The 57,671-nt window shown below is 30.3% G+C and carries 43 protein-coding genes and 1 tRNA gene (2 of these 44 cut by a window edge); 30 read left to right on the plus strand and 14 right to left on the minus strand.

The genetic code is table 11. From position 1 onward, the window contains the following. Together H9I45_RS00215 and H9I45_RS00220 are read right to left on the minus strand one after the other, a co-directional pair. A protein-coding gene (locus H9I45_RS00215) for a 7-carboxy-7-deazaguanine synthase QueE (RefSeq protein WP_088355300.1) crosses the window boundary here: on the minus strand, positions 1–574 show its 5' portion. It extends 56 nt beyond the left edge of the window; only the first 574 of its 630 coding nucleotides appear in the window; its start codon is at positions 572–574; its stop codon lies off the left edge, out of view. A 1-nt stretch (position 575) separates the two neighbouring features. Continuing rightward, the gene (locus H9I45_RS00220; protein WP_088355299.1) at positions 576–1,028 is read right to left on the minus strand and encodes a RidA family protein; all 453 of its coding nucleotides are present in this window, start codon (positions 1,026–1,028) and stop codon (positions 576–578) included. Positions 1,029–1,243: 215 nt separating this feature from the next. Here H9I45_RS00220 and rpsA point away from each other — a divergent pair, with 215 nt between their 5' ends. The 4 genes from rpsA to H9I45_RS00240 all read left to right on the plus strand — a co-directional run bounded on the left by rpsA (position 1,244) and on the right by H9I45_RS00240 (position 7,126). Next, positions 1,244–3,088, plus strand: a complete 1,845-nt coding sequence (gene rpsA / locus H9I45_RS00225) for a 30S ribosomal protein S1 (protein WP_088355298.1) — start codon at positions 1,244–1,246, stop codon at positions 3,086–3,088. Positions 3,089–3,424: 336 nt separating this feature from the next. Next, a complete protein-coding gene (glmM, locus tag H9I45_RS00230; RefSeq protein ID WP_088355297.1) occupies positions 3,425–4,816 on the plus strand; it encodes a phosphoglucosamine mutase in 1,392 nt (463 codons plus the stop codon). 5 nt (positions 4,817–4,821) lie between these two features. After that, positions 4,822–5,646: a hypothetical protein gene (locus H9I45_RS00235; RefSeq protein WP_317043396.1), complete on the plus strand. Its 825-nt coding sequence runs from the start codon at positions 4,822–4,824 to the stop codon at positions 5,644–5,646. 10 nt (positions 5,647–5,656) lie between these two features. Then, positions 5,657–7,126 carry an aminotransferase class V-fold PLP-dependent enzyme gene (locus H9I45_RS00240; RefSeq protein WP_088355310.1) on the plus strand — a complete coding sequence of 490 codons (1,470 nt, stop codon included), beginning with the start codon at positions 5,657–5,659 and terminating at the stop codon, positions 7,124–7,126. 9 nt (positions 7,127–7,135) lie between these two features. On the opposite strand, the gene H9I45_RS00245 is transcribed toward H9I45_RS00240, so the two are convergent. Then, positions 7,136–8,026 (minus strand): lysophospholipid acyltransferase family protein, encoded by an 891-nt coding sequence (locus H9I45_RS00245; protein ID WP_088355296.1) that lies wholly within the window; start codon positions 8,024–8,026, stop codon positions 7,136–7,138. Positions 8,027–8,109: 83 nt separating this feature from the next. On the opposite strand from H9I45_RS00245, the gene H9I45_RS00250 reads away from it, so the two are divergent. Beyond that, positions 8,110–8,766 carry a rhomboid family intramembrane serine protease gene (locus tag H9I45_RS00250; RefSeq protein WP_088355295.1) on the plus strand — a complete coding sequence of 219 codons (657 nt, stop codon included), beginning with the start codon at positions 8,110–8,112 and terminating at the stop codon, positions 8,764–8,766. Positions 8,767–8,803: 37 nt separating this feature from the next. Here H9I45_RS00250 and H9I45_RS00255 read toward each other — a convergent pair. After that, a tRNA-Gly gene (locus H9I45_RS00255) sits at positions 8,804–8,876 on the minus strand. A 218-nt stretch (positions 8,877–9,094) separates the two neighbouring features. Between H9I45_RS00255 and H9I45_RS00260 the strand changes: the two genes are divergently transcribed. From H9I45_RS00260 to H9I45_RS00295, 8 genes are all read left to right on the plus strand, one after another. After that, positions 9,095–9,973, plus strand: coding sequence for an MBL fold metallo-hydrolase (locus H9I45_RS00260; RefSeq protein WP_088355294.1), 879 nt, complete (start codon positions 9,095–9,097; stop codon positions 9,971–9,973). A gap of 85 nt (positions 9,974–10,058) precedes the next feature. Beyond that, the gene (locus H9I45_RS00265; RefSeq protein ID WP_228454984.1) at positions 10,059–10,472 is read left to right on the plus strand and encodes an HYC_CC_PP family protein; all 414 of its coding nucleotides are present in this window, start codon (positions 10,059–10,061) and stop codon (positions 10,470–10,472) included. Between the two features lie 109 nt (positions 10,473–10,581). After that, positions 10,582–14,346: an efflux RND transporter permease subunit gene (locus H9I45_RS00270; protein WP_088355293.1), complete on the plus strand. Its 3,765-nt coding sequence runs from the start codon at positions 10,582–10,584 to the stop codon at positions 14,344–14,346. A gap of 1 nt (position 14,347) precedes the next feature. Next, the gene (locus tag H9I45_RS00275; RefSeq protein WP_088355292.1) at positions 14,348–15,583 is read left to right on the plus strand and encodes a TolC family protein; all 1,236 of its coding nucleotides are present in this window, start codon (positions 14,348–14,350) and stop codon (positions 15,581–15,583) included. A gap of 2 nt (positions 15,584–15,585) precedes the next feature. Beyond that, on the plus strand, positions 15,586–16,308 hold the full coding sequence (locus H9I45_RS00280) for a heavy metal translocating P-type ATPase (RefSeq protein WP_088355291.1): 723 nt from the start codon (positions 15,586–15,588) through the stop codon (positions 16,306–16,308). A gap of 12 nt (positions 16,309–16,320) precedes the next feature. Beyond that, positions 16,321–16,815 (plus strand): DUF305 domain-containing protein, encoded by a 495-nt coding sequence (locus H9I45_RS00285; RefSeq protein ID WP_088355290.1) that lies wholly within the window; start codon positions 16,321–16,323, stop codon positions 16,813–16,815. After that, positions 16,805–18,571, plus strand: a complete 1,767-nt coding sequence (locus H9I45_RS00290) for an efflux RND transporter periplasmic adaptor subunit (protein ID WP_088355289.1) — start codon at positions 16,805–16,807, stop codon at positions 18,569–18,571. Before H9I45_RS00285 ends, H9I45_RS00290 begins: the two co-directional genes overlap by 11 nt. A gap of 32 nt (positions 18,572–18,603) precedes the next feature. Then, entirely contained in the window at positions 18,604–19,002 is a 399-nt protein-coding gene (locus H9I45_RS00295) for a heavy-metal-associated domain-containing protein (RefSeq protein ID WP_088355288.1), read from the plus strand. Between the two features lie 72 nt (positions 19,003–19,074). Here H9I45_RS00295 and H9I45_RS00300 read toward each other — a convergent pair whose 3' ends face one another. From H9I45_RS00300 to H9I45_RS00335, 8 genes are all read right to left on the minus strand, one after another. Next, entirely contained in the window at positions 19,075–21,690 is a 2,616-nt protein-coding gene (locus H9I45_RS00300; RefSeq protein WP_088355287.1) for an alkaline phosphatase D family protein, read from the minus strand. An 11-nt stretch (positions 21,691–21,701) separates the two neighbouring features. Continuing rightward, positions 21,702–23,006, minus strand: coding sequence for a sulfatase (locus H9I45_RS00305; protein ID WP_217896869.1), 1,305 nt, complete (start codon positions 23,004–23,006; stop codon positions 21,702–21,704). A 125-nt stretch (positions 23,007–23,131) separates the two neighbouring features. Beyond that, the gene (locus H9I45_RS00310) at positions 23,132–24,697 is read right to left on the minus strand and encodes an arylsulfatase (protein WP_088355285.1); all 1,566 of its coding nucleotides are present in this window, start codon (positions 24,695–24,697) and stop codon (positions 23,132–23,134) included. Between the two features lie 102 nt (positions 24,698–24,799). Then, positions 24,800–26,158: a Gfo/Idh/MocA family protein gene (locus H9I45_RS00315; RefSeq protein ID WP_088355284.1), complete on the minus strand. Its 1,359-nt coding sequence runs from the start codon at positions 26,156–26,158 to the stop codon at positions 24,800–24,802. Positions 26,159–26,514: 356 nt separating this feature from the next. Then, on the minus strand, positions 26,515–27,594 hold the full coding sequence (locus tag H9I45_RS00320; protein ID WP_088355283.1) for a DUF5007 domain-containing protein: 1,080 nt from the start codon (positions 27,592–27,594) through the stop codon (positions 26,515–26,517). A gap of 11 nt (positions 27,595–27,605) precedes the next feature. Next, positions 27,606–28,247: a hypothetical protein gene (locus H9I45_RS00325; protein ID WP_140422782.1), complete on the minus strand. Its 642-nt coding sequence runs from the start codon at positions 28,245–28,247 to the stop codon at positions 27,606–27,608. A 40-nt stretch (positions 28,248–28,287) separates the two neighbouring features. Next, positions 28,288–29,829, minus strand: coding sequence for a RagB/SusD family nutrient uptake outer membrane protein (locus tag H9I45_RS00330; RefSeq protein ID WP_176397604.1), 1,542 nt, complete (start codon positions 29,827–29,829; stop codon positions 28,288–28,290). 16 nt (positions 29,830–29,845) lie between these two features. Then, on the minus strand, positions 29,846–33,034 hold the full coding sequence (locus tag H9I45_RS00335) for a SusC/RagA family TonB-linked outer membrane protein (RefSeq protein WP_088355280.1): 3,189 nt from the start codon (positions 33,032–33,034) through the stop codon (positions 29,846–29,848). Between the two features lie 307 nt (positions 33,035–33,341). On the opposite strand from H9I45_RS00335, the gene H9I45_RS00340 reads away from it, so the two are divergent. Next, positions 33,342–37,445: an ATP-binding protein gene (locus H9I45_RS00340; RefSeq protein WP_088355279.1), complete on the plus strand. Its 4,104-nt coding sequence runs from the start codon at positions 33,342–33,344 to the stop codon at positions 37,443–37,445. A 1-nt stretch (position 37,446) separates the two neighbouring features. Here the strand turns inward: H9I45_RS00340 and H9I45_RS00345 are convergent, their stop codons facing one another. Continuing rightward, positions 37,447–38,292 (minus strand): AraC family transcriptional regulator, encoded by an 846-nt coding sequence (locus tag H9I45_RS00345; protein WP_088355278.1) that lies wholly within the window; start codon positions 38,290–38,292, stop codon positions 37,447–37,449. A gap of 298 nt (positions 38,293–38,590) precedes the next feature. Here H9I45_RS00345 and H9I45_RS00350 point away from each other — a divergent pair, with 298 nt between their 5' ends. The 16 genes from H9I45_RS00350 to H9I45_RS00425 all read left to right on the plus strand — a co-directional run bounded on the left by H9I45_RS00350 (position 38,591) and on the right by H9I45_RS00425 (position 57,465). Beyond that, positions 38,591–39,403: a dihydrodipicolinate synthase family protein gene (locus H9I45_RS00350; RefSeq protein ID WP_254712586.1), complete on the plus strand. Its 813-nt coding sequence runs from the start codon at positions 38,591–38,593 to the stop codon at positions 39,401–39,403. 204 nt (positions 39,404–39,607) lie between these two features. Next, entirely contained in the window at positions 39,608–41,191 is a 1,584-nt protein-coding gene (locus H9I45_RS00355) for an aldehyde dehydrogenase (NADP(+)) (RefSeq protein WP_088355276.1), read from the plus strand. 3 nt (positions 41,192–41,194) lie between these two features. After that, positions 41,195–42,928, plus strand: a complete 1,734-nt coding sequence (locus H9I45_RS00360) for a DUF885 domain-containing protein (protein ID WP_088355275.1) — start codon at positions 41,195–41,197, stop codon at positions 42,926–42,928. Beyond that, positions 42,921–43,931 (plus strand): 4-hydroxyproline epimerase, encoded by a 1,011-nt coding sequence (locus H9I45_RS00365; RefSeq protein WP_088355274.1) that lies wholly within the window; start codon positions 42,921–42,923, stop codon positions 43,929–43,931. Before H9I45_RS00360 ends, H9I45_RS00365 begins: the two co-directional genes overlap by 8 nt. A gap of 7 nt (positions 43,932–43,938) precedes the next feature. Further along, the gene (locus H9I45_RS16455) at positions 43,939–44,199 is read left to right on the plus strand and encodes a DUF3781 domain-containing protein (protein ID WP_088355273.1); all 261 of its coding nucleotides are present in this window, start codon (positions 43,939–43,941) and stop codon (positions 44,197–44,199) included. Continuing rightward, the gene (locus tag H9I45_RS00375; RefSeq protein WP_088355272.1) at positions 44,196–45,443 is read left to right on the plus strand and encodes an NAD(P)/FAD-dependent oxidoreductase; all 1,248 of its coding nucleotides are present in this window, start codon (positions 44,196–44,198) and stop codon (positions 45,441–45,443) included. Before H9I45_RS16455 ends, H9I45_RS00375 begins: the two co-directional genes overlap by 4 nt. Positions 45,444–45,446: 3 nt before the next feature. Then, on the plus strand, positions 45,447–46,661 hold the full coding sequence (locus tag H9I45_RS00380; RefSeq protein ID WP_088355271.1) for a M24 family metallopeptidase: 1,215 nt from the start codon (positions 45,447–45,449) through the stop codon (positions 46,659–46,661). A 45-nt stretch (positions 46,662–46,706) separates the two neighbouring features. Continuing rightward, on the plus strand, positions 46,707–47,309 hold the full coding sequence (locus H9I45_RS00385; RefSeq protein WP_088355270.1) for an alpha-ketoglutarate-dependent dioxygenase AlkB family protein: 603 nt from the start codon (positions 46,707–46,709) through the stop codon (positions 47,307–47,309). A gap of 33 nt (positions 47,310–47,342) precedes the next feature. Then, complete coding sequence (rluF, locus tag H9I45_RS00390; protein WP_088355269.1) at positions 47,343–48,230, plus strand: 23S rRNA pseudouridine(2604) synthase RluF; 888 nt, start codon at positions 47,343–47,345, stop codon at positions 48,228–48,230. A gap of 314 nt (positions 48,231–48,544) precedes the next feature. After that, complete coding sequence (gene tgt, locus H9I45_RS00395; RefSeq protein ID WP_088355308.1) at positions 48,545–49,675, plus strand: tRNA guanosine(34) transglycosylase Tgt; 1,131 nt, start codon at positions 48,545–48,547, stop codon at positions 49,673–49,675. A 68-nt stretch (positions 49,676–49,743) separates the two neighbouring features. Continuing rightward, positions 49,744–50,835, plus strand: coding sequence for an LptF/LptG family permease (locus tag H9I45_RS00400; protein ID WP_088355268.1), 1,092 nt, complete (start codon positions 49,744–49,746; stop codon positions 50,833–50,835). After that, entirely contained in the window at positions 50,822–51,736 is a 915-nt protein-coding gene (locus H9I45_RS00405; RefSeq protein WP_088355267.1) for a DMT family transporter, read from the plus strand. The genes H9I45_RS00400 and H9I45_RS00405 overlap by 14 nt, the downstream gene beginning before the upstream one ends. Before the next feature lie 73 nt (positions 51,737–51,809). After that, complete coding sequence (locus H9I45_RS00410) at positions 51,810–52,763, plus strand: acetyl-CoA carboxylase carboxyltransferase subunit alpha (protein ID WP_088355266.1); 954 nt, start codon at positions 51,810–51,812, stop codon at positions 52,761–52,763. Positions 52,764–53,015: 252 nt separating this feature from the next. Next, a complete protein-coding gene (locus H9I45_RS00415) occupies positions 53,016–54,149 on the plus strand; it encodes a glycoside hydrolase family 43 protein (RefSeq protein WP_088355265.1) in 1,134 nt (377 codons plus the stop codon). 313 nt (positions 54,150–54,462) lie between these two features. After that, a complete protein-coding gene (locus tag H9I45_RS00420) occupies positions 54,463–56,841 on the plus strand; it encodes a polysaccharide lyase 6 family protein (RefSeq protein WP_088355307.1) in 2,379 nt (792 codons plus the stop codon). 120 nt (positions 56,842–56,961) lie between these two features. Further along, positions 56,962–57,465 (plus strand): C2 domain-containing protein, encoded by a 504-nt coding sequence (locus H9I45_RS00425; RefSeq protein WP_088355264.1) that lies wholly within the window; start codon positions 56,962–56,964, stop codon positions 57,463–57,465. A gap of 9 nt (positions 57,466–57,474) precedes the next feature. Here H9I45_RS00425 and H9I45_RS00430 read toward each other — a convergent pair whose 3' ends face one another. Next, positions 57,475–57,671, minus strand: partial view of an alginate lyase family protein gene (locus H9I45_RS00430; protein WP_088355263.1) — the end only. It continues 961 nt past the right edge of the window; 197 of the gene's 1,158 nt are visible here — the last part of the coding sequence; its start codon lies beyond the right edge, outside the window — the gene reads right to left on this strand; it ends in the stop codon at positions 57,475–57,477.

Consider the following 57,671-nt stretch of genomic DNA (forward strand, 5'->3'; position numbering starts at 1 on the left):
TCATTACATAATCTACAATTTCTTCAGTCATTTTTTCTTTTTTACTCCATTCTGGTTGTAAAAAAAGCTGACATTTCTTACCCACTTTTGCAGCTTCTTGTTCAGCGAAATCAAAATCTGATTTGTTGTGAATTATCATTTTTAACTCATCTGCCTCTCTGTAATTTTCAGTTAAAGGCAATTTTGTTTTCTTTGGTGAAAGACAAAACCAATCCCATTTTCCAGAAAAAGAATAAGCTCCAGAAGTTTCGATATGCGTTTTTATATGATTTTCTTGCAACAATTTAGTAATATAATCCATTGACCACATTAACGGTTCACCACCAGTAATAACAACAGTGTTCGCGTATTTTTTAACGTTTTCGACAATCGTATCTGCTAAAGTTGGCGGATGCAAATCTGCATTCCAACTTTCCTTTACATCACACCAATGGCAACCTACATCACAACCACCAACTCTAATAAAATAAGCGGCAGTTCCTGTATGGGAACCTTCACCTTGTATTGTGTAAAACTCTTCCATTAATGGAAGCATTATTCCTTTGTCTACTAAATCTTGCGTCTTTTTGTCCATCTTACTTCTTTGCAGCAATTACTTCAATTTCGATATTTGAGCCACCAACTAAATCGGCTGCAAAGGTAGTTCTTGCAGGCAAATTATCGGTAAAGAAAGTACGATAAATTGTATTCATTTTAGAGAAATCTTTAATATTGGCTAAAATTACGGTACATTTTACAACATCTTTCAATGTTAAATTATGTTGCTTTAAAACTGCTTCAATATTTTTGATGGTTTGTTTTGTTTCAGCTTCAATTCCCCCTTCAACAATTTTACCAGTTTTATGGTTTTTACCAATTTGTCCAGTTAAGAAATAGAGATTATCTACCTGAACAGCATCAGAAAAAGGAACATTTTGCCTACTTTCTTCGTGAGATTTATGATGTTTTATAACAGCATTAGAATCTTTCTTGCAGGAAAAATTCAACAACAATAATAGAAAAAGAGAAGTTTTTAAAAGAAATTTCATAAAGTTTTGATTTTCAACACAAATATAAAAACAATTAATATAAATTATTTTAACTGTAAGTACTTAAAAATCAAATGTATTTTGTAAATTTGCACTCCTTTTTACGAGAACAGATTTATAAAAGGCCTATAAAACAAAAATTTATAAAAACATCTCTTGAAGTTTTTATCGTTAGTAATCTGAAAAACAACAAGATACAAATTTTATTCTCAGAAATGTCTGAAGAAACAAAAAACACTGAAGAGCAAGTAGAAGCTACTGAAGTACAACAAACAGAAGCAGCAACTCCAGCTGTAGAAGAAGTAAAACAAGATCCAAAACAATTTTTAGCGGACTTTAACTGGCACAAATACGAACAAGGTATAGAAGCTGTAGATGAAGAAAAACTAAAAGCTTTCGAAGAAGCGTTAGTAGGAACTGTAGGTTTCGTAAACGAACGTGATGTAATCGAAGGAACTGTAATTAGAATTACAGAAAGAGATGCTATTATAGACATCAATTCTAAGTCTGAAGGAGTTATTTCTTTAAACGAATTTCGTTACAACCAAGGTTTAAAAGTTGGTGATACTGTAGAAGTATTAGTTGACAAAAGAGAAGATTCTTCTGGTCAATTAGTATTATCTCACAAAAAAGCAAGAGTAATTAAAGCTTGGGAAAGAGTTAATAATGCTCATGAAACTGGTGAAGTAGTTAACGGTTTCGTTAAATGTAGAACTAGAGGTGGTATGATTGTAGATGTTTTCGGAATCGAAGCATTTTTACCAGGATCTCAAATTGACGTTAAGCCAATTAGAGATTACGATCAGTATGTAGAAAAAACAATGGAATTCAAAGTTGTAAAAATCAACCACGAATTTAAAAACGTTGTAGTTTCTCATAAAGCTTTAATTGAAGCAGATATCGAATTACAGAAAAAAGAAATCATTGGCCAATTAGAAAAAGGACAAGTATTAGAAGGTATTGTTAAAAATATTACTTCTTATGGTGTATTTGTAGATTTAGGTGGTGTAGATGGTTTAGTACATATTACAGATTTATCTTGGTCTAGAATTAATCATCCAAATGAGGTTGTTGAATTAGACCAAAAATTAAACGTTGTAATTTTAGACTTTGACGATAACAAATCTAGAATCCAATTAGGTTTAAAACAATTATCAGCTCATCCTTGGGAAGCTTTAGACGATACTTTAAAAGTGGGTGATAAAGTAACAGGAGAAGTTGTTGTTTTAGCAGATTATGGAGCATTCGTAGAAGTAGAACAAGGAGTAGAAGGGTTAATTCACGTTTCTGAAATGTCTTGGTCAACTCATTTACGTTCTGCACAAGATTTCGTAAAAGTTGGAGATAAAGTAGAAGCGCAAGTTTTAACTTTAGATAGAGAAGACCGTAAAATGTCTTTAGGTATCAAACAATTACACCCAGATCCTTGGACAGATATTACAACTAAATATCCTGTAGGTTCTACACATACTGGAACTGTAAGAAATTACACGAATTTTGGTGTGTTTGTAGAATTAGAAGAAGGTATTGACGGTTTAGTATATATTTCTGATTTATCTTGGACTAAGAAAATCAAGCATCCATCAGATTTCGTAACTGTTGGAGACAAGTTAGAAGTTCAAGTATTAGAATTAGATGTAGAGAACAGAAAGTTAAACTTAGGTCATAAGCAAACACAAGATAACCCTTGGGATGCTCACGAAGCTACGTACACAATCGGTTCTACACACGAAGGTACTATTAAAGAAAAGAACGATAAAGGAGCAGTTGTAACTTTTGCAGATGGCGTTGAAGGTTTTGCACCAACACGTTTCTTAGAAAAAGAAGACGGTTCTAAATTAGGAAAAGGAGATACAATAGACTTTATTGTAATGGAATTTTCTAAAGAATACAGAAGAGTAGTCGTTTCTCATACTTCAATCTTTAGAGAAGAAGAAAAGAGAAATATTAAGACTGCCGCTAAAAAATCTGCAGATGCAGAAAAAACAACTCTTGGAGACATTGGTGGTTTAGCAGCACTTAAAGAAAAAATGGAAGCTGGATCGAAAAAGAAGAAGTAATTCTTATTTTTAAAACAGTAGAAATTTATAATATCTAAAAGCCGATGCAATTTGCATCGGCTTTTTTTTTATACGCTTATTTCTTATTAAACATACAGAACTATAAAACTGCAACTGAAAACTACCAACTTATTTTTGGGCGTTCCCTAAAGGTCGGGCTTTTCGCACTCGCTTTTTTTCTGAAATAGAAAAAAGAGCTCAAACAATTGCTGCAATCCCTAACGCACATTTCTGCCAACAAATTTCCATCTTATAAGTTTACTACTTGTTAAATTATTTTACAGTATCATTTAATAGGATTATCTTTGTATTATTCAAAAAACACAACCAAAAAGAATGACATTAATCAAATCAATTTCAGGAATTAGAGGAACTATTGGTGGAAAAACTGCTGATAACTTAACACCAATAGACGCAGTAAAATTTGCATCAGCATATGGCGCATTTATAAAAGCAAGAAACAATAATAAGAAAGATATTAAAGTTGTTATTGGAAGAGATGCACGTATTTCTGGAAAAATGATTTCGAGTTTGGTTGCCAATACTTTGGTTGGTTTAGGAATAGATGTTGTAGATTTAGGACTATCAACCACACCAACAGTAGAAGTTGCTGTACCAATGGAAAATGCAAATGGAGGAATTATTCTAACAGCATCTCACAATCCAAAACAGTGGAATGCTTTAAAATTATTAAACGAGAAAGGAGAATTTTTAAATGGAGCAGAAGGAGAAAAAATTCTTGAATTAGCAGAAAGCGAAGATTTTTCTTTTGCAGAAGTAGACGATTTAGGAAACTATTCTAAAGACAGTTCTTATTTACAAAAACACGTTCAAGCAGTTTTAGATTTAGAATTGGTAGATGTAGAAGCTATTAAAAATGCAAACTTTAAAGTTGTTGTAGATGGCGTAAATTCCACAGGAGGAATTTTTATTCCTGCTTTATTAAAAGAATTAAATGTAGAATGTATTGAATTATATTGTACACCAAATGGACAATTTCCACACAATCCAGAACCTTTAAAAGAACACTTAACAGACATATCTAATTTAGTTGTAAAAGAAAAAGCAGATTTCGGAATTGTAGTCGACCCAGATGTAGATCGTTTGGCAATTGTTTCCGAAGATGGTTCTATGTTTGGCGAAGAATATACATTAGTTGCTTGTGCAGATTATGTTTTAGGAAAATTAGGGGGTGGAAACACGGTTTCTAATTTATCGTCTTCAAGAGCATTAAGAGATGTTACTCAAAAACATGGTGGAACTTATACTGCATCTGCAGTTGGTGAAGTAAATGTTGTTATTAAAATGAAAGAAACCAACACTGTAATTGGTGGAGAAGGAAATGGAGGAATTATTTATCCAGCTTCTCATTATGGTCGTGATTCTTTGGTGGGTGTTGCTTTATTTTTATCGCATTTAGCAAATAATAAAATGTCTTGTAAAGAATTAAGAGATTCATATCCTAGTTATTTTATGAGTAAAAATAAGATTCAATTAACGCCAGAAATAGACGTGGATAATATCTTAGAAACCATGGCTTCTAAATATGCTAATGAAGATGTAAACACAATAGATGGTGTAAAAATTGATTTCGCAGATGAATGGATTCATTTAAGAAAATCGAATACAGAGCCAATTATAAGAATTTATACAGAAGCAAAATCGCAACAAGCAGCAGACGATTTAGCAGTTCGTTTTATCAATGAAATTAAAGAAATTATAGCTTAGAAATATTGAAAACAAAACTAGTAGTAGTATTTTTTTTACTAATATCTGTCACTCTTTTTTCTCAAGAGGAAAAAGTAAAGAAAACCTCAAATAAAGGAAAATTATTTTTGTATTGGGGTTGGAACAGAGCGACTTTCTCGAATTCGGACATTCGTTTTCAAGGGAATAATTACGACTTTACATTACAAGACGTAAGAGCGAAAGACAGACCAACAGATTTTACGTTCGATTATTTTCATCCAACAAAAATAACTTTACCACAAACAAATGTTAGAGTTGGTTATTTTTTAAGTGATAATTACACAGTTTCTGTGGGAGTAGATCATATGAAATATGTAGTTAGATCTTTTCAAACAGTAAAAATTAACGGAGAAATAAATGCAGGAAATGCTTTTGATGGAGTTTACAATAATGATGATATTCAACTAACGCACGATTTTTTACAGTTCGAACATACAGATGGTTTAAATTATGTAAATGTAGAGCTTAAAAGATTCGACGAAATTGGACATTTTATTGGAATGAATAGTAAAAATTTTCAGTTAAACATCACAGAAGGTTTTGGAGCTGGTGTTTTGTTTCCAAGAACAAATTCGAAACTATTTAATCAAAAAAGATGGGATGAGTTTCATGTTTCTGGTTGGGGAGTTTCTGCAGGAGCAGGGTTAAACCTTACGTTTTTTAAATACTTTTTTGTTCAGTCAGATTTAAAGTATGGGTATATAAAAATGCCAAATATAAGAACCACAGAAAACGCAGAAGACAAAGCTTCACAAAGTTTTACATTTTTTCAAAAAACAATTGTGTTTGGTGCAAAATTCAATATTTAAAAACAAAGTAATGGATTTAGAAAAGTATTTTAGTCAGTTTAGAAAAAACATAGTAGGTATAGATCAAAAATTTACATCTCCATATGGAGAACAAGATTTAATTTATACAGATTGGACAGCCAGTGGAAGATTGTATTTACCATTGGAAGAAAAAATGCTTCATAAATTCGGACCTTTTGTAGCGAATACACATACAGAAACATCTACTACTGGTGCAGCAATGACGTTGGCGTATCACGAAGCAAGAAAAATTATAAAAAAACATGTAAATGCCAATGAGAATGATGTTTTAATAACATCTGGTTCTGGTATGACAGGAGTTGTAAATAAGTTTCAACGTATTTTAGGATTAAAAGTTTCCGAGAATTTAAAAGAGTATACAACGATTCCAGAAGACTTAAAACCTATTGTTTTTGTTAGCCATATGGAACACCATTCTAACCAAACTTCTTGGTTAGAAACCATTGCAGATGTAGAAGTTGTGCCATGTAATAACGAAGGTTTGGTGTGTATAGAAAGCTTCGAAAAATGTATTAAAAAACACGAACATCGTAAAATTAAAATAGCTTCAATTACTTCTTGCTCTAATGTTACAGGAATTAAAACTGCATATCATAAAGTTGCAAAACTAATTCACAGTTATAATGGTTTGTGTTTTGTAGATTTTGCTTGTTGTGCTCCTTATGTAGATATTAATATGCATCCAGAAGAAGAGGATGAGTATTTAGATGCAATTTTCTTTTCTCCACATAAATTTTTGGGAGGACCAGGAACTTCTGGAGTTTTAGTTTTTAATAAAAAATTATACAAAAATACAATTCCAGATAATCCAGGAGGAGGAACCGTAAGCTACACAAATCCTTGGGGTCAACACGATTATTTCGACGATGTAGAAACCAGAGAAGATGGTGGAACTCCTGCTTTTTTACAAACAATTAGAATCGCTTTGGCAATTCAATTGAAAGAAGAAATGGGTACCGATAATATTAAAAATAGAGAAAATGAAATTAATAAAGTTATTTTTAAAACTTTAGAAAATCTTGAAGGAGTTAAAATTTTAGCACCAAATAATAAAGAAAGATTAAGTATATTTTCTTTTTATTTTGAAAAGTATCACTTTAATTTAGTGGTAAAATTATTAAACGATCGTTTTGGGATTCAAACCAGAGGTGGTTGTTCTTGTGCAGGAACATATGGGCATTTTTTATTAAATGTAGATCAAGAAACTTCAAACAGAATAAAAGACCAAATTTTGCATGGTTGTAATACAGATAAACCAGGTTGGGTTCGCTTATCTGTACATCCTACAATTACAAATAAAGAAGTTGAGTTTATATGTAACTCCTTAGAGGAATTATCTAAAAACATCGAAAACTGGTCTCAAGATTACGAATACCATCCAATTAAAAACGATTATGCACACAAAACTGTAGCTTCAATCGAACATCAATTAGTAAACGATTGGTTTTATAAAAATTAGAAGTTTTTTTTATAAAAACTCTTTTGGTACTTTATCTCTATGCTTAAATCTTTTGTGTGACCATAAATAAAATTCAGGCTGATCTAAAATATTTTTTTCTGTAAGTTCTGTATATAAATCTGTAATTTTATAATTATCAAACTCTTTTGGGTTTTCTGTAATTAGTTGAAATTCAGTTTCGTAATAACCTCTTTTCATCTTTTTGGTAACATAGTTTATTACTACTAAATTAAATTTTTTAGAAAGCATTTCTGCACCAGTATGCACAGGAACTTTAATATTGAAAAATTCTCTCCAATAATAGGTTTTGTGAGGTTGTGGAGATTGGTCGCTCAATAAAATATAAGCACCTCTTTTGTTTTCAGAAAATCTTTTTTGCATCCCTTTTACCATTTCAGATGTTTTGTAACCTCTAACACCAAATTTCTCTCTAGAAGATCTAACATATTTCTCAAAATATTTATTATTTAGTTTTGTGTAAGCTCCATAAACATCGATGTCTATAACTTTTGCTAAACTTGTAGACCATTCCCAATTCGCTTGATGTGCACCAACTAAAGCAATATCTCTACCTTGTTTTGCAAATGAGTTTACCAACTCTGGGTTTTTGTATTTATATCTTTTTAAAATTTCTTTTTCGGAAATAGAAAAAGCTTTTACACTTTCCATCATTAAATCCATTAAATGTTTAAAGAATTTTTTTCGAATTTTAAAAAGCTCTTCTTCCGATTTTTCTGGAAAAGCCATTTTTAAATTTTCTAAAACAACCGTTTTTCTATAGCCAAAAACATGATAAATTAAAAAATAAAAAACATCAGATTTTATATATAATAATCTCATTGGCAATCTCGAGAGTATCCAAATAATAGGGTAGGTAAGCGCAAAAATAAGAAATTGCATAATATGGTTTTAATATTGCAAATATCGCATATAAATTTAAAACGAAAAGAGATATTGCTAATGGTTTTTATTATGTTTGTTGTATGATAGAAAATATAAATAGCGCTGTTTTATTTATTATTATAGCCAATGTTTTGGTTTCGATGAAAGGATTTAGTGATTATTCTTTTTTAGACAAGTATAAATTTCAAGTTAGTAAAATTATATCTGGAGAAAAAATAAGAATGTTTACATCTGGTTTTCTGCATGTAGACTGGATGCATTTAGGGTTTAACATGTATGCATTGTATTTATTTGGAAGAATTGTTTCTGGAATGTTAGGAACTCCTTATTTTTTAATTATTTACTTCGGAAGTTTACTTGCAGGAAGTTTGTACTCTTTAATGTATCATAAAAAAGAGCCTTATTATAGTGCAGTTGGTGCATCTGGAGCAGTATCAGGAATTATATATTCGTCTATATTATTATATCCGGATATGAGTTTATATTTATTTTTTATTCCTCTTCCAATTCCAGGATACATTTTTGGGATCGGATATTTATTATATTCCATTTATGGAATGAAAAAGCAATTAGGAAATGTTGGTCATGCAGCACATTTAGGTGGAGCAATGGGTGGTTTTGCAACTACTTTGATACTCTACCCTTCATTAATTTCAACAAATAAATTAATGGTTATTTTATTAGCAGTGCCTATTGTGTTTCTATTGATTTTTGGAGATAAATTAAAATCATTGTAAAATAAAAAAAGACCTCATATTTGAATGAAGTCTTTTGAGCGAAAGACCAGGTTCGAACTGGCGACATTCAGCTTGGAAGGCTGACGCTCTACCAACTGAGCTACTTTCGCGTGGTAAAGAGATGCAAATATAAAATCATTTTTTAGTTCTGCAAGGTTTTTTTTAGTAAAAAATAATAAAAAAAAATCATTTTTCAGATGCTTTTCATACTGAAACAGTTAGCTACTAATTTTATGGTTTATTTTCATTAAAAATGTAAGGAACCTTTAAATTATCTATTTAAAAAACTTCGTATCTTATCAAACTAAAAACGAATTAAAATCATATTATGAAAATATCAACTTTTATATTGCTGCTCTTTACAGTTACATTTTCTATAAACTCTCAGAATAAGGAAGTAAAAATAACTACAGAGAAACTTACAGATAATATTTATATACTAAAAGGACAAGGAGGGAACATTGGTCTTTTTGTGGGAGAAGATGCTGTTTTTATGATCGATGACCAATTTGCGCCTTTAACCCCTAAAATATTGAATGCTATCAAGAAAATTACAACAAAACCAGTAAAATATTTAGTCAATTCTCATTGGCATGGAGATCATACAGGAGGAAACGAAAACATGCAAAAGGAAGGAGCAATTATTGTTGCACACGATAATGTAAGAAAAAGAATGAATACAGATTCTGAAGTGAGAGGAAGAGTAAAAAAAGCATCACCAAAAGAGGCATTGCCTGTAATTACGTTTTCAAAAGATTTAATGTTGCACATAAATAATGATGATATTTTAGTTTCTCACGTACATAATGCACATACAGATGGAGATGCAATTATCTATTTTACTGCAAATAACGTAGTTCATATGGGAGATACTTATTTTCAAGGAAAGTTTCCTTATATCGATTTAAACTCAGGTGGAAATGTAAATGGAGTAATTGCAGCTGCAGAGAAAGTAATTTTGTTGGCAGATAATAATACCAAAATAATTCCTGGTCATGGAAATCTTTCCAATAGAGAAGAGTTAATTTCTTATAAAAATATGTTGGTAGATTTAAGAGAGAAAATTCAATTGGAAATTGATAATGGAAAAACATTAGAAGAAGTAAAGGCAAATAACGAAATCACTAAAAATTACAATTCTTTTAGTGGTTGGATAAACGAAGAAAAAATTAGAGTTGCCATTTATTCGAGTCTGGTAAAAAAGTAAATGAATGGATATTAATAAAGTGCATATGTAAATTTTAACATATTAGAAAGGCCGTTTTCTTATTTTTGACTAACTTTGTACTATAATGACAAAGTTTTCTCATAAAATATTAGCTGTTTTAATGTCGTTTGTAGTTTTATTTTCTACAACGTCATTTGCTATCACAAAACATTTTTGTGGGGATACTCTTGTAGATACTTCTGTTTTTAGCCAAGCTTCCACTTGTGGAATGGAAAGTCAAGAAACTACTGTTTCAGATTGTTCAACCGTAAAGAAAGATTGTTGTACTGATGAACAATTGTTAGTTGATGGTCAAGATGAAATACAATTACAAGTTGATAATATTACTTTTAATCAAGAATTATTTATCGCTTCATTTATTTATACTTACATAAATCTTTTTGAAGGTTTAGAAAATAATGGATCTTCTTTTGAAGATTACAAACCACCACTCGTCATAGAAGAACTTTACAAAGTTGACGAGACTTATTTAATTTGATTTTTAAACAATAGACTGTAATATCCTATAACTGCAATGTTATAAGGATAATTTGTTGAATTCGGTGTTTTTCTAACACCAATGTCTAACTGTTTAATTATCAAAACTAATGCTAAATAAAAGCATCAAATTTCTAATAGAAAATAAACTCGTCTCAGTTTTATTACTCTTACTTTTTGTGGGTTGGGGAACTGTAAATGCTCCTTTTAATTGGAATATTCCATTTTTACCAAGCAATCCTGTTGCTGTAGATGCCATTCCAGATATTGGCGAAAATCAGCAAATTGTATTTACAAAATGGGATGGTCGCTCACCACAAGATATCGAAGACCAAATTACCTATCCTTTAACAACTTCGTTATTGGGAATTCCTGGAGTTAAAACAATCAGAAGTTCATCTATGTTTGGTTTTTCTAGTATTTACATCATTTTTGAAGAAGATATTGAGTTTTATTGGAGCAGAAGTCGAATTTTAGAAAAACTAAATTCACTACCAAGCAATTTATTACCAGAAGGTGTAAACCCTGCTTTAGGGCCAGATGCAACAGGTTTGGGGCAAATTTTTTGGTACACGCTTGAAGGTCGTGATGAAAAGGGAAATGTTACTGGTGGTTGGGATTTACAAGAATTACGAAGTATTCAAGATTACTATGTAAAATACGGATTATCATCAGCAAGTGGCGTTTCTGAAGTTGCTTCAATTGGTGGCTATGTTCAAGAATATCAAGTAGATGTGAATCCAGAATTAATGCGACAATACAAAATTGGTTTAAATCAAGTTGTAAAAGCGGTTAAAAGTAGCAATCAAGATATTGGAGCACAGACTTTAGAAATCAACCAAGCTGAATATTTAGTAAGAGGTTTAGGTTATATAAAATCTATTGAAGATATTGAAAACGCTGTGGTTACTTCCGAAGATTTTACAGCCATCAAAATAAAAGACATTGGTAAAGTTACTTTAGGTCCTGCAACAAGAAGGGGGATTTTAGATAAAGAAGGTGCAGAAGTTGTTGGTGGAGTTGTAGTTGCAAGGTATGGCGCAAATCCTATGGAAGTAATTACGAATGTAAAAACTCAAATTGAAGAATTAAAAGGAGGTTTACCAACGAAAGTTTTAGCAGATGGAAGAATATCTCAATTAACAATTGTTCCTTTTTATGATAGAACAGAACTCATTCACGAAACATTAGACACCTTAAATGAAGCGTTAACATTAGAAATTCTGATTACCATTTTAGTAATTATTGTAATGGTTTTTAATCTTCGAGCTTCCATTTTAATCTCTGGTTTATTACCAGTTGCAGTTTTAATGGTTTTTGTTACAATGAAACTATTTAATGTAGATGCAAATATTGTAGCACTTTCAGGAATTGCAATTGCGATTGGAACCATGGTTGATGTTGGCGTAATTCTCGCCGAAAATATGATTCGTCATTTAGATGATGAAAAACTACAAACTAGTGAAGATGGAACAAAATTCACCACAGATGAGATAGTTTACAATGCAACAGCAGAAGTTTCAGGTGCAATTTTAACAGCAGTTTTAACGACGATTATCAGTTTTGTGCCAGTTTTTACAATGATTGGTGCAGAAGGAAAACTATTTAGACCTTTGGCTTTTACCAAAACAATGGCATTATCTGCATCTTTGGTAATTGCTTTGTTTTTAATTCCGCCTTTTGCGGCCTATTTATTCAGAAAAACAACTTTAAAGAATTCATTTAAATACGTTATAAATATCGCTTTAATAGTTGCTGGAATTGTAATTATATTTAGCGGATTTTGGTTAGGAAGTATTTTAATTGCTTTTGGAATTAATGGATTATTACTTGTTTTAGGAAAGTTGAATAAGAAAAACAGCAATCTTATAAATATCATTATTTCTTGTACTGCTATTATCTTTTTATTGGCTGAATATTGGCGACCATTAGGTTTTAACAGAAGTATTTTTATCAATTTGATTTTTGTGGCTATTATTTGCTTTGGAATTTTAGGAATATTTTCAGTTTTTAGAAGGTATTATTCCCAAATTTTAAAATGGGCTTTAGCGAATAAAATCTTGTTTTTAATAATTCCTACAGCTGTTCTTATTTCTGGAGGTTTTATTTTAAACAATACAGGTAAAGAATTTATGCCATCTTTAAATGAAGGTTCTTTCTTATTAATGCCAACTTCATTACCACATTCTGGTGTGGAAGAAAATAAACGTGTTTTACAACAATTGGACATGGCAGTTGCAACCATTCCAGAAATTGAAACTGTGGTTGGAAAAGCAGGTAGAACAGAATCTGCTTTAGATCCTGCACCTTTATCTATGTACGAAAATATTATTCAGTATAAATCTGAATATATGCGTAATTCAGAAGGAAAAAGACAGCGTTATAAAGTAAATAATGAAGGTGTTTTTGAATTGAAAAACGGTGGTTTTGTAGCAAATCCGAATAATACTGAAGATGTCACCTTGAGCGCAGTCGAAAGATCTCAATTAATTGAAGATGAAAATGGCGAATTCTATAGAAATTGGCGACCAGAAATTAATTCTCCAGATGATATTTGGAATGAAATTGTAAAAGTTACCAAATTACCAGGCGTTACTTCTGCTCCAAAATTACAACCGATTGAAACAAGATTGGTCATGTTACAAACAGGAATGCGTGCACCAATGGGAATAAAAGTAAAAGGGCAAGATTTAAAACAAATTGAAGCTTTTAGTTTACAATTAGAAAGTCTTTTAAAACAAGCAGAAGGTGTTAAAGTTGAAGCTGTTTTTGCTGATAGAATCGTTGGGAAACCTTATTTATTAATAGATATTGATAGAGAAAAAATAGCTCGTTATGGAATTTCTATTGAAGATGTACAAAGTGTTTTAAAAGTTGCAGTTGGTGGAATGCAATTAACACAAACTGTGGAAGGAAGAGAACGTTATGGAATTCGAGTGCGTTACCCAAGAGAATTGCGTAACAATCCTGAATCGATAAAAGACATTTATATTCCTGTTTCAACAGGGAATCCTGTTCCTTTGGGTGAATTAGCAACCATTAGATATGAACAAGGTCCACAAGTAATTAAAAGTGAAGATACTTTTTTAGTTGGCTATGTTTTGTTTGATAAATTAGATGGTTTTGCAGAAGTTGATGTTGTAGAAAATGCGCAAAAATTATTTCAAAATAAAATAGATGCTGGTGAATTAATGGTTCCAAAAGGGATCAGTTATAAATTTACAGGAACGTATGAAAATCAATTACGAGCAGAAAAAACATTGTCTGTGGTTGTGCCATTAGCATTGGCAATTATTTTCTTGATTTTATATTTTCAATTTAAATCGGTTTCTACTTCGTTGATGGTTTTTACAGGAATTACAGTGGCTTTTGCTGGTGGATTTATTATGATTTGGTTGTATGGACAAGATTGGTTTTTCAATTTTAGCTTTTTTGGAGAAAACATGAGGGATTTATTCAACATGAAAACCATTAATTTAAGTGTGGCAGTTTGGGTTGGTTTTATTGCATTATTTGGTATTGCAACTGATGATGGTGTTGTAATGGCAACGTATTTAACACAAACTTTTAACCGAGAAAAACCTGCTGACAAAAAAAGTATTAGGTTTTACGCTCTACAAGCTGGAGAAAAACGAATTCGTCCTTGTTTAATGACAACTGTTACTACCATTTTGGCGCTTTTACCAGTTTTAACTTCCACAGGAAAAGGAAGCGATATTATGATTCCAATGGCAATTCCAATTTTTGGAGGAATGGTTATTGACATTACTTCCTACTTTATTGTGCCAGTTTTATATAGTTGGAGAGAAGAGTTGAAATTGAAAAGAATACAGAATAAAAAAGAGAGTCAAGAACCAAGACAAATTGTTAATTAATATGAAAAATATAGGTGAAATATTCAGGAAAGTCTTTATTCTTTGCTCTTTATTCTTTTTTCTAAAAGGAAACGCACAAGAACTGCAAAGCTATATAGAGCAAGCAATGGAAAACAATCCTACAATTCAAAAATTTGAATTACAATATAATATTGCTTCCGAAAAAATGAACGAAGTAAACACAATTCCGAATACGGAATTTGGTGCAGGATATTTTGTAAGTGAACCAGAAACAAGAACAGGAGCACAACGTTTTAAAATTTCAGTAAAACAAATGTTGCCTTGGTTTGGCACCATTTCTTCAAGAGAAAATTATGTTTCTTCAATGGCAGATGCTAAATATGAAGATATTGTAATTGCAAAACGAAAACTAATCACTTCTGTTTCGCAATCTTATTATAATTTATATGAGAATAAAGCGAAACAAAAAGTTTTAGAGCAGAATATAAAACTACTTAAAACCTATGAAAAATTAGCACTAACATCTGTTGAAGTTGGCAAAGCATCTGCTGTAGATGTTTTACGATTGCAAATGAGACAGAATGAAATGGCGGAATTATTATCGGTTTTAAATCAGCAGTTTTTAACAGAACAAACTACGTTTAATAAGTTATTGAATCGTGATAAAACTGTTACAGTAAATGTGATAAATGAGTTGAATATTCCTTCAGAAAATTTCGAAATAAATGTAGAAAATTTAGCAGTACATCCAGAATTATTGAAGTATGATAAAATTTATCAATCTGTGGAAAAATCAGAATTATTGAATCAGAAAGAAAATAACCCAATGATTGGTTTTGGTTTCGATTATGTAAATGTTGCAGAACGACCTAATATGAGTTTTACAGACAATGGTAAAGACATTTTAATGCCAATGGTTTCTATTTCTATTCCTATTTTCAATAATAGTTACAAATCGAAAACCAGACAAAATCAATTGCAACAACAAGAGATTTTAGCGCAAAAACAAGAACGTAAAAACAGATTAGAAACGATTTTAGACCAAGCAATAAATAACCGGATTTCTTCAAGAATAAGTTATAGAACGCAAACTAAAAATCTAAAGCAAGCGAAGAATGCTGAAGAAGTTTTAATAAAAAGTTACGAGACAGGAACCATCGATTTTAATGACGTTTTAGATATTCAAGAATTGCAATTGAAGTTTGAAATGAATCAAATTAAATCGATAAAAAACTACTATTTACAAACCACGATTATTAATTATTTAATTCAATAAAAATGAAACACACATATAAAATTACAGGAATGACTTGTGGAAACTGCAAAGCTTCTGTAGAAAAATATTTAAGCGAAATAGAAAGTGTTACCAATGTTTCTGTAAATCTCGAGAAAGAAGAAGCAGAAATTACTATGGAAAAACATATAGAAACGAAAGTTTTAAAAGATGCTTTACCTGAAAAATATACACTTTCAGAAAAGAAACAAGAAAAGAAAGAAATACCAGATGTTGCTTTTGATGGAATGGAAGAATCGAAATTTCAGCAATTAAAACCATTGTTTTTAATCATTTTTTACATTACAACAGCAGGTATCTTATTGAATTATAAAAACTGGAATTGGAGTGCATTTATGCTCGATTTTATGGGTTTATTCTACATTGTCTTTAGCTTTTTTAAAATGTTAGATCTAAAAGGATTTCCAGATTCTTTTAGAATGTACGATCCTTTGGCGAAGAGAATTCCTGTTTATGGAAAAATTTATCCTTTTATAGAAACTGCTTTAGGATTGATGTTTTTGCTTCGTTTTGAAATAAATATCGCTCTAATAATTACACTTATTGTTTTAGGAGTTACAACAGTTGGCGTTACAAAAACACTTTTAAATAAAAAAGCAATAAGATGTGCTTGTCTTGGTACAGCTTTAAAATTACCAATGACAGAAGCTACTTTTATAGAAAATGCAATTATGATTGTTATGGCAGTTTTAATGTTAATCTTTTAAAAATCAAAAAATATGAAAAATTCAAATCAACATACAAACAAAGAAAACGGAATGAGTAATTATACAAAATTCTTTTTAATGTTAGGTTGCTCTTTTGTAGCAATGTACATCACAATGTACTTAAATACATATGAATTTGACCACGTTTATTTTAGCTTAACTCGTTTTTATATGTCTTGTTTAGGGATATCTACTATGGCTTTAATTATGTGGTTTTTTATGCGCAATATGTATCAAAATAAAAAGAAGAATATTGCTATTGTCTTTGGAAGTATTGTACTTTTTTTAGGTGCTTTAGGTTTGGTGCGTGAACAAAAATCTACAGTTGATGATGTTCTTTGGATGAAAGCAATGATTCCTCATCATTCAATTGCAATATTAACGAGTGAACGTGCAGACATTAAAGATCCCGAAGTAAAAAAATTAGCAAACGATATTATTAAAGCACAGAAAAAAGAAATTGAAGAAATGAAAGCGATGATAAAACGATTAGAAAATGAAAAATAAAAATATAGTAATCTATTTAGGAATTCTTGCTTTTGGTTTATTATTAGGCTATTTTTTCTTCGGAAACTCTTCTGATAAATCAACTCATAATCATTCTGAAACATCCGAAAAAAATGAAATGTGGACCTGTTCTATGCATCCACAAATTATGAAAACAGAGCCTGGAGATTGTCCTATTTGTGGAATGGATTTAATTCCCGCAGAAAATAATTCCGAAGGTTTAATGGCAGACCAATTTAAGCTGACAGAAAATGCGATGGCTTTGGCCAATATTCAAACTTCTATTGTTGGCAAAGGTAAAATTGAAAAAAATGCAATTAAATTATCTGGAAAAATTGCAGAAAGCGAGAACTTAAATACAGTTCAAGTTACGCATTATGCTGGAAGAATAGAGCGTTTGTTCGTTGCTTCAACTGGCGAAAAGATTAGAAATGGGCAATTAGTAGCAAGGATTTATTCGCCAGAATTATTTGCATCGCAACAAGAATTAATTACTGCATCTTCTATAAAAGAATCGCAACCAGAATTATATAAAGCGGTTCGTAAAAAGCTAAAAATTAAAAAGGTAACAGATGCACAAATAAATTTGATAGAAAAATCAGGAAAACCGATTCAGAATTTTCCAATTTATGCTTCACAAACAGGAACAATTACCGAAAAAATGGTGGCAGAAGGAGATCATGTTGCTTTAGGAGAAGCATTGTTTAAAGTTTCGAATCTTTCTGTTGTTTGGGCAAATTTTGATGTTTATGAGCATCAAATTCATCTATTCAAAAAAGGGCAAGAAATTTCTATAACCACGAATAACAACAAAGAAATAAAGACAAAAGTAGACTTTATAGACCCTGTTTTAGATACAAAAACAAGAACGGTTAAATTAAGAGTTGTGCTTAATAATAGAGATAATGAATTGAAGCCAGGAATGTTTGTCGAAGGAAAATTGAAAGAAAACAATTCTAATAATAAAGATATAATTACGGTTCCATCATCAGCAGTTTTATGGACAGGAAAACGCTCTGTAGTTTATATAAAAACAAATGCGAATGAATCTGTTTTTGAAATGCGTGAAATTACTCTAGGTAATAGAATTGGAGAATTTTACGAAGTTTTTGAAGGCTTACAAAATGGCGATGAAATAGTAACAAATGGAACTTTTACTGTAGATGCTACTGCTCAATTACAAGGTAAAAAATCAATGATGAATAAAAAAGGTGGAAAAGTTATTACTGGTCACGAAAATCATCCTGAAATGGAAGAAAACACTTCATCAACAACAAACAACTTTAACAAAAATGAAAGAATAAAAGTATCTAAAGATTTTCAAAATCAATTAAAATCAGTTTATAATAATTACATCGACTTAAAAGATGCTTTGGTTGAAGATGATACAAAAAAAACAATATCAGCATCAAAAAAAATGTTAGAAAACATATCTAAAGTAGATATGAAATTGCTAAAAGAAAATGAAACTCATAAAAAATGGATGTCTTTAGAAAAAGAAATAAAAGAAGTTGCCAATTTAATTTCTAAAACATCAAAAATAGATGAACAAAGAAATCATTTTAAACATCTTTCATTAAACTTAATTAGCGCAGTTCAAATATTCGGAATCAATGAAAAAGTATATGTTGAATTTTGTCCAATGGCAAATAGCAATAAAGGTGCCTATTGGTTAAGTAAAGAGGAAAAAGTGATTAACCCTTATTATGGAGAAAAAATGTTAACCTGTGGAGAAGTAAAACAAGTAGTAGAATAATAAAAATCAATTAATAATTAAATTTTAAACAAATGAAAAAAGTAATTTTAAGTTTAGTAATTATTACAGCAACAGTATTTACAAGCTGTAAAAATGAAGGTAAAAAAGAGACAAATACTAATAATACTGAAGTTTCTAAAGAAATGGCAACAACAGATATTTCTTTTGGTGTAAGAGGAAATTGTGGTATGTGTAAAAGTACTATTGAAAAAGCGACAAAAAATATTGAAGGAGTTGCAACTGCAGCTTGGGATGTAGATAAAAAGAAAATTGATGTTTCTTTCGACGAGAGCAAAACAAGTGAAATGGATATTCATAAAGCAATTGCTGCTTCTGGTTACGATACAGAAAAAGCAAAAGGAGATTTAGATGCTTATGATGGTTTGCCTGGTTGTTGTAAATATGATCATAATATGGAAATGGATCAGTAATAAAATTAAGCCATTAAAAAAGAGTTCTTTTAAAGAACTCTTTTTTTTTGTTTCAAAAAACAGTGTTTTTTTTTAAAACTTAAACTTTAATGACCTATCATTTACTGAAACATCTTTTTTAGTTTGCCAAGAATTGGTATCTGGTTCACCAACTTTAATTGTATAAAGTGTGTTTTTGTCAAAAACTTTCGGAGTAAATGAAGAGGTGTTTAAACGAATGGAATATTCAGTTTCATTTGTTTTTTGATTGATAATTTCAACAACCGGTTTTTCTAATTTTTTTACTTTAATTTTTGGTAAATAAGCGATTGCTTTTCTACCATAATTATCTTGTTGATTAATCGTAATTGGCCATCCAGGATATTGCGTGTTTTCCTTTGTGGGATCTACAAAACGTGGCCAACACTCCGTTTTAATATCTCTAGTATCTTTATTAAAGGTTACCATCCCAAAACCAACTGCTCTTGTGTGTAAAATTTTTGGTTCTTTATTTGAATTTTGCGGATTTGAAATAGCTTTTACAGTCATTTTATTTCCAAAACCATCAAAGTGATTTCCAACATAAGCAGGATTTTCTACTGTATGATTAGAGCTATCTACATCTGGCCAAAAACGACGAGGCCATAAATTATTTAATGCTGGTCCTGCAAATGCATGTCCAGAATCTCCATGCTCGTCCAAACCATATTGTATGTAAGAAGCCAAATGTTGGTCGCCTGCAATGTGGAATGCAAAACCTTTACGGATTATAGAAACTGCCAAATCTCTTTTAGCAGCTGGCCAACCATTAGAATCCATATCTACAGTGCCTTTTTCGCCTTTTACATATTCTCCAGCTTCAGGAATTCTTAAAGAAGGAATTACGCCTCCAGTTTTTGCTTTTTGTGGAATAGTAGCAACAGTCGCAAAATTAGTTTGAGACAAAACAACTTTTAGTTCAGATCCATTAGACCAATCATTTACCCATTCGTTTAAGAATTTTTCTTGCCTTTTTCCTAATAATTCTGCATCTAAATGTTTATATTTTTTAATATCAAAATTATCATTTTGAATCCAGCCATTATAAACATCTGCTTCTTTTGGAAGCACATTTTTTGGTGCCGATTTAAATTTACGATCTTCTAAAATAGCAAAACTAATTCCTCCATAATTCCAATTAGAATAATATACAGAAATATTCTGTTTTAATGGAGTTGCATCATATGGATCTGGTAAGTGACTCGTTTGTGTAAATTGTACCATATTTACCCAATCTGCACTCATTTTATAACCACCACTATCTTGTGCTTTACCACCAAAACCAAGAGAAGTATCTGCTTTTTTACCAGATTCTCCCCAAACATTTCCATGATACACATCATGGTCATCTGGAATTATGGCACAAGGAATGTGTCTAAAAATTTCGCGATAAGACCAACCAAACATGTACCACTTTCTTAAATAGTCTAAACATATTTTGTCTGGTTCTCCATGATATTGTGGGCCAAATCCACCTGTGTTTTCATAAAACTGATCCCCTAAAAACATAGCCAAATCTGGTGTTAATTTAGAGACGGATTCGTAAACATCTGCATCAGGAAAACCATAATGTGCATTGCAACTAAAAACTGCAGCTTTAATATCTGTTTTGTTTATTGGCTCTGCTGCAATTGTTCCTTCGTAATTATAAGTTTCCTCTTTATTTCTTAAAGGAATTTTTAATAAAACTCTATATGGAATTGCTGTTTTGTGTTGCCAGTTTTCTATAATAAAATTAACGGCTCTACCAGGATTTTTTATGGTTTCTGTAGTTGCAGTTTCCCAGTTTCCATTTATTCTAAATTGAAGTAAAGCACTGTGTCCTTTAATTTCTTCAATAGGAGAAAACTGAGCAGTCAATTTTAATTTATTTTTATTGAGTGTATATTGTGCAAAGTTTATGGGGCCATAAAAATGATTTTCTTCGAACTTTAATTCTTCGGAAGTTATAGACCAATCAGAAAATTTTACAGAGGCTTTAGAAGCTATTTCGTTAGTCATTTTTCCTGGAACATCTGCAATTAAAGAGAAGTTACCTGTTAAATCTTTATCCTCTAAAGTTACTTTTTCTTCTTTTACAATAAACTGATTATTAATTGGGTTTATGGCAGAAATTTTTAGTAAATAGTTGGTTTGTTGTGGTATGGCTTCAACAATTAAATGAAAAGAACTTGGAATTTCTTTTAATGAAGTTTTAATAACTTGTTTGCCTACTTTTAAATCTCCTTTTCCATTAAGACCAATATCTAAACCTTTTCCAAAAACAGCTGCAGATCTGTAATCTTTAAAAGGACCTTCTGCTCCCAAGCGAAAACCTATACAAGCTTTTGTATTTGTTTTAATAACATTATTTAAAATTTCTATTTTAATATTTGTAGTAAAACCTATTAATCCTTTTGGTTTTTGAAGAGGTAACAAGTGTAAATTCCTGTTTTTTCCAGTAATATCACAAACTACAGCTTTATCTTGTAACACCCAATCTTGCAAACGATTTCCCCAATATTCTGGACCAATCCATTTCATATTGTTCCAGTTATGCCAATCAGATTTAAAATTCACTCCTTTTTTATAAGACCAAACTGAAAAAGATTCTTTAGCTAAGATGGAAGGTGCCATAAAGGGTATTATGCTTCCTAATGTTATTGTTTTTAGATATTTTCTTCTGTCCATTATTTTAGGTTTTATTCGATATAATTTTTATTTAATTCTTTTGGTACTGGAGCATTTGTATTTGTTCTCCAAACTTTTAACAGATTGTACAGTTCTTTTACTTTTTCTGGATGTTTTTTTGAAACATCGTTTTTTTCTTGAATATCTAATTCTAAGTTATACAATTCTATTGCTCCATCTTCAAAATACTCATGAAGTTTCCATTTACCTTTTCTTATAACACTTCCTGGTCTTGTTCTAAATAAAGGATCTCTAGCTTGATCTTTTACTTTATTAATTCCTTGCAAATAAATTGGAAAATGCCAAAATAGTGCTCTTTCTTTTACAACTTTATTTTTAGTTAAGAATGGAAATAATGAAACTCCATCTAAAGAGTAATCTTTGTGTACATTTACAGCATCCATAACTGTAGGAAAAATATCTAAACCAGAAACAGGAGTTTCTGTGATTTTAGGCTGTTTAATTTTTGCTGGCCATTTAACTAAAAAAGGAACTCTTATTCCTCCTTCATAATAAGAACCTTTTCCTGCTTTTAATGGAAATTGAGAAGAAACAGCTGCCAAACCACCATTGTCTGAAGTAAAAATAACTAAGGTATTTTTCTCTAAATTCAATTCTTTTAAAGATGTTAAGATTCTACCAATATTAGCGTCCATACTCTCAACCATAGCACCATATTTTGCGCTAAAACGACTGTCTTCATTCACTTTAATATCGTACTTTTTTACTAACTCTTCTTTACCCTGTAATGGAGTATGCACTGTGTAATATGGCAGATATAAAAAAAATGGTTTCTTTTTATTCTTAACGATAAAATTTATAGCCTCTGTTGTAATTCTATCTGTTAAATACTCTCCTTTTGGGCCATCTTTAAGTGCTTTATTTTTATAAGGACTAAAATACGACTTTGGATGACCTGCTGTTGTACCTCCAATATTTACATTAAATCCTTGTGTTATTGGATTTTCGCTTAAATGCCATTTTCCCACTGTAGCATTTATATAGCCATTTTCTTGAAGAGCCTCTCCAAGTGTTGTAAAGTTCTCTTTTAAAATAGTTGTATTTTTAATAGGAATTAATTTACGATTTATATCTTTTCCTCTTTTTGAAGAACCAACTGTATAAATTCCATGTTTTGGAGTATTTAAACCTGTTAAGATACTTGCTCTACTTGGTGCACAATTTGCAGCAGTAGCATACGCATTCGTAAACACAACACTTTCTTTAGATAATAAATCTAAATTAGGAGTATCGTAAACAGGGTTTCCCATAAAGCCAAGATCGCTCCAACCTAAATCGTCTACTAAAATAAACACAATATTAGGTTTATTTATTTGCTCTTTTTTTTTGTAGTAACAAGATGTTACAATGGAGCATATTAAAATTGAAATAACAAAAAAGATACTCTTTTTTTTAATGACCATTTTTTAGGGATAAATGATTACTTTTCAGTATTTAAAAGTCCTTTTTCTATTAAAGGAATTCTAAATCTATCTGAATGAGCGTTTGTATGTTCTCTTTTAAATATTTCTGCAGCTTTCTGTAAAATTTCAGGATTTTCTTTAGCTACATTATTTGATTCAGTTGGGTCTTTTGCCAAATTATAAAGTTCTAAAGTTGGTTCTTTTTTGTTTTTTAAATGTTGTCTTATTACTTTCCAGTCTCCCATTCTTATTGCAACTTGGCCACCATACTCTGGATATTCCCAATATAAAAATTCGTGCTTTTTTTGATTTTTTTCTCCTAAAAGAGTAGGTAAGAAGCTAATTCCGTCGTTTTTTGGTTGCTTAAAACCTGTAATGTCTGACAAGGTTGCTAAAATATCGTACTGAGAAGATATAAGTTCTGTTTTGGTATTTGGTTTAATTTTGTTAGGCCAACTAGCAATCATTGGAACTCGCACACCTCCTTCGTAAACGAAACCTTTAGCTTTACCATAATTTTCTCCAAACTGTCCAGAACTGTTAAAGAATTCGCCATCAGTTCCACCAGAGTAGGTTACACCATTGTCTGAGGAAAAGATAATTAACGTATTCTCATAAACACCTTGGTCTTTTAGGTGCTGAATTAATTTCCCCACATTTTCATCTAAATAGGAAATCATAGCAGCATAACCAGCTCTTGGATTTTGATGAGGATAGTAACCTCTTTCTCCTAAATAAGGTTTTTCTTTTCCAAACTTTTTAATGTAATGATCTACCCATTTTTGTTGTGCTTGAATTGGATTATGTGGCAATGGAGTTGCCCAATAAAAAAAGAAAGGATTTTGTTTATTATTAGAAATAAAGCTCACCATTTTTTCGAACAATAAATCTGGTGTATATTCATTTAAAGTATAATCTTTATAGTTTTTAGGGTCGTTTATATCTGCATCTTTAGCTAATTTTTTTCCTGGTGCTATAGTATCATTTTTTAAATGATATTTTTCTTCGTTTTCATATAAATGCACAGGATAATAGGTGTGTGCTTGTCTTTGGCAATTATAACCGAAGAAATAATCGAACCCCATTTTTGTAGGCAATGCATCTGTGTGTGGCGCTCCTAAACCCCATTTACCAATCATACCTGTTTTATAACCTTCTTTCTGTAATAGTTTTGGAAATAAAATTGTGGATGTTGGTATTGGTCTTTGACCTTCTAATGTAGAATCTTTTACCACTTTTTTATAGTTCCAAACCTCTCCACGTTCATTCCATTCGTCATTTCCTCTTATATAAGAATGTCCTGCATGTTGTCCTGTTAGTAACATGTACCTTGCAGGTGCACAAACTGGGGCACCTGAATAATGCTGGGTAAATAACATTCCGTTTTTTGCAAGTGCATCTATATTAGGAGTTTCAATTTTATCTTGGCCATATGAACCTAATTCGCCATAACCTAAATCATCTGCCAAAATATATATGATATTTGGTTTAATATGGTCTTTAGAATCTTGCTTCGTTTTATTACAAGAAATTATAAGGATTACAATGGCAAGTAATTGTATTTTTTTTAGAGATGTAAACATTGTGGAGTAAATAAGGTTTAATAATGTTTTTAAAAAATGAAAGTACCTATTTTCATATGTAACATAGTCAAATAGGTACTTTATATAGATTTTTATTGACTTTTAATAAGTGTCTTTCATCCACTTGTAAGGTTTTCTTTTTACCCAATTACCTCTTGTAAAATCAGGAAAATCTTGAGGCTCTCCATTATTTTCTATTGATAATTCAGATAATGGTGTAATTGCACTCCAAGCAGCTGCATCGTAAGCATCCATTGGTGGCGCAATATTTTGTTTGGCAGATTCTACGAAAGAATTAATTACAAAAAAGTCCATTCCTCCATGTCCAGCACCCATTGCTTTTTCTCCATATTTTTTCCATAATGGATGATCGTATTTTTTTAACCAATCAGAAGCATCATCCCATCTGTGTGGTTTAGACTCTCCTTCTATATACATTCTATTTCCATCTACTTCCCACAAACCATTTGCACCTTGCACTCTAAAACCTAAAGAATAAGGTCTAGGTAGATTACAATCGTGAGTTACTATAATAGTTTCTCCCAAAGCAGTTTCTATAGTAGAAGTAATTACATCTCCTTGCTTAAATTTTAATTTTGCATTTGGATGGTCTTTTCCTCCATTTTTAACAATATAATCGTTTAAACCGATTCCTTTAGATGCATTTGATGAAATAGAAGTAAATCTATTTCCTCTATTAATATCTATCATTGCAGCAATTGGTCCAACACCATGTGTAGGATAAACATCTGCATTTCTTAATAATGAATGTTGTGTTCTCCATGCAGATTCCGAAATTCCTTTTTCTCCAAATTCTACTCCTTTTCCATATGCAGATTTTCCATCGTTAAATTTTACAAAGCGTAAATCGTGTTGGTAACCACATCTAAAGTGAACCATTTCTCCAAAAACATTTTGTTTAACCATGTTTAAAACAGCTAAAACGTCTCTTCTATAGTTTACATTTTCTAAGATCATTAGATGAGAACCAGTTTCTTCGTGTACATTTACCAAATCCCAACATTCTTCCATTGTATTTGCAGCTGATACTTCTAAACCTGTATATTTACCAGCTTTCATACTATCTTTTGCCATACGTGTGTGCCATAACCATGGAGTTGCAATAATTACTGCAGAAACATCTTTTGAGTCTAAAAGATTTCTATAATCGTAATCTCCCTTCCCATATACTTTTGGTTTTTTCTTTCCTGCTTTTTCAAATCGACCAAGTGCGATAGTAATTCTATTTGGATCTATGTCGCAAATTGCTGTAACTTCTACATCATCTCTATGTAATAAGTTGTTTAAGTGATTCATTCCTCTTAAACCAGTTCCAATAAGACCTACTTTAAGTTTTTCTTTTTTATATATATTATTATTTCCAAAACTTAAATTTGGAACCATTGTCATTCCTGCTCCAGCGACAACAGATTTTTTGATAAAATTTCTTCTAGAACTCATATTTTGTATTATTTAGGTTGCATATTTATTATTTAACTTTACAAATTTGGTAAAATTTAGCTTTAATTTAAGTTGTTTTTTTTTGCTAATTTATGTTGTATTTTCTTCATTTTTTTTAGAATGACTATTTTGTCTACAAATTGTGATGATTTTGTATTTATATTATTCTATGAGTTTTTAATTTTTATTACTCTAAAATTTCGTATAATTTTATCTAATTATAGATGTTATAAATTTTAATAAAAGAATACTAAACTTAACATAAATTTTAAAAAAGAAAGGTGCCTATTGTTAAATTAGGCACCTTAATTTTTGCTACAATTTAAATTAATTCAAATAATTTTTATAGCTAAATATTATTTAATTTTAGTGTAAGGTATTTTCATTTTAATTTCCCAAGTACCAGAATCATTAATTTTAATTCCCCATCTTATATATGCTCTATTTCTTACTTCACCAGTAGAAGCATCTGTATATTGGGACCAGTCTTTTGTACCATTATCATTTTCGAAAGCTTCTTTGTCTACAGTAAAAGCTGTCGGTTTTGTTAAATAATACATTAAGTAAGAGCTAGTTCCTGAATAATTTCTTGCATATTGTGGAAATGGTGGAGCTGGTAAAGAAAAAACTGTATTTGTTGCATTTGTTGTAGTTTCGGTAGAATTATCATGATAATTCTGTAAATAACTAGAACCTGAAGGATAAAAAATTATTTTATCAGTGTTTAATGGTGTTCCATGACTATCTGCAATAATCATTTTTACATCTATTCCAATCGCAGGTTCGTCGCTAGTTTTTATAACAGATATGTATGGATGCGTGCCATCTAAAACTTTTTTAGAATTTGGATCATCTCCATTTCTAATAGAAGATGTATACCCAATGTCGTAAGCTCCATTGTCTTTACCTAACTGAATTCTAGATCTCATTTCTGTTGGAAATTCTACAGCTGCAAATGGTAATAATTTAACAACCACAAAGTTATCTAATTGTTTTTCACCTTTTACATTTTTTACTTTTACATTAATTTTAAAAATGTCGTTTTTTACAAATTTAGTAGCACCTGTAAAAGCTATTTCTCCACTTACAGGGCTCATTAAAATAGAAGGTTCTTCTGTTTGTTGAATTTTTGCTTGTGCAAGTTCTAAAGTAGTATCTGTTTCTGGATTATAAGCTGCAGACCAAGTGGTTATTATGTGCTTCTCGAACAAATCGTTTGTAGGGTTTCCATCTGCATCTGTTACACCTGTAATTTCCCATTCTAATGGGTAAGTAGAACCTTCAATTGCAGGTACTGCAGAAAGTTTAAAAGTTCCTCTTGGTACAAAAATAGTGTCTTGAAGCGCGTGTATATTATCGTCTATATAACCAACTTCAGGTGGTGTACAAGAAGCCAATGCTACGATAAATAGTAAAATTGTTATTATATTTTTCATCGTTTAAAGTTTTAGTTGTTTTTATAATTAAATAGTACATGTGTACCTTGTAACACGTGTACAACACCATTAATAGTACTAATATTAGAGGTTCTAACTAGAATACTTTCGTCATCGGAATTAACGTCATCCCAATCTTCCCAAGCATTACCACCTTTATAAGTGTAATAAACATATTCTGGGCGAGATTCTAAATAATTATTATAATTATCAACAGGTTCTAAAGAAATTCTTCTTTCATCTCCGTTTGAAGCAGCAAGAATTTTCCCTTCTTGCGTCATATTCTCACGTTTAATTTTTGCGTTAAAAATATAAGCACCCATATACTTTGTTAAAGTATCTACAGGAATATCGTCTACTGTAAATGTAGCTTCTGGGTCTGTTTGTCTCATTTTAGCTAAAACTAAGTTTACATATCTATTAATTGAAGCATTATTTGCCGCAAAAAGCGTAGTTTGCTCGTTTACTTTGTTTTTTAGACCTGCTTTTTCTATTAAAATAGCAAGTGTATCTAATTGTTTGTGTGAACTTATAAAATCGAAAGTTGTTGCATTAACATTCTCTTCACTTAATCCACCATCTATTACTTGCAGTTCCTTATCACATGAATATATTGTAATAAGTGCAATTATTATTAACCATGTATTTTTCATTACTTTGTTTTTTATTGTTGAATATTTCATCATCATTTTTTTATAAAGCTCCTCTCCAGTATTCTGTCTGAACGATAGAAGGATTGTTAGAGATTATTGATGGGTCAATTGGCCAAAAGTATCCTTTTTTAGCAATTCTACTTTGATTTACCCAAGGAACATCTTCGTAATAATTCATTCTAATACGATCAAATGCCGATTTTCCTTCCGCAACAAATTCTATAGAACGTTCTTCGAAAATAGCCTCAATTAAGCTTTCTTCATCCATTGCCCCAGTATATCCAGGAACATTTGCTTTACTTCTGGTTAAGTTTAAATCACTTACAGCAAGACCAGCTTTGTCAGATTTAGCATAAGCTTCAGCTCTAATAAGATGTACATCTGCCATTCTGTAAATTAAGATGTTAGATTCTGTAAATAAAGCATATGCATCTTCGGAATTACTATCTTGAGAAGTATGTGAATATTTTAAAGGAAAAGAATTTTCGTCACTTTCATAATCATAAAAGAATATGTCTTTACGAACATCGTTTGTTCTGTCAGGATCATTTGTCATCATTCTTTTACCATAATAGTCTGGGTCTATTACAGGAGCTACATTTGTATTTTTGTCTTTCCAAATAGGAAAGTTTAAAGTTAAACCAGTATAATAACTGTCATAGTTATAAATACGGAAAGATTCGTTCATGTTTGAATCCATGTTAATTTCGAACAATCCTGTTTTAGAACCTCCAGTACACATATTGTCAAAACCAGCTTTTCCTTCTGCTACATAATCTATTAATTCTGCACCACTATTGTTAATTACATTTGTTGCAGCGTCAATAGAAGCTTTTAACATTTCTGGGTTGTTGTTATCTCTAGAAGCATACCAAAGAGTAAGGTCTGCTTTTAATGCTTCTGCACTTGCTTTATTTGCTGTTATTGCCCAATTTGTAGAACCAGGAGATTGGTAGCTTAATAAGCCAATTGCTTTGTTAGTTGCTTCTAATGCAAAATCTAACACTTCTAATTCATTAGATCTTGGAATTCTTACAACAAATCCTTCGCTATTAATTAATTGGTCTGAAGATTCGATAGATTCTTTAACTATTGGTGCATCTCCCCAAACACGGGCAATCCAAAAATATGAAAGTCCTCTAACAAAAGCAGCTTCACCCATTATTCTATCTTTTTCTTTTGGAGAAGAAAATAATTCAGCTGGCATTTCAGAAACATGTTTTTCAACAGTTAAAGCCCAGTTAGCAGCTCTATATAATTCTTTCCAGTTACGAGAGTTTTCTCTATATGCTAAAACATAATCTCCATTATTTTGGATATAGTCACTTATCCAATTTCTACTTCTCATGAAAGTCATAGCTGGTATGTCTCCCCAGTATATAAAATTAGCTTGTTTGGTAATCGCTTCTTTAAATGAAGCGTAAGCTCCTGCTAATGCTTGTTCTGCATTTGGTTGGCTACTCCAAAACACGTCTGGGTGCGTAATATTTACAGGTTCTTGATCTAATATGTTTGTACAGCTGAAAGTAGCGAACAAACACACAATCATTGTTAGAACGGAATATTTTTTAATGTTTTTCATTTTTATTCTTTTTAATTTAAAATTTTGCATCAATACCTATTGAAAAAGTTCTTGCTTGTGGATATCCATTTCCAAAAGTATACCCTTTAGCATCAACTAAAGAAGCGTCTACAACAGCTTTAGAACGTTGCCACATATATGGGTTTAATACTGAACCATATAAACGTAAACGATTTAAACCTAGTTTTTTCATCCAAGTTTCTCCAGAAAATGTATGTCCAATAGATGCATTGGTAATTTTCCAGTAATCTCCACTTTCTATCCAAAGAGATTGGTTACTTCTAAATCTATAAAATGCACCTAAACTTCCTACAGATGGATACATTGCTGGAAAACGTACACCAGCAGCTCCATCTCCTGGTTGATTCCAAAAAGTATGTGCACTTAAATCTGCCAAACCTTTTTCTGCCCAAGCAGTTCCACCTCTATCGTAATTATTCATATAACTATTTAAAGTTGAGTTAAAAATGTCTGCACCAAATGAGAATTGACTATACATTTGGAAATACCAAGCTTTGTATTTTAAATTGATGTTGAAAGAACCTTGAATATCTGGAATAGGAGAAAACTCTCTTGATAACTGATAATCGTGTGTTTCATTTAAAATATAATCTCCATTTAAATCTTTCCAAATTGGAAAACCAGGTTGTATTGTTGCCCATGCAGATTTTCCTGCAAGAGGGTCTCCTGTATAAGGGTTTACTGGTAATTGATCTAAATTATCTAAGATATAATCGTTTGTAAAAAACTTATATAAATTAAGTGGTCTACCAACAACGTATCCATAGTCTCCAGACTCTCCAATATAATCTCTATTTCCGTTTGGTAAATCAGTTACGTAATTTTCATTTCTACTTAAACCAATATCGAATGAAAGTCGTAAGTCGTTCGTTCTAGGAAAAATATGGTAAGTAACAAAAGCTTCCCAACCATAGTTTAAAACTCCTGCTATGTTAGATTTTGCTCTATTATACCCAGAGTAACCAGGTAAAGATACATCAAATAATAATTTGTCTGTTTGTTTATGGTAAGCGTCGAAACTAACGTTAAGACGTCTGTTAAACATATCTAATTCTAAACCAATATCCCACTGTTCAGAGTTTTCCCAAGATAGTTTATTGTTTCCAATTTGATTATAATTTGGTACAACTCCTGTTGTTCCTCCATATGAAGAAACATTCATTTGGTTTGCCCAATATGCAGCACCTCCATAACCTAAGTTATAAGCTCCAAATCTTAAATAGTTTTGTGTAAACTGTTTTCCATTAATACCCCAAGTTACTTTTAATTTTGCAAAGTCTACAAAATCTGAAAGAATAGGTTTTAAAATAGGCTCATCAGAAAAAATCCAAGCCAAAGAAGCAGAAGGGAATTTTGCCCAACGTACATCTGTACCAAATCTAGAAGAACCATCGATACTAAAGTTTCCACTAAAAATATATCTGTCTTTATATTTGTAAGTTGCTCTTGCAAAATAAGATAATAACGAATTCGCATTTAAGTCGGAATAACCAGAAATTTCATCTTGTGAATATCTACTGTTTATAACTTTAATTGCATCACTACCAAAACCAACTGCAAGGAGACCTAAATCTTCATATTTATTGTAATCGATCTTGTTTCCTAAAATAGCAGAAACTTCATGGTTTCCACCAAAGTTTTTAAAATAACTTAAATAAAGGTCAGAAGATAAATTTTGACGAGTATATAGGGAGTAACTAGCTAGACCATCTTTATTTGTTCTAATTGTTGATGGTTCATAAAAATTCTTTTTATTACTACTATAAACGTAGGTTAATTGCGAGTTTAAAGTTAAACCATCAAAAAGATCTAAAGTTGCAAAATTAGAAAAGGTTGTTTTAAATTCTTTGTCTTCATTTAACTTATCTGTTAACTCACCAGTTAAAGCTTTTCTTCTTTCTTCGCTTATACTAAATAAAGACGAGTTTAAGTTTGTTGGACTTACAGGTAAAGAAGAGTTTAAATTGTATGAACCTCCATAAGGGTTTCCTTGTCCTGTTGAATTTTCTGTAATAGAAGCCAATATTCTAAATTGATTCGAGAAATTAGAACCTACTTTGTAATTTGTATTTGCAGACAAATTATAACGCTTAAAACCTGTTCCTTTTAAAACTCCTTCTGAATTTAAATATCCTAAAGAAAATCTATAGTTAGATTTCTCGCTACCTCCACGAACACTAAAGTTGTATTGTGTAGATGTACCAGGTTGGTAAAACATTTTTTGGTAATTAACGTTATTGTTAAATGCTGGATTTAAACTATCTGAAAGAACCATTGGTACTTCACTACCCTGAACCTCTCTAGGTAACCACCATCTATCTATCATGTCCCATTTAGCTTTTCTTTCTGCAGCTCCTAAAAGCATTGGAACTAAATTTGGTTTAGGAGATACTCCTGTAACAGCAGAAAAAGAAAATTCTGGTTTATCCATTGCTTTACCACCTTTTGTTGTAATAATAATAACTCCATTTGCTCCACGAGAACCATAAATAGCAGCAGCAGAAGCATCTTTTAGAATATCTATACTCTCAATATCATTAGGGTTTAAGGAAGCTAAAAAATCGACATTAGAAACATTATAACCTGCTAAATCTTCTAAAGAAGTCTGTACACCATCAATTACATATAATGGATTACTAAAAGCTGTGTTTGCATCTAATTGACCTGAAAGACTTGTATTTCCACGAATAACTAGAGATTGTCTTGCTCCTGGAGCACCACTCATAGTAATGTTTTGTACACCTGTAGCCTGTGTTGCAATTAAAGAAGAAACAGTTACTACTGGAATATCTTCTATTTGTGTAGCACTAATACTAGTTACAGCTCCAGTAACATCTTTTTTTCGTACTTTTTGGTAACCAATAAGTACAATTTCGTCTAATGCTTCTGCACCAGGTTTTAAAGTAATAGAGAGGTTTTCTTTGCCTGCAACAGGTACTTCTTTTTTATCGTAACCTATATAAGTTACTATAAGAATATCTGTTGGTTTTGCATTGATTTTGAAATTCCCATCAAAATCGGAAGATGTACCCTGGTTGGATCCCTTTACTACAATAGAGGCTCCTGGTAATGGACCACCAGTTTCGTCTAAAATTTTTCCTGTTATTGTTTTGGTTTGACCACTTACGGAATAAGTGATTAGTAATAAAACAAATAGCAGATTTTTAAGAAAATGCTGTTTCATAAATTAATTGTTTTTAAGTTTGTTTGATTTGATTTAATTTGACTTGAATTGAATTAGTTTTTGAAATTACTAACTCCACAAATATGTTAAGATTTAACATAAATTTAAGTAGGTTTTTTTTGCTAATACTGTTTGTATTTTCTTCAATCTCAATAAAAAGTGATTTAACCTACATAAAATGATTAAAATGTAGCTATTTGTTATTAACTTCAATTATTTTAAAGGACTTTTATTTTTTATTGAAAAATGAATTGAAAAAGTGTATTAATTATTTATATTCGAGCAATAGTTTAAACAGTATTTATTAATGAAGTTTTTTTTAAAAATATTATTTTCATTTATCTTTTTATCTATGGTAAAACTTGGGTATTCTCAGGAACCACTCAACTTTAAGAAACTAGATAAGGTTTTTCATGGAAATTCTAAAATCGAAGAAGGCGATTTAGGATACCTATGGATTACTTCTAATAAAGGGGTTTATAAATTTAATGGGTACGAATACATATTTAATCCATATGATTCGATTTTTACAAATTTTAAAAAATCGGATCAAGAATTTTTGGTAAAAAAAGACCATAGAAAAAGTATGTGGCTTTCTTCTTTAAATGGAGAGCTAATAAAAATAGATACTTTAAATAGAAAAAAAAGTTTTAGTAATGTTCTAACACATAATAAAAGAAAAATTCAAATTACTGCTATTGTTCCAAATAAAAACCAAGTTTGGTTTGGTTCTGAAGAAGGTTCTCTTTATAAATACAACTATAATAATTTAAAATTAGATAGTATAACAAGTCTACCGCTTATAAAAAAAATGGGCTTTAAAATAACTAATATTAAATTTATTAATGATAATAATTTTTGGGTTTCAACTAACAATAAAAAAATTTACAAATACAGTATTAACGAAAATAAATTAGAAGAACTAGAATTACCTTCAAATTTAAATGGTTCCTATTTAAGAATAGCATTAGATAGTAATAAAGATTTATGGATATCGTCCGATAATGGAAATATTTATAAATATAAAACTAAAGGAAAAAAGTATAGAGAATTTCTTTTAAAATTCAACAGTACTTCGAATGAGAATAGTTCAAGTGTAAACTTTAATATGATTATTTCTTTATTATATGATATTAATGGATTTATTTGGATTGGTACAGATGGAGATGGACTTTATAAAATTGATGTTGAAACAGATGAATTGACACTTTATAAGAATAATAAAAATAATAGATTCTCAATTAGTAATAATTCTATAACAAATATATCTCAAGATAGAAATGGAAATTTATATTTTCTAGATAAAACTGGGGTAATTAATATGCTTGCTAAATCTAATGATTATATAAAATACTATCATGGTTTAGAAGATAATACACCAATGTCTGTTCTTTCAATTTTTAAATCTTCAGATAGTTCTATATGGTTAGGTACAGATGGAGAAGGTTTAAATAGAATTTTACCAAACAAAGAAAAAACTCATTATAGTATTAATGAGAAAGGAAAAAAATTTTTTACAGCTAGATACATACAAAGTATAGAAGAAAACCCAAAAGGACAATTATGGCTTGCTACCTATTTAAATGGCTTGTGGGTTTTTAAAGATGGAAACTTCTCTAAAGTAGGTACACCAGATGAATCTGGAAAAAATAACGAAGAGGTAAGATTTTTATTTAAAGACTCTAAGAATAGAATTTGGAGCACTTCTGCTACCTCTTTTAATATATTTTCAGCAGAAAATAAATTACTGGCAACATTCGATTATAATGCCAATGGTTTAAGAGGAGAGTATTCTCATGGAATTGTCGAGAATAAAGATGGAGATATTTTTGTAATTGTAAATAATGGTGGTTTATTTCAATTTAATGAGGTCGAGATATTTAAGGACTCTTACTTTAAACATATTCCATTTAATAAAACAATACAAGAGAATTTAAAAAAGATTAACATAAGGTCTCTAATATTAGGAGCCGATAATTCTTTATGGCTTACCTTGTATCCTGGAGGTCTATTTAATTATAATATTAAAGAAAATACATTTAAATCTTACGAAAATAAAGAGAATTTAAAAGATTTAGTAATTGTTTCTACAATCATCGAAGGAGATAATAAATTGTGGTTAGGTAGTACAGCTGGAGTTCATAAATATAATTTTAAAGACGATATAATAGAGTCTTTCTTCCAATCTGATGGTTTACATGGAGATACTTATAATAAAAGAAGTATTTTTAAAGATAATAATGGGTATGTTTATTTTGGTGGAAATCATGGAGTAAATGCTTTTTTACCTGAAAAATTAAACAAAAAGATTTCAGATGCAAAACTCTACATAAATTATCTTGAGATTTTAAATAAACCAGCAAACGAAATTATAAACGATCAATTAAAAAATGGATTAGAAAATTTAGAAAATTTAAGTTTAACGGCAAATCAATCTTCCTTTTCTTTTCAATTTTCTGCAATTGAGAATATTGCAAACCCAAATTATTATTATACTTATATGTTAGAAGGTTTTGATAAAAATTGGATTTTATCAAAAAAAGACAGAATTGCTACTTACACAAATATTCCTTCAGGTAAATACACTTTTAAAGTTAAAGCAGGTTCTACAAAAGGAGTTTGGGATATTAAATCAAGTAAAATTGATATTAAAATAAAACCTTATTGGTGGAATTCGACGCTTGCATACTTTATATATACATTAATTCTGTTAATTATAGTTTATAGCATTTTCGTATGGTTTAGATTGAAAGAAAAATTAATTAAAGAAACGTTACATAACAATCAAGAAAAAGAAATTTATGCTGTTAAAATGAATTTTTTTGCCAAAATGTCTCATGAAATACAAACTCCTTTAACCTTAATTTTAGGTCCAATTGCAGATATGTTACAAAGAGCAGATTCTAATGGTAATACTTTATTAAAACAACGTTTGCAAATTATAAGTAATAATGCAAACAGGCTTTCTAGAATAGCCACAGAGTTAATGACGGTTAGAAATAAAGAACTAGGAAGATTAAGAGTTTATGCATCTCAAAATGATTTAATTGCTCATTTGAAAAAAATATCGGTTTCGTTTTCTGAACAAGCTAGATTTAAAAATATCGATTTCATTCAAGATTACCCAAATAAAAAAATATTTACTTGGTACGATTTAGATAAAATAGAACATGTTTTATATAATTTACTATCAAATGCATTTAAATTTACACCTCCAGAAGGTACTGTAAAAATCGTAGTGGAAGAAAATCAGAAAAAGAAAACAATTAAAATTTCCATTTCAGATTCTGGCCCAGGTATTCCTGAAAAAGATTTAAAAGACATTTTTAAATTATTCTATCAATCAGATTTAGGAAAAAGTAGAAAAGGAACCGGAATTGGTTTGGCATTAACAAAAGAGTTAATAAATATTCATCATGGAAAAATAAAGGTAAAATCGTCTTCAAAAGAAGGAACAAAATTTAGTATTTCTCTTTCTATGGACGAAAATGTATTTACACCAGAAGAAAAAGTAAGTGTAGATGAAAATAGTTTATTTACTGAATCTTCTGATAAAGACTTCTATCTTTTAAATAAAGATTTAATTAATAAGAAAATAAAAGAAAGCGATAAGAAATTTACTTTGTTAATTGTTGAAGATAATGTGGAAATGCAAATTTTCTTAAAAGATATTCTAACAGAAAGTTATAATTTATTTATTGCAGAAAATGGTAAACAAGGAATTGAATTAGCAGAAAAAAATAAGCCAGATTTAATAATTAGCGATATTATGATGCCTGTAATGGATGGGGTAGAAATGAGTAACATTTTAAAGAAGAAGAAATCAACATCTCACATTCCAATAATTTTCTTAACTGCTAAAAATTCTACTTCTATAAAAATAGAAGGATTAGAATCTGGCGCAATAGAATTCTTAAGAAAACCATTTAATTTTTACGAGCTAACATTAAAAATTCACAATATTTTAGAATCACAAGAAAAACTAATCTCAAGATTTAAATTAGACTCTATAAGTTCTCAAGAAAAAAATCATGTTCCATCTAAAGATGGTCAATTTTTAGAAAGTTTAGTAAAAGAATTAGATAAAAATATCGAAAATCCTGATTTTAAATTAGACGAATTGGCAGGGTCGTTAAATATGAGTTATTCCGTAATTTATAGAAAATGTATAGATATCACAGGAAAAACATTAGTAGAATTTGTACGATCTAGACGTTTAAAAAAGGCAGCTTTATTAATTGTAGAAAGTGGTTATAATGTTTCTGAAGCCTCTTATATGGTTGGTTACAAGGATTCTAGGTATTTTACAAAATGCTTTAAAGAAGAATTCGGAAAAACACCAAAAGCCTTTAAAATGGAATCTCAAAATACAGATTTACAAGATTTTTTAAAGAAAAATAAATTTACTTAATTTAAGTATTATAATTTTTTTTATAATTAGAAGGACTCATTTTTTTAATGCTTTTAAAATGTCTATTAAAATTAGATATATTTTTAAATCCAGAATTGTAGGCAATTTCTGCCAAGGTAAAATCGGTGTTTGAAACAATTAATTTACTCGCATTTTCAATTCTTAATTCATTTAAAAAACGGAAATAACTTTTATTTGTCCTTTTTTTAAAATATTTACAAAATGCATTCTTTGTCATTGATGCAACATTTGCTATCGCATCTAAAGTAATATCTTCAGTAAAATTACTCATTGTAAAATCAAAAACATCTCGCATTCTTTTACCTTCTACAGCTGTATATTTTTTTTCATAAATAAAAGAAGACAAACTCTCGTATTCTAAAGAAGTTACTTTTTTAAGAACTTGTAATAAAGAAATAAAACGGTCTAGTTTAGAAGCCGTTTTCAACTCTAAAAAAAGTGTTGTAATATTTTTATCAGAAACAATTTTAAAGCCATGTTTAGCTTGTTTAAAAAAACGATTTATTTCATGTAGTTCTTGGAGTTCGAAAAAATTTTTCCCAAAAGAATTTTCAGTAAAAAAGAGCGTAACCATATGAGATTCTGCTTTTAAATTTTCTGTGCTTTGGAAAACGTGTGGCAAATTACTACCTAAAACGAGAATATTACCAGCTTCATAATTGTTTATAGTATCACCAACTATTAAAGTTCCTTCACCTTTTACAATTAAACTTATCTGAATTTCTTCATGCTGGTGTAATTTATTATAAAAAACAAATTCGATATCCTCTTGAAAAACAAGTGCATCATTCTCTGGTTTCGGAATTTGAAATGGTAAAACTTTCATGTTGTAAATATATGCAAATAATAGCCTATAAAAATAGTATTGTAATCTAATTGGATAATATTGTATCTAATTTGGATAAAAGGAAATTAACTTCTCTTTTCATTTCTAATGTAAATTTGTAAAAAGAATTTATAAATCACAAACAATAATAATTATGAGTATACAATGGAATGGCGTAATGCCAGCCGTGTTTACATGGCTGAAAGAGTCAAAATCCGGTGCTCTTGAAATTGATCTTGATATAACACAAAAACAAGCTGCAGATATTTTAAAAACTCAAGGAAAGGGTGGAAGCAGAATGAGCGGACTTGTTGGTTCTGGTACTTTAGGTGAAAATAGCTACTTGAGCAACAAGCAGCGTCTTTCTTTACTCAAATCTCTTTCTGAGGTTGCTAAAGAATACAATGTTCCCTTGATTAGTGGAGCTGCAGCAGAAACTAAAGAAGAACTTGCCAAAATCGTTGAAGGACTTGCAAAAGTTGGAGTTGATACAGTTATGGTTATGCCTCCAAAAACAAAGACAGTTCCTTCTGAAAAAGAAATGTATGAGTATTATGCACTTTCTGAAGCAACTGCAAAAGATGTAGGTGTAACAATTATGCCTTATAACAATCCTGATGCTGCTGGTTATCATGCACTATCAACTAACCTTCTTACAAGACTTTCTGTTCTTCCTAATGTAACTGCTCTTAAAATATCGACTATAGATGTTTCTATTATTGAAACATTAATGTTAGAGAATAAAGATTTAAAAGTTTTGGCAGGAGTAGATACAGTAACTGTATATGCAGGACTCGCTGGAGCAAGTGGAGGAATTACAGGTGTAGGTACTATCTTTCCAAAAGCAAGTGTTACTATGCAGGAGTATGTTGTAAATGGAGAATGGGCTGAGGCAAATAAAATTTCTCAGGCTTTAAATTCCTTATCTTATCTAGATGCGCAACCATTACTTATGGAATATCTTAAACTTGCTATGGGAATACATCAAAATGATATTGCTGGAGGACTTCGTACTTTTGGTAAGAAATTAACTCAACAGCAAATAGATGATGTGAATGCAAGATATATTTTAGCAAAAGAAAGACTTGAAGTTTTAGACTTAATAAGTTGATTCTTTCAAATAATCAAAAATGAGAATGCTTCTTTTGTTAAGAAATCATAATGTAGATAGTATAACACATTAATCATAATTCTAAAGATGGTTATGAGAAAAGGTTTTTCTTTTTAAGTTATTATTGCAAAAATATCTATGATTAAAAAAAGTAGCTTACAAATGAGTAAATTTGGGAAGAAATCATAAAAAAAATAATTAAAAATGATTACAGGAAAAAACTATATAGGAAATACAACAACAGCAAACGGAAATAAAACATTTAAAACATTTAATCCGCAAAAAAATATTGAAAACGAATGGACGTTTACAGAAGCAACTTCAGCAGAAGTTAATAAAGCCTGTGAATTGGCGACAGAAGCTTTTAAAACCTATTCTAAAGTTTCTGGAGCAAAAAAAGCAGAATTTTTAAGAGCAATTGCAACAGAAATCGAAAACTTAGGAGAAGAACTACTAAATGTTTATTGTTTAGAAAGTGGTTTGCCAGCAGGAAGAGCAGGAGGAGAAAGAGGCAGGACTTTAGGTCAATTACGCGCTTTTGCAAATCATGTAGAAGAAGGAAATTGGGTAGAAGCAACCATAGATACTGCACAACCAGAGAGAGAGCCAATGCCAAGAGTAGATTTAAGAAAAATGAATGTTTCTTTAGGTCCAGTTGTGGTTTTTGGAGCTTCTAATTTTCCGTTAGCATTTTCTACAGCAGGTGGAGATACTGCAGCAGCATTCGCAGCAGGTTGTCCTGTAATTGTAAAATCGCATCCAATGCATGCAGGAACTGGAGAATTAGTTGCTTCAGCAATTATAAAAGCTGCAGAAAAAACGGGCATGCCAAATGGCGTTTTTTCAAACTTAAATAGCAGTGGAATTGAAGTAGGACAAGAATTAGTGCAAAACCCAAAGGTAAAAGCAGTAGCATTTACTGGAAGTTTAAAAGGAGGAAGAGCATTGTACGATTTAGCAGGGAAAAGAGACGAACCAATTCCGGTTTTTGCGGAAATGGGAAGTATCAATCCTGTTGTTATTCTGCCAAAAGCGTTGGAAAATAGAGCGTCAGACATTGCAAAAACATATGCAGGTTCTATAACTTTAGGAACTGGGCAATTTTGTACGAATCCAGGTTTAATTTTAGGGATAAAATCAGCAGGATTAACCAATTTTGTAAATACGTTGGCAGAAGAAATTGTTAACATAGAACCTTCTTGTATGTTGCATCCAAATATTGCAGGTACTTACGAGAAAAACAAAGATAAAGCCTTGTCTCAAAATGGAATTGATGTTTTAGGAGCACATTCAGAAAATGTTAAACCAAACTTTGCAAAACAAGTAGTTACCACTGTACAAGGGAAAACATTTTTAGAAAATTCAACATTACATCACGAAGTTTTTGGGCCTTATTCTTTGGTTGTTCAGTGTAAAGATGAAGCTGAATTAAGAGAAATTACGTCAAAATTAGAAGGACAGTTAACAGGAACTGTAATTTCCGATGATAATGAAATTAGCAATTATGTAAATTTAATTCACGAATTAGAAAACAGAGTTGGTAGAATTATTTTCAATGGAGTTCCAACAGGAGTAGAGGTTTGTGCTTCTATGTTACATGGTGGCCCATATCCAGCATCTACAGATAGTAGATTTACAGCAGTTGGTGTAGATTCTATAAAACGTTTTGTAAGACCTTTTAGTTTTCAAGATTGGCCAAATGACTTACTTCCTGCAGAACTTAAAAACAGTAATCCTTTAGGAATTTTAAGAACTGTGGATGGAAAGAAAATAACAGATAAAATTTAATTTATGAAAAGCTATAAATTTCTTGGAATTTTTTTATTAATTGGATTTTTATCTTGTAAAAATAATCCTTCAAGTGAATCGTCAAGTGATGCTTTAGCAATGGTAATTGCAAAGCACGAAACTAAAATAAAACACGAATTCGATCCATACCAATCTTTAGAAAATACGAATAAGTTTTATCAATTAGAAGCAGAAAATGCTCAAAATTTAATTGATGAATTACAAAACGTTTCAACTAAAGATTTATCTGAAAGTGAAAAGATTTCAAGAGATTTATTACTATTTGTTTTACAAGATAAAATAGATAGAAATACCTATAAAATGCACTTAAACCCAATGACAAACGAAATTGCTTTTCATTTGAATTTAGGAAACATGGGCAATAAAAAATTAAAAAATAAAGAAGAAGTTAAAAATTATTTAAAGCAATTAGAAAACTTACCTAAAAAAATTAATTACAATTTAAGTTTGTTAAAAGCTGGAGTAGAAGCTGGAGTTTCACAACCGAAAGAAGCTTATAGTAATTATACTTTTACGTACGATAAACATATTGTTTCAGACATAACAAAAAGTGAATTTTACAAACCATTTTTAAATTTGCCTTCAAACTTATCAGAAGAATTTAAAGATTCTGTTTTAGCTATTGCGAATGTTAGTGTACAGCAGAATGCCATCAATCAATATAAAAAAATAAAAACTTTTTTTGAAGACGATTATTTTCCAAATACCAGAAAAGGTTTGGGAGTTGGAACAATTGAAAATGGAAAAGAATTTTATCAAAATAGAATCAATTTTTACACCACAAGTACACAATATACTGCAGACGATATCCATAATATTGGTTTAAAAGAAGTTGCTCGAATCAAAGCAGAAATGCAAAAAACTATCGACGAATTAGGTTTTAAAGGTTCATTTGCAGATTTTATTCAGTTTTTAAGAACAGACGAACAATTTTATCCAAAAACAGCGAAAGAATTATTAATGTTTGCAAGAGATGTTGCCAAAAGAATTGATGCAGAATTGCCAAAATATTTTAAAACATTACCAAGAAAACCTTATGGAGTAGTTCCTGTGCCAGCAGCAATTGCACCTAATTATACTGCAGGAAGATATTCAGGAACAAACAGCGAAACAAAAGCAGGTTTTTATTGGGTAAATACTTATAATTTACCAAGTAGAACTTTGTACACAATTCCTGCTTTAACTGCGCACGAAGCAGTTCCAGGACATCATTTACAAAAATCTTTAAATGACGAATTACCAGAAACGATTCCTGCTTTTAGAAGAAATTTGTACTTATCTGCCTATGGAGAAGGTTGGGCATTGTATACAGAAACGTTGGCAGATGAAATGGGTATTTACACAACTCCTTATGAGAAATTTGGGAAATATACCTACGAAATGTGGCGTGCTTGTAGGTTGGTTGTAGATACTGGAATTCACGCAAAAGGTTGGTCTAGACAAGAAGTAATCGATTATATGGCTTCCAATACAGCATTATCAATCCACGAAGTTACAACAGAAACAGACAGATATATTACTTGGCCTGGACAGGCGATTTCTTATAAAATTGGCGAGATAAAAATACGTGAGCTAAGAGCAAAAGCAGAAAAAGAATTACAAGAAAAATTTAATATTAGAGAATTTCACGAAACTATTTTAGGAGAAGGAACTGTAACCTTATCTATTTTAGAAAACCGAGTGAACAATTACATAAAGAACACATTAAATGAGTAAAAAAACTTTTTTTTGCGTGGATGCACATACGTGTGGAAACCCTGTAAGAGTTGTTGCTGGTGGTGGTCCGAATTTGGAGGGCAACAATATGAGTGAAAAGCGTCAGCATTTTTTAAAAGAATACGATTGGATTCGTAAAGGATTAATGTTCGAGCCAAGAGGACATGATATGATGAGTGGTTCGATTTTATTTCCACCTCACAATCCAGAAAACGATTTTGCTATTTTATTTATAGAAACTTCAGGTTGTTTGCCAATGTGTGGCCATGGAACAATTGGAACCATAACAATTGCGATTGAAGAAGGTTTAATCACACCAAAAATTCCAGGTAAAATTAAAATGGAAGCGCCTGCTGGTTTGGTAGAAATCGAATATCAACAAACAGGAGAAAAAGTAGATTGGGTAAAATTAGTTAACGTAAAAAGTTATTTAGCAGCAGAAAATTTAACTGTTGACTGCCCTGAATTAGGGGAAATCACGTTTGATGTTGCTTATGGTGGAAATTTCTACGCAATTGTAGATCCACAGAAGAATTTCTCTGGAGTTCATAATTTTACTGCTGGAAAAATTGTACAATATTCTCAAATTGTAAGAGCGAAAATCAACCAGAAATATTCAAATATGTTTATCCATCCAGAAAATGAAACAATAAGAGATGTTTCTCATATGCTATGGACTGGAGATCCTATAGACCCAACTTCTTCTGGTAGAAATGCGGTTTTTTATGGAGACAAAGCAATTGATAGGAGTCCTTGTGGAACAGGAACATCAGCAAGATTGGCACAATTACATGCCAAAGGAAAATTAAAAATTGGAGAGGAATATATTCACGAAAGTTTTATAGGTTCTAAATTTATTGGAAGAGTGGAAGAGGAGACAATTTTAGATGGAAAACCAGCAATTATACCAAGTATACAAGGTTGGGCAAAAGTGTATGGTTACAATACCATTATTATTGATGATGAAAACGACCCATATGCACATGGTTTTCAGGTAATCTAAAAACTGAATGTCTATAAATAAGAAACAAATTTTAGAAAATCATTGCTATACAACACTTGTTTATGAAAGAATAAATAAGAAGTTGGAAGCCAGTCTTTCAAAAAATGAAAGTGAAAATCTTATTGCGAAAGTTTTAATACAAACATCCATAGAAGATTACCAAAAAAAAGGAAAGAATTTCTATATAACAAACAAGGAATTCAATATAAAAATTACAATTAATTCGAATACATTTAGAATTATAACTGTAGATAAAGTGATTAAATGAGTAAAAAAGTAGTAATTATTGGAGGTGGAATTATTGGACTTTGTTCTGCTTACTATTTATTAAAAGATGGTCATGAAATAACAATAATAGACCAATCTAATATGGATTCTGGTGCCTCTTATGTGAACGCAGGTTATATTACTCCAAGTCATTTTATTTCTTTGGCAACACCTGGTATTATTACAAAAGGAATCAAATGGATGTTCGATTCTAAGAGTCCGTTTTATGTGAAACCGAGATTAGATATCGATTTTTTGAAATGGAGTTGGGCGTTTAAAAAATCTGCAACAAAAGAAAAAGTAGAGAACTCAATTAAAGCGATTAAAGACATTAATTTATTTGCAAGAGATTTATATGAAGATTTAAAAGAATCTAAAGATTTCGACTTTCATTATGAAAGAAAAGGTTTGTTAATGTGCTATAAAACCGACAAAGTTGGAGAAGAAGAGTGGGAAGTTGGAAAAAGAGGGATTCAAGAAGGTTTAGGAGTTAGAAATTTAACTGCGACACAGGTTAAAGAGTTAGAACCAAATGCAAATTTAAATATAAAAGGCGCAGTTTATTATGATTCAGATGCACATATGACACCAAATCATTTTATGAAAGAAATGGTTAGTTATTTAAAAGAAAATGGTGTTACTTTTTTTAAAAATGAAAAAGTGTTAGATATTGATGTAACTGCAAATAAAATATCAAAAATAATTACAGATAAACAAAGTATTGTTGCAGATGAGGTTGTTTTGGCAGCAGGAAGTTGGAGTCCTTTATTGGCTAAAAAAATAGGATTAAATATTCCTGTTCAAGCAGGAAAAGGATATCGAATTAATGTAGAAAGAGAAACAAATATTACCATTCCTGCCATTTTATGTGAAGCAAAAGTAGCAGTAACACCTATGGATGGCTTTACACGTTTTGCAGGAACTATGGAAATTGCAGGTATTAATAATAAAATAAATCCTACAAGAGTGGAAGCAATTGCAACTGCTGCACAAAATTATTATAACAATTTACAAATTACAAAAACCGAAAAAGAATTGGCTGCTTGTGGTTTAAGACCTTGCTCTCCAGATGGTTTGCCATATGTTGGGAAATCATCGAAATGCACAAATTTAACCATTGCAACAGGACATGCAATGATGGGTTGGAGTTTAGGAACTGCCACAGGAAAATTAATTTCTGAAGTTATTTCTAATAAAAAAACTTCCTTAGATTTAAGTCCTTTTCACCCAGATAGAAAATTTTAAATTATGAAAACATTTGGTATTGGAGGTTCAACTATTGAAGCAGAATTGGAAGCAATTCAGCCTTTAAAAACAACAGTTAAACCGATTCAAAAAGAAGAATATAAAAAGAGAATTCAGAAATTATCTGGTTTAATGAAAACAAATAAAGTGCAGGCAGTATATGTAAATGCAGGTACAAATTTATTGTATTTTACAGGCACACATTGGCATGCTAGTGAGCGAATGGTGGGCGCAATAATTTTACCAAATGAAGAAGTACATTATATTGCTCCGAATTTTGAAAAAGGAACCATCGAAGATTTTTTAGAAATAGAAGGAACTATTCATTGTTGGGAAGAACATGAATGTCCGCATAAATTATTTTTACAGGTTTTAGATGAAAATAAAATTACTGAAGGAGAAATTCAGTTAGATGAAACGACACCATTTTCAATTATAAATGGTTTACATAAAGAAGTTCATTCTTTTTATATTGAAAAAGCAACCGGTTTAATTTCTGAATGTAGAATGATAAAATCTGACGCAGAAATTGCAATAATGCAATATGTAATGGACATTACTTTGGAAGTTCAAAAAGCAACTGCAAGAATTTTAAGAGTCGGAATTACCACAAGAGAAGTAGAAAATTTTATCCACGAAGCACATAAAAAATACGGAGTTTCTTCAGGTTCCTATTTTTGTATTGTACTTTTTGGTGTAGATTCTTCTTTTCCTCATGGCGTTAAAAATCCAAAGAAATTGGAAATGAACGATATGGTTTTGGTGGATACTGGTTGTCAGTTATATGACTATATTTCAGATATAACAAGAACCTACGTTTTCGGAGAAGCAAACGAATTGCAACGAAAAATATGGAATCTCGAAAAAGAAACACAATTATCGGCTTTTAAAGCTTCAATTTTAGGAAATTCATGTGCTTCTGTAGACGATGCTTCAAGAAAAACTTTAGAGAAAAATGGTTTAGGGCCAGATTATAATTTACCAGGTTTGCCTCACAGAACTGGTCATGGAATTGGGTTAGATATTCACGAATATCCATATATTGTAAGAGGAAATAAGACAAAATTAGTTTCTGGAATGACGTTTAGTAACGAACCTATGATTTGTGTACCAAATGAATTTGGCGTGCGTTTAGAAGACCATATTTATATGACAGAGAAAGGCGCAAAATGGTTTACGGAACCTGCATATTCTATCGAAAATCCTTTCGGAGTTTAATCTCTAATTTCTTTCAGAATAAAAGATAAATCGTATTTTTATAAAATGGATTTATTCTCTTCAGAAAAAATAAAAAACATTTTACCTTTCGATGGTGTTACCAATTATCATGGTATTGTTTTAGATAAAAATCAATGTGATTTTTTCTACCAAAAACTCTTCGAAACGATTGACTGGAAAAATGACGAAGCCATTATTTTTGGAAAAAAAATAATTACCAAAAGAAAAGTGGCTTGGTATGGCGAATCTGAATTTTCTTACAAATATTCAGGAGTTACAAAAACAGCAAATATTTTCACAAAAGAGCTGTTAGAACTCAAAGAAATTGTAGAAAAAGAAAGTGGAGAAACGTATAATTCTTGCTTGTTAAATTTATATCATTCAGGAGAAGAAGGAATGGCTTATCATTCAGATGGAGAAAAAATGTTGAAGAAAAACGGAGCAATAGCTTCACTTTCTTTAGGAGCAGAACGTAAATTTTCTTTCAAACATAAAGAAAACAAACAACGAATAGATATTATTTTAGAAAGAGGAAGTTTGTTGGTAATGAGAGAATTTACACAAACCAATTGGTTGCACAGATTACCACCAACAAAAATGGTTTTTACACCACGAATTAATTTGACGTTTAGAACCATAGAATTGTAATCTAATCTTTACTTTTGCATAAAATTTTACAATTTGGATTCTAATTCACAAAATACCATCAATCTTAATAAATACATCAGTTCTTCAGGGATTTGTTCTCGAAGAGAAGCAGAAAAATTTATTAAAGAAGGCAGAGTTACCATCAATGGAAAACCTACGCAATTAGGAAATAGAGTTGCCAAAAAAGATGTTGTAAAATTAGACGGACGGTTAGTAACTCCAAAAAACGTAACGCTTTATATTGCCTTAAACAAACCTGTTGGAATCGTTTCTACGACTGATGATAGAGAGCCAAATAACATCGTAAAACACATTAATTATCCAGAAAGATTATTTCCAATTGGACGTTTAGATAAACCATCTGAAGGTTTAATTTTTTTGACTAATGATGGTGATATTGTCAATAAAATTTTACGAGCAGGAAACAATCACGAGAAAGAATATTTTGTTTCAGTAAACAAATCAATTACACCAGATTTTATAGAAAAAATGGGAAATGGAATCCCTATTTTAGGCACTGTTACTCAAAATTGTTTGGTAGAAAAAGTGAGCGATAAAATTTTCAAAATCGTTTTAACACAAGGTTTAAATCGCCAAATTCGCAGAATGTGCGAGTATTTAGATTATGAAGTAACCAAGTTAAAACGAACCCGAATCATGAATGTTGAGTTGGGTTATTTACAATCTGGAGATTGGCGTGAGTTAACGGATGAAGAGATGAAAGAAATCAATAAAATGATTTCCACATCCTCTAAAACCGAAGAAGCGTCTAAAGTTAAAACTGCTCCAAAAACATTTAAACCAAAGCGAAAATTAGCACCTTCAAAAAACGATTTCAATAAAAAAAGTGCTTCTTTTAGAAAATCTTCACCAAAAAACAGGAGAAATAATTCGAGTTCTACTAAAAAGAAACGTTGGTAGTGTTTTTTGAGCGTTCCCTTTCAGGTCAGGCTTTTCGTTGCAATCTTTTTTATTTAAATAAATAAAAAAGGATTTCCACTACAATCCTTAACGCGCTTATTTGCCAACAAAATCAATATTTTAACTTTTGGTTTTATATAACAGTTCATTTTATTTATCAATTCTTAAATAATAGTATCTTTGCCACCAATGAAACGAAAATTTATTATTTTAATTTATTTTCAAAATTAAAATAATAAATGAGAGAACGAAGTGGTTACACACGTTCTTAATTTTGTGATGAAATTTTCACAAAATCACCAAAATTTATGCGTGTGAAATTTGACTTAAAAATTACTGACCCCAAAAGTAAAGCAAGAGCAGGAACAATTACTACAGATCATGGAGAAATTGAAACACCAATCTTTATGCCTGTGGGAACTGTTGGAACTGTAAAAGGAGTTCATCAAACAGAACTTAAAAATGAGATAAACCCTGATATTATTTTAGGAAATACCTATCACCTTTTTTTAAGACCAGGAATGGAAATATTAGAAAAAGCTGGTGGTTTACACAAGTTTATGAATTGGGATAGAAATATCCTTACAGATTCTGGGGGTTACCAAGTATATTCACTTTCTGGAAGAAGAAAAATTAACGAAGAAGGCGTAAAATTTAAAAGTCATATAGATGGTTCTATGCACTTTTTTACACCAGAAAACGTTATGGAAACGCAACGTACAATTGGTGCCGATATTATTATGGCGTTTGACGAATGTACACCTTATCCTTGTGATTATAATTACGCAAAACGTTCTATGCACATGACACATAGATGGTTGGACAGATGTATAAATCATTTAGAAAAACTGCCTTTTAAATATGGTTATGAACAAACGTTTATGCCAATTGTACAAGGAAGTACTTATAAAGATTTAAGAAGACAATCTGCAGAATACATTGCAAATTCTGGTCAGCAAGCAAATGCAATTGGTGGACTTTCAGTTGGGGAACCAGCAGAAGAATTATATGCAATGACAGAAGTTGTTTGTGAGGTGTTACCAGAAGACAAGCCACGTTATTTAATGGGTGTTGGAACGCCAATAAATATTTTAGAAAATATTGCTTTGGGAATAGATATGTTCGATTGTGTAATGCCAACAAGAAACGCCAGAAACGGAATGTTATTTACAGCACATGGTTCTATCAACATAAAAAATAAAAAGTGGGAAGACGATTTTTCTCCAATAGACGACATGGGAATTACTTGGGTAGATACCATGTATTCCAAAGCATATTTGCGTCATCTTTTTGCTGCAAAAGAAATGTTAGGAAAGCAAATTGCCTCGATTCATAATCTTGGTTTTTATGTTTGGTTGACTCGTGAAGCAAGAAAACATATTTTAGCTGGAGATTTTAGAGAGTGGAAAGATAAAATGGTGAAGCAAATGGATAAAAGGCTATAAAAGTAAGCAGTTTTCAGTTGGAAGTTAACAGTTACACAAATAAACAATTACACGATTAAACAGTTTAAGTGAAGATAATAGATTGGTACATATTAAAGCGTTATTTGGTAACATTCTTGTTTACCTTATTAATCTTAATACCAATTGCAATTGCAATTGATGTTTCAGAAAAAATAGATAATTTTCTGGAGCATACAAACTTGGGTTTAGAAGAAATTTTAAACGATTATTATAAGAATTTTATTATTTATTACGCAAACACATTTATGCCTTTGGCATTATTTATAGCCGTAATTTTATTTACTTCTAAACTTTCAAATAATACAGAAATTATTGCGATTACAAATGCAAAAGTATCTTTTACAAGATTTTTATATCCTTATTTTATTGGAGCTACATTAGTAACTATTATATCTTTAGGGATGAATCATTTTGTAGTTCCTAATAGTAGTAAAGTAAGAAGAGGATTCGAAAAAAAATACATAAATAATGCACGACAAAAAAACGATTTAAAATTTATTTCCGATTTTAGTTTGCAACTTACAGACAGTACCTATATTTATATTAGAAATTATAATATAGAAACAAACGCGGGCTATAACTTCACTTCAGAAACATACGATGGTTTAGAATTGAAATCGAAATTATCTTCAGATAATTTGCGTTATAATTCTAAAGACTCTACTTTTTCTCTTACAAATTGGAGAAAGCGTCTTATTTATAAAGACAGAGATAGTATTTTTAGTGGAAATAAAATAGATACAGTTTTTAATTTTACGCCAAGAGATTTAATTTATAAATCTGCTTTATCTCAAGAAATGCCTTCAGATGAGTTAATCCGATTTATAGATTTGTCTAAAAAAAGAGGTGTAAAAAACTTAAATGCATATTTAGTTGAACTTCATAAAAGAACAAGTCTGCCAATTGCATCCTATATACTTACTATTATAGCAGTTGCACTGGCTTTTAGAAAAAGAAGAGGTGGAACAGGAGTTAACCTAGCAATTGGTATTGGAATTATGTTCTTATACGTTTTCTTTATGAAAATTGGAGAAGTTTTAGGCTCTGTAGCTGGCGTAAATTCTTTCCTATACGTTTGGATTCCAAATATAATGTTTGGCATTATTTCTGTTTATCTCTATTGGAATGCAAGAAAGTAGATTTAAAAACTATTTACTTTTACATCTCATAGTTTTTATTTGGGGATTTACAGCCATTTTGGGTGCGTTAATTACGATTGATGCAATTCCATTAGTTTGGTATCGAATGTTATTAGCTGTAATTTTTATTTTTATTTATTTTTTGCTAAAGAAAAAAAAGTTTAAAATAGATAAAAAAACTGTTGTTAAATTTTTTTTGACGGGAGTTATTATTGCGCTTCATTGGATTTTCTTTTTTAAGGCGATTAAAGTTTCTAATGTTTCTGTAGCTTTAGTAACTATGAGTACTGGTGCTTTTTTTACGTCTTTAATTGAACCTGTCTTTTTTAATAGAAGAATTAAATTTGTTGAAATAGTACTTGGACTTCTAGTAATTGCAGGCTTGTATGTTATTTTTAATTTTGAAAGCCAGTATAAATTAGGAATTATTTATGCATTAATTGCTTCGTTTTTAGGAGCATTATTTGCAGTTTTAAATGGCCTTTTTATTAAAAAGCATAGTGCAGATACTATTTCTTTTTATCAGCTTTTATTTGGAGTTGTTTTTATTACAATTTACCTTCTATTTAGTAATGGATTTTCAGTAGAATTTTTTCAAGTACCAACTATGGATTGGTTATACTTATTACTGTTAAGTAGCGTTTGTACTGCTTATGCTTTTATCGCTTCTGTAAAAGTGATGAAATACTTATCTCCATATACAGTAATGCTTACTATTAATTTAGAACCAATTTATGCAATTATTTTAGCATTATTAATTTTTGGAGACGAAGAACAAATGAGCCCTACTTTTTATTTGGGAGCTTTTATTGTTTTATTTGTGGTATTATTAAACGGAATTATAAAAAACAGCGTAAGTTTAAAAGAGAAGTTCAAACAAAAACTAAGCAGAAAAAAATAGGCTATTTTGCCTAAAAAAGTAAATTTTATAGTATGTTTGTCTTTACAAATAACTAAAATCAGATAACTACAAAATGGAATATTTAGATTTTGAAATGCCAATAAAAGAGCTTGAAGATCAGCTTCAAAAATGCCAAATTATTGGAGAAGAAAGCGAAGTAGATGTTACTGCAACTTGCAAAAAAATAGAGAAAAAACTAGCAATAGCTAGAAAAGATATATATAAGAACTTAACACCTTGGCAAAGGGTTCAATTATCTAGACACCCAAATAGACCTTATACATTAGACTATATTAAAGCAATTTGTGGAGATACTTTTATGGAACTTCATGGAGACAGAAGTGTAAAAGACGACAAAGCAATGATTGGTGGTTTGGGTAAAATTGGCGACCAATCTTATATGTTTATTGGTCAGCAAAAAGGATACAATACCAAAACTCGACAGTATAGAAATTTCGGAATGGCAAATCCAGAAGGATATAGAAAAGCCTTGCGTTTAATGAAAATGGCCGAGAAATTTGGAATTCCTGTAGTTACTTTATTAGATACTCCAGGTGCATACCCAGGTTTGGAAGCAGAAGAACGTGGCCAAGGAGAAGCAATTGCGAGAAATATTTTCGAAATGACTCGTTTAAAAACACCTATTATTACCATTGTTATTGGTGAAGGAGCTTCTGGTGGAGCATTAGGAATTGGAGTAGGAGATAGAGTATATATGATGGAAAATACTTGGTACACTGTTATTTCTCCAGAATCTTGTTCTTCAATTTTATGGAGAAGTTGGGAGTATAAAGAACAGGCTGCTGAAGCTTTAAAATTAACGGGAACTGATATGAAAAAGTTAAAGTTAATTGATGGAATTATAAAAGAACCAGTTGGAGGAGCACATTCTAATAGAGAAGGAGCTTTTAAAGCGGTACAAGACCAAATTGTAAGTTCTTTTAACGAATTGAAAGATTTATCTGAAACTGATTTAGTTTCTAAAAGAATGGATAAGTACGCAAATATGGGTGTTTATAAAGAGTAAATAAATTTTCAATTTTTAAATAATTAATATAATTATTAAAAGAATTAAATAGATAAACTAAAGTTGAATAATGATCTCATTGTTCAACTTTTTTTTTAATACAATTTCAAGAAAGAGTTTTTATTTACAGATGATTACTTAAGAGGTTCTGTTTTAAATGTTGATAAAAATGAAGCCTATCTAAGAACATTAAATTTAGCCTAGAAACTTTAAAGTATAACTATACAATAGAACCGATTAAATAAGATAAAAATGAAAAAATATTTTAGCTTTCTTTTTGTAACTTTTATTCTTTTTTCCTGTACAAAAGAAGATAAAAAACAATCTGAATTTATTTCAGGAGAATTATTTTTAGATTCAAATAATGAGCATATTAATGCTCATGGAGCAGGATTTTTAATTCACGATAATACATATTACTGGTTTGGGCAACACATGGTTTCTGGAAAAGAGGGTAATAAAGCAATGGTAGGTGTTCGTGTGTATTCTTCCACTGATTTATACAATTGGAAAAATGAAGGTGTTGCTTTAAAAATGAAAGAAGATAGCAGTTCTAAACTTCAAATTGGTTCGGTTTTAGAGCGTCCTAAAGTAATTTTTAATAAGAAAACGAAGAAGTTTGTAATGTGGTTTCATCACGAATTAAAAGACCAAGGTTACAAGGCCGCTTTAACAGGAGTTGCAGTTGCAGATAATGTGTCTGGACCTTATAAATATATAAATAGTTTTAGAATTCACGCAAATGTTCTACCACAAAATTTTTCTAAAGAAGATTATGATAATGCTGCTGAAATTAAAAGCAGAAAAGATAAAAATTGGAAAGAAAAAGTAGTAAAAGGTGCCTTTTTTAAAAGGGATTTTAAAGGCGGACAAATGTCTAGAGATATGACGCTTTTTGTAGATGATGATGAAACTGGATATCACATAACTGCTTCAGAAGAAAACCAAACTTTATTAATTTCTAAATTATCAGACGACTATTTATCGCTAACCAAAGAATATATTCGAGTTTTCCCTGGTGGAAGAAATGAAGCTCCAGCTATTTTTAAAAGAAATGGAAAATACTTTATGTTTTCTTCTGGTTTAACAGGCTGGAAACCAAATCCAGCAAGATTGTCTGTTGCAGATTCGATGTTAGGAAAATGGACTTCTTTAGGAAATCCTGTTATTGGAACAACAGAGGAAAAAGCAACAACATTTCACTCTCAAAGTACATATGTAATTCCTGTTATAGATAAAAAAGATGCTTTTATTTTTGTTGCAGATCGCTGGCGACCAAAAAATGCGATAGATGGTCGTTATGTTTTTTTACCAGTTCAATTTAAAGATAATGTTCCGTATTTAGAGTTTAAAGAAAAATGGGATTTATCTATTTTTGATAAATAAATTATAGAGCTAAAAAATACTAGACTTTGCTGTATTGAAGAATATATTTTGAATGGGAAATTCAGTTTTTTTATGAAAACATTTTAGCTATTATTGGTCTAAAAAGAGATATTAATTATTATAATTACATTTTTAACTTCTTTAAAATTTAAAATAGGGTCTAATATTTGTAATTGAGTATTAGAAAGTAGATAATAATCCTAAATAAGTTCATATTTATCTACGTGATTAATTTTAAATGGTAATTTTTCTTTTTTGTAATAGAAATTTAATACATTTATAATTGGTTAACCAGTTTGTTTTAAATTATTTTATGAAAAATCACAATTCACTATTAACATTTGTTCTAATTATTTTTACAAGTTTTCTTTTTTCCCAGGAAAAAACTGTTTCTAATATTTCTGAATATAATTCAGCAATAAAAACAGCAAAAGCTGGAGATGTTATTCTTCTAAAAAACGGAATTTGGAAAGATGTAAAATTAAACGCATATGGAAAAGGTACAGAAGATGCTCCAATTATAGTAAAAGCAGAAACACCAGGAGAAGTTATTATTGCTGGAAATTCAACTTTAAACATTTATGGAGAACATATAATTGTAAGTGGTTTGTGGTTTAAAGATGGAGATTCTTCTTACAAATCTGTAGTTCAATTTCGAAAAGATTCTAAAACCTTTGCAAATAATTGTCGCTTTACAAATTCTACAATTTCTTATTACAATGTAAAAGACGGAATTAAAGATCATTGGGTAGATATTTGGGGAAAAAATAATAGAGTAGATCATAATAATTTTACCGGTAAAACAAGTCCAGGAACAACTTTAGTGGTTTGGTTAAAAGGTGAAGAGCATATAGAAAACAATCATAGAATAGATAATAATTTATTTGGTGCAAGACCAGAATTAGGTGTAAATGGAGGAGAAACCATCAGAATAGGAACGAGTACAAACTCTAAAAAATCTTCTAAAACTTTAGTAGAAAGAAATGTATTTGCAAATTGCGATGGAGAAATAGAAATTATCTCAAACAAATCTGGCGATAATACTTTTAGAGACAATTTATTTGTTGGAAGCAAAGGTGCTTTAACTTTAAGACATGGAGATAATGCTTTGGTGGAAAGAAATGTTTTTTTAGGAAATGGTGTTTCTAAAACAGGAGGGATTAGAGTTATAAATTCAGGACATATAATCCACAATAATTTAATGATTGGTTTGCAAGGAGATGGTTATAGAGGACCAATTGTCTTAATGAATGGAGTCCCAAATTCACCTTTAAACAGATACGAACAAGTTAGAAATGTGAATATTCAGAACAATACCATTATAAATTCCGGGCCAATTTCTTTCGGAGAAGGAAAAGATGATGAAAAAAGTTTAGCTCCTAAAAATGTAAATTTCTCTAATAATTTAGTTTTCAATAATAAACCTTCTAAAAATGTAATTTTTGTTGACGAAGCTTCAGATATCAACTTTAATAATAATTACATAGATGCTTTAGGGTCTTCAGAAAAAGGATTTAAAACAACGAAAGTAAATTGGAAAGAAATTAAAAATTTTCCAATACCAACAGCAGATAATAAAGATTTATTAATCGCTTCGAAAACTGCGAAAAGTCCGCAAGAAGATATTGTAAAAGACAAAAGACAGGTGTATAATGTAGGTGCTTTTAATTTAGACGCTAAAAAATTACCCAAAGCATTAAGTTTAAGAGCTGGTCCAGGTTGGAAACCAAACATTATTGCACCCATTATAAAACCAGCAGATATTACTGTAGAACCTGGTGTAGAAACCTTGAGAAATGCGCTTAAAAAAGCAAGTTCTGGTTCTGTAATTCGTTTAAAAACAGGAGAATATATTTTAGAAAAAAGCATTAAAATTTCAAATAATATATCTATTATTGGTGATAAAGGAGGCGCATCTATCTTAACTGTTAAAAAAGATATAGAAAAACCTTTAAGTTATATGTTTAGAATGAATGAAGATTCTAAAATGATTTTAAAAAATGTAATTATAGATGGTGAAATTTCTGCTCCAAAATATGCCATAGTTTCACCTGATAAAAAAGAAGGAGGTTTATACAGCGTTTTTATTGACAATGTAATTTTCAAGAATTTTAAAAATCATGATGGAGGCTCTGTTTTTAAAGCATACAATGGAACAAAAGCAGATACATTGAGTTTTAAAAACTCTAGATTTGAGAATAATTACAGAGGCTTAAATTTATCTTACGATAAAGACGAAATGGGTATGTACAATGCCAATAACATCATTTTAGAAAACACAATTTTTAGAGATATTGAAGAAGCAGCCGTTAATTACGTTCGAAAAACACCAAGTGTGGAAATCGAAGGAGGAAATTTAATTGTTAAGAATTGCGTTTTTAGCAATGTCTATAATGAAGAAAAAGGAAAAGTTTTACGAACAATAGGAATTCATAAAGTAGAAATTACCAATTCTGTTTTTGATGATAGTTATAAAATTAAAAACTTTGTGGATTTAAAAGGAAGTGCAAACTCAATTTCTAACTGTTTAATTCACGATAGTGGTTTTATAAAAGTGAGTAAAAATGCTTCTGAAAAAGATAATCTGTACAAAAATCCAAGATGGGATGATAAAGACTTATTTATTCCAAGTAAAAATTCTCCTCTTTTAAAAGAAAATAATGATAAAGGAAGAATTGGATTGAAACAATAATAAATATACTTTTTTAACAATTTCAGACCCTTCAGGTTTTTAAAATCTGAAGGGTCTTTTTTTTATTTACATAATAACTTTTAAAAGAGTTGTTTTGTACTTTTGATGAATACTTAAAAAATGACAAGAAGAACTTTTTATAAAATTATAGCAGGTATAATTCTTTATTTTTCATTAAATACTTTTTATAAGCTCTATAAAAACAATACAATTTCAAAAACTTGTCTCTCTGAAACTTTTAATAAGAAATTTTCAGATTTATCGAAGTTAGAAATTAATTCAATTCACGATTTTAATATCATCTTTAATTGTGAAGATTGGGATGAAATTTATATTATCAGTTCTATGTATTATGATAGAGGAATTGGTTTTTTAACAACTGGTATTTTGGTTCCTTCTTATAATAGATTTGATTATTTTGAAGGGACTTCACTTTTATTTTTTATAAAGAATAATGCAATTATATCTGATCCATTGCCATTTTATAACGACCATTTTATTTTTTCTAATAATTATAATAGAGTAAATAGTGCAAGATTTGATAGAGAAAACTCAAAGTTCATTTATAAAAAATACGAACACTCAGATTATGATTTTACTACTCTTGAATTAGTAGAAAAATAAAGATTAACTTTATTTAAAACCCCACAAAACAGGATTCTTAACAATCGTATTTCTAACAATTTCAGGAGTAGAATCGTAAGACAAATCTTCCCATAAATCTAAATACTTTTCTTCATTAGAATTTAAACCTACAAATAGGAGCGAAGCTTGTTTTATAGGCCAATTATTCCAATACATTACATCTTTTTGAAAAGGCCAATCTTTTT

The organism is Polaribacter haliotis (genome assembly GCF_014784055.1).
Lineage (GTDB): Bacteria > Bacteroidota > Bacteroidia > Flavobacteriales > Flavobacteriaceae > Polaribacter > Polaribacter haliotis.

What these genes read in the sequence shown, in the direction of transcription:
- H9I45_RS00360 (WP_088355275.1), top strand. Translation starts at nt 41,195, where the DNA reads ATGAAAAGCTATAAATTTCTTGGAATTTTTTTATTAATTGGATTTTTA.
- glmM (WP_088355297.1), top strand. Translation starts at nt 3,425, where the DNA reads ATGACATTAATCAAATCAATTTCAGGAATTAGAGGAACTATTGGTGGA.
- H9I45_RS00330 (WP_176397604.1), bottom strand. Translation starts at nt 29,829, where the DNA reads ATGAAAAACATTAAAAAATATTCCGTTCTAACAATGATTGTGTGTTTG.
- H9I45_RS00340 (WP_088355279.1), top strand. Translation starts at nt 33,342, where the DNA reads ATGAAGTTTTTTTTAAAAATATTATTTTCATTTATCTTTTTATCTATG.
- H9I45_RS00240 (WP_088355310.1), top strand. Translation starts at nt 5,657, where the DNA reads ATGGATTTAGAAAAGTATTTTAGTCAGTTTAGAAAAAACATAGTAGGT.
- H9I45_RS00415 (WP_088355265.1), top strand. Translation starts at nt 53,016, where the DNA reads ATGAAAAAATATTTTAGCTTTCTTTTTGTAACTTTTATTCTTTTTTCC.
- H9I45_RS00285 (WP_088355290.1), top strand. Translation starts at nt 16,321, where the DNA reads ATGAAAAATTCAAATCAACATACAAACAAAGAAAACGGAATGAGTAAT.
- H9I45_RS00310 (WP_088355285.1), bottom strand. Translation starts at nt 24,697, where the DNA reads ATGTTTACATCTCTAAAAAAAATACAATTACTTGCCATTGTAATCCTT.
- H9I45_RS00265 (WP_228454984.1), top strand. Translation starts at nt 10,059, where the DNA reads ATGACAAAGTTTTCTCATAAAATATTAGCTGTTTTAATGTCGTTTGTA.
- rpsA (WP_088355298.1), top strand. Translation starts at nt 1,244, where the DNA reads ATGTCTGAAGAAACAAAAAACACTGAAGAGCAAGTAGAAGCTACTGAA.
- H9I45_RS00380 (WP_088355271.1), top strand. Translation starts at nt 45,447, where the DNA reads ATGAAAACATTTGGTATTGGAGGTTCAACTATTGAAGCAGAATTGGAA.
- H9I45_RS00245 (WP_088355296.1), bottom strand. Translation starts at nt 8,026, where the DNA reads ATGCAATTTCTTATTTTTGCGCTTACCTACCCTATTATTTGGATACTC.
- H9I45_RS00385 (WP_088355270.1), top strand. Translation starts at nt 46,707, where the DNA reads ATGGATTTATTCTCTTCAGAAAAAATAAAAAACATTTTACCTTTCGAT.
- H9I45_RS00420 (WP_088355307.1), top strand. Translation starts at nt 54,463, where the DNA reads ATGAAAAATCACAATTCACTATTAACATTTGTTCTAATTATTTTTACA.
- H9I45_RS00325 (WP_140422782.1), bottom strand. Translation starts at nt 28,247, where the DNA reads ATGAAAAATACATGGTTAATAATAATTGCACTTATTACAATATATTCA.
- H9I45_RS00345 (WP_088355278.1), bottom strand. Translation starts at nt 38,292, where the DNA reads ATGAAAGTTTTACCATTTCAAATTCCGAAACCAGAGAATGATGCACTT.
- H9I45_RS00260 (WP_088355294.1), top strand. Translation starts at nt 9,095, where the DNA reads ATGAAAATATCAACTTTTATATTGCTGCTCTTTACAGTTACATTTTCT.
- H9I45_RS16455 (WP_088355273.1), top strand. Translation starts at nt 43,939, where the DNA reads ATGTCTATAAATAAGAAACAAATTTTAGAAAATCATTGCTATACAACA.
- H9I45_RS00270 (WP_088355293.1), top strand. Translation starts at nt 10,582, where the DNA reads ATGCTAAATAAAAGCATCAAATTTCTAATAGAAAATAAACTCGTCTCA.
- H9I45_RS00375 (WP_088355272.1), top strand. Translation starts at nt 44,196, where the DNA reads ATGAGTAAAAAAGTAGTAATTATTGGAGGTGGAATTATTGGACTTTGT.
- H9I45_RS00425 (WP_088355264.1), top strand. Translation starts at nt 56,962, where the DNA reads ATGACAAGAAGAACTTTTTATAAAATTATAGCAGGTATAATTCTTTAT.
- H9I45_RS00290 (WP_088355289.1), top strand. Translation starts at nt 16,805, where the DNA reads ATGAAAAATAAAAATATAGTAATCTATTTAGGAATTCTTGCTTTTGGT.
- H9I45_RS00220 (WP_088355299.1), bottom strand. Translation starts at nt 1,028, where the DNA reads ATGAAATTTCTTTTAAAAACTTCTCTTTTTCTATTATTGTTGTTGAAT.
- H9I45_RS00250 (WP_088355295.1), top strand. Translation starts at nt 8,110, where the DNA reads ATGATAGAAAATATAAATAGCGCTGTTTTATTTATTATTATAGCCAAT.
- H9I45_RS00295 (WP_088355288.1), top strand. Translation starts at nt 18,604, where the DNA reads ATGAAAAAAGTAATTTTAAGTTTAGTAATTATTACAGCAACAGTATTT.
- H9I45_RS00350 (WP_254712586.1), top strand. Translation starts at nt 38,591, where the DNA reads ATGAGCGGACTTGTTGGTTCTGGTACTTTAGGTGAAAATAGCTACTTG.
- H9I45_RS00275 (WP_088355292.1), top strand. Translation starts at nt 14,348, where the DNA reads ATGAAAAATATAGGTGAAATATTCAGGAAAGTCTTTATTCTTTGCTCT.
- H9I45_RS00355 (WP_088355276.1), top strand. Translation starts at nt 39,608, where the DNA reads ATGATTACAGGAAAAAACTATATAGGAAATACAACAACAGCAAACGGA.
- H9I45_RS00320 (WP_088355283.1), bottom strand. Translation starts at nt 27,594, where the DNA reads ATGAAAAATATAATAACAATTTTACTATTTATCGTAGCATTGGCTTCT.
- H9I45_RS00335 (WP_088355280.1), bottom strand. Translation starts at nt 33,034, where the DNA reads ATGAAACAGCATTTTCTTAAAAATCTGCTATTTGTTTTATTACTAATC.
- H9I45_RS00315 (WP_088355284.1), bottom strand. Translation starts at nt 26,158, where the DNA reads ATGAGTTCTAGAAGAAATTTTATCAAAAAATCTGTTGTCGCTGGAGCA.
- H9I45_RS00365 (WP_088355274.1), top strand. Translation starts at nt 42,921, where the DNA reads ATGAGTAAAAAAACTTTTTTTTGCGTGGATGCACATACGTGTGGAAAC.
- H9I45_RS00300 (WP_088355287.1), bottom strand. Translation starts at nt 21,690, where the DNA reads ATGGACAGAAGAAAATATCTAAAAACAATAACATTAGGAAGCATAATA.
- H9I45_RS00405 (WP_088355267.1), top strand. Translation starts at nt 50,822, where the DNA reads ATGCAAGAAAGTAGATTTAAAAACTATTTACTTTTACATCTCATAGTT.
- H9I45_RS00280 (WP_088355291.1), top strand. Translation starts at nt 15,586, where the DNA reads ATGAAACACACATATAAAATTACAGGAATGACTTGTGGAAACTGCAAA.
- H9I45_RS00410 (WP_088355266.1), top strand. Translation starts at nt 51,810, where the DNA reads ATGGAATATTTAGATTTTGAAATGCCAATAAAAGAGCTTGAAGATCAG.